Source organism: Paenibacillus sp. AGC31 (genome assembly GCF_057334655.1).
This window is the reverse complement of sequence record NZ_JBHFJH010000028.1, coordinates 288356-346026: the sequence shown is the minus strand read 5'-3', so window position 1 is coordinate 346026 and position 57671 is coordinate 288356. Positions and strand designations below refer to the sequence as shown.

The 57671-nt window shown below is 44.9% G+C and carries 49 protein-coding genes and 1 pseudogene (2 of these 50 running past the window's edge); 3 read left to right on the top strand and 47 right to left on the bottom strand.

Annotated features, from left to right (window positions below; genetic code table 11):
* The 11 genes and pseudogenes from ACE04G_RS15795 to ACE04G_RS15745 all read right to left on the bottom strand — a co-directional run.
* Window positions 1-627: pseudogene (locus ACE04G_RS15795) on the bottom strand (serine hydrolase domain-containing protein); it reaches 1471 nt to the left of the window's first position.
* A 223-nt stretch (window positions 628-850) separates the two neighbouring features.
* Window positions 851-2212, bottom strand: coding sequence for a sensor histidine kinase (locus ACE04G_RS15790; protein WP_449004527.1), 1362 nt, complete (start codon window positions 2210-2212; stop codon window positions 851-853).
* Window positions 2209-2883: a response regulator transcription factor gene (locus ACE04G_RS15785; RefSeq protein ID WP_449004526.1), complete on the bottom strand. Its 675-nt coding sequence runs from the start codon at window positions 2881-2883 to the stop codon at window positions 2209-2211. Before ACE04G_RS15785 ends, ACE04G_RS15790 begins: the two co-directional genes overlap by 4 nt.
* Before the next feature lie 162 nt (window positions 2884-3045).
* Window positions 3046-5133 (bottom strand): serine hydrolase domain-containing protein, encoded by a 2088-nt coding sequence (locus tag ACE04G_RS15780; RefSeq protein ID WP_449004525.1) that lies wholly within the window; start codon window positions 5131-5133, stop codon window positions 3046-3048.
* Between the two features lie 32 nt (window positions 5134-5165).
* Entirely contained in the window at window positions 5166-6623 is a 1458-nt protein-coding gene (locus tag ACE04G_RS15775; protein WP_449004524.1) for an alpha/beta hydrolase family protein, read from the bottom strand.
* 37 nt (window positions 6624-6660) lie between these two features.
* The gene (locus ACE04G_RS15770) at window positions 6661-7581 is read right to left on the bottom strand and encodes an alpha/beta fold hydrolase (RefSeq protein WP_449004571.1); all 921 of its coding nucleotides are present in this window, start codon (window positions 7579-7581) and stop codon (window positions 6661-6663) included.
* A gap of 193 nt (window positions 7582-7774) precedes the next feature.
* Window positions 7775-8761, bottom strand: a complete 987-nt coding sequence (locus tag ACE04G_RS15765) for an alpha/beta fold hydrolase (RefSeq protein WP_449004523.1) — start codon at window positions 8759-8761, stop codon at window positions 7775-7777.
* Window positions 8762-8978: 217 nt separating this feature from the next.
* A complete protein-coding gene (locus ACE04G_RS15760) occupies window positions 8979-10349 on the bottom strand; it encodes a sensor histidine kinase (protein WP_449004522.1) in 1371 nt (456 codons plus the stop codon).
* Window positions 10346-11020 carry a response regulator transcription factor gene (locus ACE04G_RS15755; RefSeq protein ID WP_017688634.1) on the bottom strand — a complete coding sequence of 225 codons (675 nt, stop codon included), beginning with the start codon at window positions 11018-11020 and terminating at the stop codon, window positions 10346-10348. Before ACE04G_RS15755 ends, ACE04G_RS15760 begins: the two co-directional genes overlap by 4 nt.
* 73 nt (window positions 11021-11093) lie before the next feature.
* Window positions 11094-11627 carry a GNAT family N-acetyltransferase gene (locus tag ACE04G_RS15750; protein WP_449004521.1) on the bottom strand — a complete coding sequence of 178 codons (534 nt, stop codon included), beginning with the start codon at window positions 11625-11627 and terminating at the stop codon, window positions 11094-11096.
* Between the two features lie 45 nt (window positions 11628-11672).
* Window positions 11673-12278 (bottom strand): TetR/AcrR family transcriptional regulator, encoded by a 606-nt coding sequence (locus tag ACE04G_RS15745; protein ID WP_449004520.1) that lies wholly within the window; start codon window positions 12276-12278, stop codon window positions 11673-11675.
* A gap of 281 nt (window positions 12279-12559) precedes the next feature.
* Here ACE04G_RS15745 and ACE04G_RS15740 point away from each other — a divergent pair, with 281 nt between their 5' ends.
* Entirely contained in the window at window positions 12560-13999 is a 1440-nt protein-coding gene (locus ACE04G_RS15740) for a DHA2 family efflux MFS transporter permease subunit (RefSeq protein ID WP_221819629.1), read from the top strand.
* A 101-nt stretch (window positions 14000-14100) separates the two neighbouring features.
* On the opposite strand, the gene ACE04G_RS15735 is transcribed toward ACE04G_RS15740, so the two are convergent.
* From ACE04G_RS15735 to ACE04G_RS15725, 3 genes are all read right to left on the bottom strand, one after another.
* Window positions 14101-15333, bottom strand: a complete 1233-nt coding sequence (locus ACE04G_RS15735; RefSeq protein WP_237175514.1) for a cytochrome P450 — start codon at window positions 15331-15333, stop codon at window positions 14101-14103.
* A 215-nt stretch (window positions 15334-15548) separates the two neighbouring features.
* Window positions 15549-15836, bottom strand: coding sequence for a hypothetical protein (locus ACE04G_RS15730; protein WP_449004519.1), 288 nt, complete (start codon window positions 15834-15836; stop codon window positions 15549-15551).
* Window positions 15833-16975, bottom strand: coding sequence for an NAD(P)/FAD-dependent oxidoreductase (locus tag ACE04G_RS15725; protein ID WP_449004518.1), 1143 nt, complete (start codon window positions 16973-16975; stop codon window positions 15833-15835). The genes ACE04G_RS15730 and ACE04G_RS15725 overlap by 4 nt, the downstream gene beginning before the upstream one ends.
* Window positions 16976-17270: 295 nt before the next feature.
* On the opposite strand from ACE04G_RS15725, the gene ACE04G_RS15720 reads away from it, so the two are divergent.
* Window positions 17271-18086 (top strand): AraC family transcriptional regulator, encoded by an 816-nt coding sequence (locus tag ACE04G_RS15720; protein ID WP_339308322.1) that lies wholly within the window; start codon window positions 17271-17273, stop codon window positions 18084-18086.
* Here ACE04G_RS15720 and ACE04G_RS15715 read toward each other — a convergent pair.
* From ACE04G_RS15715 to ACE04G_RS15675, 9 genes are all read right to left on the bottom strand, one after another.
* Window positions 18083-18724 carry an HAD family hydrolase gene (locus ACE04G_RS15715; protein WP_017688642.1) on the bottom strand — a complete coding sequence of 214 codons (642 nt, stop codon included), beginning with the start codon at window positions 18722-18724 and terminating at the stop codon, window positions 18083-18085. The genes ACE04G_RS15720 and ACE04G_RS15715 overlap by 4 nt on opposite strands.
* A gap of 39 nt (window positions 18725-18763) precedes the next feature.
* Entirely contained in the window at window positions 18764-19357 is a 594-nt protein-coding gene (locus ACE04G_RS15710) for a DUF1349 domain-containing protein (RefSeq protein ID WP_449004517.1), read from the bottom strand.
* Window positions 19358-19624: 267 nt separating this feature from the next.
* On the bottom strand, window positions 19625-20869 hold the full coding sequence (locus tag ACE04G_RS15705; protein ID WP_051449724.1) for an MFS transporter: 1245 nt from the start codon (window positions 20867-20869) through the stop codon (window positions 19625-19627).
* Between the two features lie 92 nt (window positions 20870-20961).
* Window positions 20962-21993: a zinc-dependent alcohol dehydrogenase gene (locus ACE04G_RS15700; RefSeq protein WP_076211861.1), complete on the bottom strand. Its 1032-nt coding sequence runs from the start codon at window positions 21991-21993 to the stop codon at window positions 20962-20964.
* 42 nt (window positions 21994-22035) lie between these two features.
* Entirely contained in the window at window positions 22036-23343 is a 1308-nt protein-coding gene (locus tag ACE04G_RS15695; RefSeq protein WP_237175520.1) for an aminotransferase class III-fold pyridoxal phosphate-dependent enzyme, read from the bottom strand.
* A gap of 37 nt (window positions 23344-23380) precedes the next feature.
* Entirely contained in the window at window positions 23381-24535 is a 1155-nt protein-coding gene (locus ACE04G_RS15690; RefSeq protein WP_017688647.1) for a glycosyltransferase family 2 protein, read from the bottom strand.
* Window positions 24536-24888: 353 nt separating this feature from the next.
* On the bottom strand, window positions 24889-25455 hold the full coding sequence (locus tag ACE04G_RS15685; RefSeq protein WP_036608234.1) for a TetR/AcrR family transcriptional regulator: 567 nt from the start codon (window positions 25453-25455) through the stop codon (window positions 24889-24891).
* Window positions 25456-25606: 151 nt separating this feature from the next.
* Window positions 25607-27085, bottom strand: coding sequence for an Lsa family ABC-F type ribosomal protection protein (locus ACE04G_RS15680; protein ID WP_449004516.1), 1479 nt, complete (start codon window positions 27083-27085; stop codon window positions 25607-25609).
* Window positions 27086-27477: 392 nt separating this feature from the next.
* The gene (locus ACE04G_RS15675; RefSeq protein WP_449004515.1) at window positions 27478-28317 is read right to left on the bottom strand and encodes a MerR family transcriptional regulator; all 840 of its coding nucleotides are present in this window, start codon (window positions 28315-28317) and stop codon (window positions 27478-27480) included.
* A gap of 139 nt (window positions 28318-28456) precedes the next feature.
* Between ACE04G_RS15675 and ACE04G_RS15670 the strand changes: the two genes are divergently transcribed.
* Window positions 28457-29962 (top strand): MFS transporter, encoded by a 1506-nt coding sequence (locus ACE04G_RS15670; RefSeq protein WP_449004514.1) that lies wholly within the window; start codon window positions 28457-28459, stop codon window positions 29960-29962.
* A 157-nt stretch (window positions 29963-30119) separates the two neighbouring features.
* Here the strand turns inward: ACE04G_RS15670 and ACE04G_RS15665 are convergent, their stop codons facing one another.
* The 24 genes from ACE04G_RS15665 to ACE04G_RS15550 all read right to left on the bottom strand — a co-directional run.
* Window positions 30120-30503, bottom strand: a complete 384-nt coding sequence (locus ACE04G_RS15665) for a hypothetical protein (RefSeq protein WP_449004513.1) — start codon at window positions 30501-30503, stop codon at window positions 30120-30122.
* A gap of 138 nt (window positions 30504-30641) precedes the next feature.
* The gene (locus tag ACE04G_RS15660; protein ID WP_076211853.1) at window positions 30642-31247 is read right to left on the bottom strand and encodes a pentapeptide repeat-containing protein; all 606 of its coding nucleotides are present in this window, start codon (window positions 31245-31247) and stop codon (window positions 30642-30644) included.
* Between the two features lie 253 nt (window positions 31248-31500).
* Window positions 31501-32109: a GNAT family N-acetyltransferase gene (locus tag ACE04G_RS15655; protein WP_339308299.1), complete on the bottom strand. Its 609-nt coding sequence runs from the start codon at window positions 32107-32109 to the stop codon at window positions 31501-31503.
* Window positions 32110-32141: 32 nt separating this feature from the next.
* A complete protein-coding gene (locus tag ACE04G_RS15650) occupies window positions 32142-32504 on the bottom strand; it encodes an Asp23/Gls24 family envelope stress response protein (protein WP_076211848.1) in 363 nt (120 codons plus the stop codon).
* Window positions 32505-32668: 164 nt separating this feature from the next.
* Window positions 32669-33142, bottom strand: a complete 474-nt coding sequence (locus ACE04G_RS15645; RefSeq protein WP_449004512.1) for a hypothetical protein — start codon at window positions 33140-33142, stop codon at window positions 32669-32671.
* Window positions 33139-35157: an alpha/beta hydrolase family protein gene (locus ACE04G_RS15640; RefSeq protein WP_449004511.1), complete on the bottom strand. Its 2019-nt coding sequence runs from the start codon at window positions 35155-35157 to the stop codon at window positions 33139-33141. Before ACE04G_RS15640 ends, ACE04G_RS15645 begins: the two co-directional genes overlap by 4 nt.
* Window positions 35158-35178: 21 nt before the next feature.
* Window positions 35179-36108, bottom strand: a complete 930-nt coding sequence (locus tag ACE04G_RS15635; RefSeq protein ID WP_339308289.1) for an ABC transporter permease — start codon at window positions 36106-36108, stop codon at window positions 35179-35181.
* Between the two features lie 16 nt (window positions 36109-36124).
* Window positions 36125-37042, bottom strand: coding sequence for an ABC transporter permease (locus ACE04G_RS15630; protein WP_017688654.1), 918 nt, complete (start codon window positions 37040-37042; stop codon window positions 36125-36127).
* 101 nt (window positions 37043-37143) lie between these two features.
* Window positions 37144-38709 (bottom strand): ABC transporter substrate-binding protein, encoded by a 1566-nt coding sequence (locus ACE04G_RS15625; protein ID WP_221819478.1) that lies wholly within the window; start codon window positions 38707-38709, stop codon window positions 37144-37146.
* Window positions 38706-39917: a M20 metallopeptidase family protein gene (locus ACE04G_RS15620; RefSeq protein ID WP_339184831.1), complete on the bottom strand. Its 1212-nt coding sequence runs from the start codon at window positions 39915-39917 to the stop codon at window positions 38706-38708. The genes ACE04G_RS15625 and ACE04G_RS15620 overlap by 4 nt, the downstream gene beginning before the upstream one ends.
* Window positions 39914-40666 carry a FadR/GntR family transcriptional regulator gene (locus ACE04G_RS15615; protein WP_221819480.1) on the bottom strand — a complete coding sequence of 251 codons (753 nt, stop codon included), beginning with the start codon at window positions 40664-40666 and terminating at the stop codon, window positions 39914-39916. The genes ACE04G_RS15620 and ACE04G_RS15615 overlap by 4 nt, the downstream gene beginning before the upstream one ends.
* A 213-nt stretch (window positions 40667-40879) precedes the next feature.
* A complete protein-coding gene (locus ACE04G_RS15610) occupies window positions 40880-41593 on the bottom strand; it encodes a glycosyltransferase family 2 protein (protein WP_221819481.1) in 714 nt (237 codons plus the stop codon).
* Between the two features lie 152 nt (window positions 41594-41745).
* Window positions 41746-42843, bottom strand: a complete 1098-nt coding sequence (locus ACE04G_RS15605) for a Gfo/Idh/MocA family protein (protein WP_221819482.1) — start codon at window positions 42841-42843, stop codon at window positions 41746-41748.
* 12 nt (window positions 42844-42855) lie between these two features.
* A complete protein-coding gene (locus ACE04G_RS15600; protein ID WP_260632632.1) occupies window positions 42856-43779 on the bottom strand; it encodes an AraC family transcriptional regulator in 924 nt (307 codons plus the stop codon).
* A 24-nt stretch (window positions 43780-43803) separates the two neighbouring features.
* Window positions 43804-44808, bottom strand: a complete 1005-nt coding sequence (locus tag ACE04G_RS15595) for a Gfo/Idh/MocA family protein (RefSeq protein ID WP_449004510.1) — start codon at window positions 44806-44808, stop codon at window positions 43804-43806.
* A gap of 253 nt (window positions 44809-45061) precedes the next feature.
* Entirely contained in the window at window positions 45062-46432 is a 1371-nt protein-coding gene (locus ACE04G_RS15590) for an MFS transporter (protein WP_221819484.1), read from the bottom strand.
* Between the two features lie 82 nt (window positions 46433-46514).
* Window positions 46515-47105 (bottom strand): TetR/AcrR family transcriptional regulator, encoded by a 591-nt coding sequence (locus tag ACE04G_RS15585; RefSeq protein WP_260632633.1) that lies wholly within the window; start codon window positions 47103-47105, stop codon window positions 46515-46517.
* A 358-nt stretch (window positions 47106-47463) separates the two neighbouring features.
* Window positions 47464-50265: an alpha-mannosidase gene (locus ACE04G_RS15580; RefSeq protein ID WP_449004509.1), complete on the bottom strand. Its 2802-nt coding sequence runs from the start codon at window positions 50263-50265 to the stop codon at window positions 47464-47466.
* 18 nt (window positions 50266-50283) lie between these two features.
* On the bottom strand, window positions 50284-51108 hold the full coding sequence (locus ACE04G_RS15575; RefSeq protein ID WP_076211825.1) for a carbohydrate ABC transporter permease: 825 nt from the start codon (window positions 51106-51108) through the stop codon (window positions 50284-50286).
* A gap of 22 nt (window positions 51109-51130) precedes the next feature.
* A complete protein-coding gene (locus tag ACE04G_RS15570) occupies window positions 51131-51997 on the bottom strand; it encodes a carbohydrate ABC transporter permease (RefSeq protein WP_036608294.1) in 867 nt (288 codons plus the stop codon).
* A 67-nt stretch (window positions 51998-52064) separates the two neighbouring features.
* Window positions 52065-53444 carry an extracellular solute-binding protein gene (locus ACE04G_RS15565; RefSeq protein ID WP_449004508.1) on the bottom strand — a complete coding sequence of 460 codons (1380 nt, stop codon included), beginning with the start codon at window positions 53442-53444 and terminating at the stop codon, window positions 52065-52067.
* Window positions 53445-53523: 79 nt separating this feature from the next.
* Window positions 53524-54825, bottom strand: a complete 1302-nt coding sequence (locus ACE04G_RS15560) for a glycoside hydrolase family 125 protein (RefSeq protein ID WP_449004507.1) — start codon at window positions 54823-54825, stop codon at window positions 53524-53526.
* Window positions 54826-55048: 223 nt separating this feature from the next.
* Window positions 55049-56221 (bottom strand): GntR family transcriptional regulator, encoded by a 1173-nt coding sequence (locus ACE04G_RS15555; RefSeq protein WP_449004570.1) that lies wholly within the window; start codon window positions 56219-56221, stop codon window positions 55049-55051.
* 257 nt (window positions 56222-56478) lie between these two features.
* On the bottom strand, window positions 56479-57671 hold the 3' end of the coding sequence (locus ACE04G_RS15550) for a S8 family serine peptidase (protein ID WP_449004506.1). It continues 4054 nt past the right edge of the window; the window shows 1193 of its 5247 coding nt (coding positions 4055-5247); the start codon falls outside the window, past its right edge; the stop codon is at window positions 56479-56481.

The following is a 57671-nucleotide window of genomic DNA, read 5'->3' as shown; positions in this document are numbered from 1 at the left end:
TTCGACCAGAATCTCGGCTAACGTAAAGCCATCGTTGCTGTAGACGGAGTATGCGCCGGGATCTGCTTTCAGGTTTTGATTCGCCAATTGCTCCAGAAACGTATCATGTGAATACGTGTCATTATCTCCGTACAATGTGGCATTGCTGGTTGAGGTGCCCAGAAGACCGGAGGAATGATTCAGCAACATACGGGGTGTGATCTGTTTGTATCGGGTATCTTTCATTGTAAAGTCAGGCATATAGTTCACAACAGGCGCATCCAAATCAATCTTGCCTTCGTCAACCAGCTTCATTACAGCGGCTGTAAGCATCATTTTACTGGTTGAACCAATGCCATAGACGGTGTTCGAAGTAAGAGGTACCTTGTCGTTTATATCGTTCTTGCCCGTTTGACCGGACACCACAATCTCTCCACCATCGATGAGCGCATATTGCAGACTCGTCGTACCATATGTCTCGGTCAGTAATTTGGCTTTTTCGATCACGGCTTTCTTTGTTGTCTCATACGTAAGGTTACTGTTGTTCATGGGGGCCGGTGCTGCCATTGCAGACATTGGGGCAAGTATCGTCAGCATAAGAGTCACAGCAGCTAAAGTATTTCTCTTTCTTGCTCTCCTCACACTCATCTTCAGTTTTGTTACCTCTCTTGGTTTCATTCTTGCATCTACTCCTGTCTTCATCATTGTGTTAAGCCACCTTAACGTGGGCGCTAAAGACAATATAACAAACCAAGATGTCCCCCTAATGACTGCAACATGAACGGAGGATGAACAGGCAAAAAAAGTTTGCATCATCATACGCAAGGAGGTTTATACAGGGTGTCATAACCTAGTGAAGGCTGAAATCCAATCACTCTGTGGGTGTTGTGATTGGCAAGATGACTATGAAGGTCGTTCCTCGTCCATATTCGCTCTCCACCCGGATGTCCCCTTGATGAAGCGAGACGATCTGCTTTACAATAGCTAGTCCCATACCGCTTCCTTCATATTTCTGACTGTGGGAACGATCAGCTTTAAAGAAGCGGTCAAATATACGCTTTTGGTCTTCCGGGAGAATACCAATACCCGAATCCGATATGCGGATCGCCACGTTCTTGATATTCTGTTTGATCGTGACGTTAATTCGGGCACCATCTTTGGAAAATTTGATGGCATTGCCGAAGATATTGATCCACACCTGATTTAACTGGTCATGATCGGCCGTGATTTTGGTGGGCTGCAAATCAAGATCGAACTGAATGTTACGGGCCGACCATTGGGGTTGAATAGCGACGATTACTTGTCTGATCTGTTCATCCAGACTGAGCGTGGCGAGCCGCATTTGCAATGATTGAGATTCAAGCAAACTCAGCTTTAGCAGACTATCACTTATTTTGGACATTCGTGCAGTTTCAGTGATGATAATATCGAGATAATCGCTTCTTTCGTCATCCGGGAGGTCTACCTGCTTGAGCGCTATAGCAAAACCGGAAATGGAAGTGAGCGGAGACTGAACTTCATGGGACACGTTTGCTACGAATTCCCTACGCATCTGCTCAAGCTGCTTTAGATCGTGCATCATTTCTTCGAAACTACGAGCCAGAGTACCTATCTCACCCTTTTGTTTAATATTAAGCTTGACATTGAAATCTCCGGCAGCTATAAGCCGGGTTGCTTCTGTCAGCTTTTTGATCGGTCTCACCAGAAACATAGCCGCAATTAGTATCAATAGGCTTCCTGCTATTAACGAACAAATCATAAAAGTTAAAACAAACTTGATGAGAAATGAGGTGGAAGAGGAAGTGAGGGGCTCTACAAACATTGCTATGCTTCCCATTTCAGTTTTTATCGGCAATCCCAAGAAGATCGTGTCGATTCCATTAACTTGGACCCTTTCCCCATCCAGCACTTTCTTCACTTGTTCTGTAGTCACTAGGAAAGGATGTTGTCCTTTAAGTTCTCCATAGGATTGAAACTGACCCGTTGCTTTATAGATTCGAATGTGGTAAGAGTTGAGTTGTTTCATTTCACTTATAAACATTTCTGCTTCATGTAACGGCAATGTCTCGTAGATGCGGACGATATCCTGGCCAAAGTCAAGCAAGGAGCCTTGTAAGTTTTCGTTTAATTTATCTTGAAATATCCAGGTTGTAGCAAGAAAAGAAAGGATTGTGCCCCCGATCACGGAGACCAGAAAGGTCAGGACTACACGTGTATAGAGGGAGCCGGTCACTCCTGCACCTCTAGCCGGTAGCCAAGTCCCCGCACCGTTTCGATGCGAAAATCGGAGATATCGGCAAAACGTTCGCGTAGACGTTTAATGTGCACGTCTATCGTTCGATCATCGCCCGTATAATTAATTCCCCAAACTTGATCGATTAATTGCTCCCGCGTATAGACTTGTCCCGGTAATCCAGCAAGTTTATACAATAATTCGAACTCTTTAAGCGGCAAGGTGAACGACTCTGTACCCCTCAGGACCTTATAAGTCTGCCGGTTCAGAATAACGTCTCCTAATTGGATGGTCTGCGTTAAACCTATACGGTATCGTTTCAACAGTGCCTTGACGCGAGCCATCAACTCAAGCGGATCGAATGGCTTCGTCATATAGTCATCTGTCCCGAGCTGAAATGCTTGTACTTTCTCCCAGGTCTCGTTTCTTGCCGTCAACATTAGTAACGGAAGATCCGGATTGGCTCTTCGAAGTTCCTCGCATAATGCCCAACCGTCCATGACTGGCATCATAATATCAAGAATAACCAAATCGACTGGCGTGGAGGTATAGATAGCCAGGGCTTCCTTTCCGTCTACGGCGTTGATGGTTGTAAATCCGTCGTTGCGCAAAAATAAACAGACGAGTTTGCGAATGTTCGCATCGTCGTCAGCAACCAATATCGTAGGCATCGTTTCCACTCTCCTAAAAAAGAATAATTCTTCAGTTGAGCAAGAGCGAAGATTTCTAACTGAAGTGACAAACTAATTATAGTTAAATTGAACAAAAGCAGCCGATTACTTTGATCGGCTGCTTTCTTAGTTTCTTTCATAAAACTAACTACGGTACAACATCTATTTTAATGAAATTTCAAATGTGGAATCCACGTCACCTGCAAATACAATGCGGCCGTTTTCTGGTAAAACAACCTCATTCTCACCGCTGACTACGGTATGATTAATACAAATACCCTTCTGATCATATACGGCAAAGGCGCCAGTTGCAGGCATTTTAACCGTCATGACTTTTCCTTTCACCGTTGCTGGTATCGAAAACCATCTGGCATATCCGTCTGCTTGAATCGTTGCTAGAGATTGTTTACCCGAATAGAGTGGTTGTACCATTTCCTCACTGGCGTATATGCTACCGACGGCTGTAATGTACTCTACTCCGTTCTTTTTAGCAAAATAAATCTCCTTTGTATCACGTCCAGCCAGGCCAGGGATTTGCAGCTCCGTGACTGCTTCGTTTGCTCCAATAATCTTAGTATTGGATACATACCCAGGGGTCTCTTTGTCCAAATGAATAGGGAGAATTGGTGCCGAATTGAGATAAACCGTTGATGTATATTTCTCATTCAGCAGGTAATATTTTTTACCTTCACGCTGCTCCCATGAGGCCGTTATATCCTGAGATAATTCATTAGCTTCCAGCTTCTCCATTTTATATTCGGAGAAAGCCAATTGTCCAAGTCCTGGCAAGGATATATAAGATCGATACCACAGATAAGTCCTTCCATTCTTCTCCTTAACAAATTTCAACTTTTCCGTGCCTTCATCGTTAACAAAAGTACCATCCGCTATATAGGTGTATTTTTGAACCGGATCACTTGGAGCTGCGGGTGTGGATACAGTCATTTGTCCAGCCGTATTCATTTCGATCTTCTTAACTGAATTATTGCCGCCATATATACCTGCATTCGTGGCTATTTCTTTAGGTATATCTGCCTTCACAGGCACACCAAATGATTTTTCCGGCTTCCGTTCTGTAATGATGCCCTTTTCCTCAAGTGCGCTGAGTAATAATTCACTCGCAATGAACTGATCTTTGGCACTTGTCCCACCTGATGAGGTAACGGCTGCAGCCAGATTATATTCCGGCAGTACGACTAATGATGAGTGATACGATATGGTATCTCCACCTTTTGTTACTGCCTTGATACCGTATTCACTGAATGGGTACAGATTTACACTATCCCACCCTAAACCGTAAGATATAGACGTATCGCCACCCTCTGGCCACATGCCTTTTTTGTATTCTTCTTGCGCCATGGCTTCTACAAACTTATCGGTAAGAATGCCTTGGACCTCTCCCGTGAAGATTTGTGAAAACTTTGCTAGATCTTCAGCCGTGGAATAAATGCCTCCAGTAGCGATAACATTATAATTCTCTTGTGGAAGCTGACCCTCATACATAGGAGAATAGATTCCCGCCATTGCTGCCGTGTCAACCACATCCTGTGGTGTTTTGGTATGTTTCATGTCCAAAGGTTCCGTAAAATATTGGTGTATAAAAGCTGTAAAACTCATGCCGCTAACACGTTCAACCATAATCTCGGATAACGTAAACCCATCGTTACTATACACCGAGAACTCGCCGGGATCTGCCTTCAGGTTTTGACTCGCCAATTGGTCCAGAAACGTATCATGTGAGTACGTATCATTATCCCCGTACAATGTGGCATTACTGCCCGTGCCTCCCAGCAGACCGGAAGAATGATTCAACAGCATGCGTGGTGTGATTTGTTTGTAGCGATGGTCTTTCATCTGAAAATCAGGTATATAGTTCACAACAGGCAGATCCAAATCCACCTTGCCTTCTTCAACTAACTTCATAACAGAAGCTGTGAGGAACATTTTACTCGTTGATCCTATGCCATAGATTGTATCGGGCGTAAGAGGCACCTTGTTGTTTTTATCGTTTTTGCCCATCTGACCGGACACCACAATCTCGCCACCATCGATAAGGGCATATTGCAGACTTGTGATTCCATGTTTCTCGGTGAGTAACTTGGCTTTCTCCATCACCGTTTTCTTGGTTGGTTCATACGTATGATCACTGCTACTTGTAGCAGGCGCGCCCATTGCAGACATTGGAGCTAACATCGTTAATGCCAGCGTTAACACGGCGATTGAAGTGCGTTTTCCCTTTTGTCGTCCCATTCACATCATCTCCTGAATTTTAAGTGTTTTGGTTAGTTGATTTCTTCTGGGTCTACAAATTTCACCTCCGGATACAAGTCGTTTGGTCCCTGAATCAGATCTCCACCCGTTCCTTTCAGTTGCTTGTTAAAGAAATCGAGTACATATTGATTTACGATGTTTGCTCCTCTTTTACCATTGATATCTCCTGTAATGCCCGACAGTTTAATCAACTCCGAGTAGAATTGAAGATCCGTGAAATTGAAGTGCTGGGTTCCTTCTACATAGATCACTTTTCCCCCATGATTCATAACATTTTTCATAATGTGCAGCTCATCTGAAAGAAATTTAGTTACTTCATCATCCGAATTTCTATCCATTTCAAAGTTGGCGAACCAGTCTTCAAAACTTCCCGATCGGATGAACATAAACGGCTTGTTTATATCATCTCTATTTTCCACTTCATATAGTGACCCATCCATATTAACCCCGGCCTTGATTCTCTGATCTAAATACGTTGCATTAAACGCGGTTGCACCCCCAAAAGAATGCCCCATCGCGCCGATGTGATCTAGATCGATTTTTCCTTTAAACTGACTTTCGATTGCACCTGAATTCAGCTTTTCGATTTGATCGATTACAAACTCCACATCTTTCGTCCATATATCCCCTGTTTTTGTACGTTCATCTAGTGTAGTTGTACTTTTTTTATAATCCGTTACACGGCCATCTGGAAAAAGGGTAGCAAAGGTGCTATACGTATGATCGATGGTGAACACGATATACCCATGACTGGCCAGATTCTCGGCCTGTGATACATGTAGAACTCTACTGGTTCCCATACCATGAGATAGTAGTACCACGGGATAAGGACTTGAAGAAGGTAATATTTCTACATTTTCATAAGAGTTGGTTTGGCTATACTTCCAGTAGTCGAGCACAAATTCAGGTAGTTTTAAAGAATTAGAGAAGCTCTGAATATACTTTTTGAACATTTCTTTATCTTTTGGAAACAGCGTGTCACGCTTGTTATTATTGCTGTTTTCAGTTGGGTACCAAACTTGAACCATTAGTTCTCTCTTATCGCTTTGATCTTCAGTGAAGATTTCGTCTCTGTTCTGGTCTGTTAAATGAAATGTTTGAGTACCCACCTTCTCTGGACCATCAAGCTTCGGCAGATTAAAAACAGGTAAGTATACAGACAAGACGGTAGAACCAACAAGCAGAATAACGATTAAGGAAGATAAACTATATTTCAAGAACTTCCCTATTTTTAGATTCATCATCTTTTCGGAATGTCTGAGTAAAACAATAATTATGAATAGAGCCGTCATGATATATACCACAAGCAACTGCCATCTGTATCCCTCAACTAACAATTGAACTACGAGTATAACGCTACTTCCTATCCCCAAACCCAATCCTGTTTTCTTTGCACTTCTTGTAATAAATAGGAGGTCTACGAGTAAAGCCAAACAGGATAGAACTAACAGTATCTCAAATAATCTCAATTGAATTCCTCTCTCATCACGGACTTTTACAGAATTTTTACTTCGCTTCGTTCATGAATGCTCTAACATCTTCAGCTATTTCTTTAAATAACGTATGGTGCAAGTAATGCTCGCCATCCATGGTGATTACTTTTCCATGTACTGAATCCTTGGTCTGCCCTTCATGCAGCGGAATCCATCCTTCTACACCTTCATTATTCGCTTGTACAAAGAGTAGAAGTGGCAGGTCTTTAGGGAAGGTTAAACCTTGGGCTCCTTTAAAATTGGAAGCAATATGGTCCATCTCATTCAAAGTCGTGGAACTGTTCGAGTTTTTATTCGACAGCATGTTCATCTGCTCTACGGTATGTTCATCAAATGCGAGTCCAGCATAGGGGTCACTACTAAATTTGACCACCAATCTTTGGAGACCTGATTTTTTAAGAAATGCGAACGTTTTAGTAGGTAATTTGGCATCCATACCCGGTTGTGTTGAAACACTGCTATCAATTCCGACAAATGCCGTGACCTCATCCGGATATTTGTTCACATAATCAATGCCATAAATGCCTGCAATGGAGTGGCCCATCAGCATGTATTTGTTAATATCAAGTTGCTGTAGAGCTTCATGAACTTCACTTACGATGTTCTCTGTGGTTCGTTCTTTTTCAGTCTCATCACTCAATCCATAACCGAAAGGTTCAACTGCAACAACTTTGTAATATGGTGATAGCTCATCGATGAGCAGCTTAAAATCAAGCGCTGGTGCTGCTGTTCCAAAACCAGGCAGAAGTACAATCGTTTCCTTGCCTTCGCCTTGAATGAGCACATTCATATTTTTCCCGTCTACAGATACATGCTGACCATAGGAATCTATTTTCTTGGCCTCTGAATTACTACTGATCACATTGGTGATATAAACAATACCTAGAAATAGAATAATGGCGATTACGATTGATCCTACTATTTTCAGTATCATGTTTCTCACTTTTTTGGCCTTTGATCTATTCTTTGTTTTCTTTTCCGCAGGCTGCGTCGTCAGTGTTATCTTCTCCTGTCTTGAACTGATAGTTCGATTGTCTTTTTTGCTGCTAATGAAATCTTATCCAATGAAAATGTACTCCCCGTGACGTCAATATGAACTGAATATGAACAAGCCAATTCATTTATATTTACTGCTGCGTCATAAATTCCCTGAATTTTTCAGCAATTTCTTTGGCATGGGAACGATACAAATAATGATTTGCTTCCAGCAGCACCACTTCACCACGCACAGAGTTCTCTATTAACTTCTCGTGTTCCGGAACCCAATTGTCTGCTGCCGGATGATTCTTTTGAACAAAGAAAAGAACTGGAAGATTAACAGGGAACGTTAGTTGTTCAGATGTTTTAAAGTTGGAATACATACTTTCTGCCTCATTTAATTGCGTGGTATTATACATATTTTTGCGTATCAGAATGTTCAATTGTTCTTTTGTTTGCTCATCATAAGGCAGTCCATCATAAGGGTCAGCACTCAGTTTCAGTTGCACTCGGGCAAAACCTAAGTTGCGGAACCATTTAATCGGTTGTGTATCTGATGATTCAATCTTCTGTTCACTTATCGCCGGAACACTGCTATCCAACCCGACATATGCACTTATTTCATCTGCATATTTGTTCACGTAATCCAGGCTATAGATCCCCGAAATGGAATGACCCATGAGGATATAACGATCAATATGTAGACTCTGTAACGCTTCATGAATTTCACTGACGATATTTGCTGTGCTGCGTTCCTTTTTGGTCTGATCACTCAATCCGTAACCAAAGGGCTCAACAACGACAACTTTATAATATGGAGATAACTCGGAGATCAGTGGCTTAAAATCAAGCGCTGGTGCCGCTGTTCCAAAACCAGGCAGAAGTACAATCGTTTCCTCGCCTTCGCCTTGAATGAACACGTTCATATTTTTTCCGTCTACGGATACATGTTGACCATACGGCTCCATTCTTTTTTGCTCCGAATAACTGCTGATTTTATTGACGGTATATACGATAGCTACAAAAAGTAAGATTGCTATAATGATTGCACAAAGTACTTTAAACAAAATGTTTAACACTTTCTTGTTTTTGCTTTTACTCTGGACTTCTCTGTCTGCTTGTTGATTCACATTCATCTGCTCCTATCCTCATCTGTATATTGGCCTGGCAGGCTACTTAAGAAATCCTAATCAAGAAAGATGTACTCCCCATGACCGGAATATGAACGGAGCATGAACAAGCAAAAAAAATGTCCTATGTAACATACAAGGAAGCTTGCATGTTACATAGGACATGAACATTCGGTTTAGATAATCCGATGGATATTCTATTCATTGACCCTATCCTGTGAGCCTAACCATCCGTTGGTGGATGGATGGGCAACGTGATCATAAAGGTCGTGCCTTGACCAGGTTCACTTTCCACTTGGATGTCACCCTGATGAAGGGAGACGATCTGTTTAACGATAGCAAGTCCCATACCACTCCCGTCATATTTACGACTGTGGGAACGATCTGCCTTGAAAAAACGGTCGAATATACGCTTCTGATCTTCCAGGGGAATTCCAATGCCCGTGTCGGATATTCGAACAGTCACATTTTTGAAGTCCTCTTCGATACTGACTTTAATCATACCGCCATCCTTGGAAAACTTGATGCTATTTCCGATGATGTTTGTCCATACCTGATTTAACTGATCGTGATCAGCCGTTACCTTCACGTTCTCCAAATCAAGCTCGAAATGAATGTTGCGCCCAGACCATTGAGGCTGAAGCGCAACGATGACCCGCCTGATCTGTTCATCAAGGCTTAAGGTGGTGAGCCGTAGTTGCTGTGACTGCGATTCAAGCAAACTCAGCTTGAGCAGGCTATCGCTCATTTTGGACATTCGTTTTGCTTCGGAGATGATAATATCCAGGTAACGGTTTCGCTCGTGTTCTGAGAGATTTACTTGCTTCAGTGCCGAAGCGTAACCGGATATCGAGGTGAGCGGAGACTGAACCTCATGCGAAACATTTGTAACAAATTCCCTGCGCATCTGCTCCAACTGCTGAAGATCATGCATCATTTCTTCAAAGCTGCGGGCCAATGTACCAATCTCCGTCGTTTGTTTAATGTTCAGCTTGACGTTGAAATCTCCAGCTGCAATCCGTTTGGTCGCTTTGGTCAATTTTTTGATCGGTCTAACCAGATATACAGAAGCAACCACAATCAACAAACTTCCTACAATCAAGGAACAACTTGCAAAAATCAATCCAAACTGGACCACAAAAGAGGCTGAGGGCGGTGAGAGTGTTTCTAGAAACATCGCTCTTGTACCCGTTTCCGTCTTGATCGGTAGCCCCAAAAGAACGGTAGCGATACCTTTAGGTGTGTCCTGCACAACCCCTCCGTTTAACACCTTCTTGAGTTGATCCGTCGATACGGGTGATGATTTATGTTCGTTAAGCTTCCCATAAGACTGGAACTTGCCCGTTGCATCATAAATTCGAATATGATACGAATCAAGTTGTTTCATTCTACTAACGAATGATTCTGCTTCATCAGCAGGCAGCGTCTTATAAATCTGCACAACGTCCTGCCCAAAGTTGCGTATGTTAATTTGAGCATTTTCATTCAATTGATCTTCGAACATCCAGGTAGACATAAAAAATGAAATAATCGTGCCTGTGATGACTGACACCAGAAAGGTCAGAACAACACGAATATATAAGGATCTGATCATTCATAGACCTCAAGTCTGTACCCTAGCCCACGCACCGTTTCAATCCGAAAATCAGGTGTTGTCGCGAATCGTTCGCGCAGGCGCTTAATATGTACGTCTATTGTTCGATCATCTCCCGCGTAATCAATACCCCATATCTGATCGATCAATTGCTCACGTGTATAGACTTGTCCTGGTGTTCCAGCAAGCTTATACAGCAATTCGAACTCCTTAAGTGGTAACGTAAGCGACTCTGTGCCTCTCATCACCTTATACGTCTGACGGTCCAGAATGACGTTGCCAAACTGGATTGTGTGTGTGGAGCCGATTTTGTATCGTTTCAGTAATGCTCGGACACGAGCGGTCAGCTCTAACGGATCAAACGGTTTGGTCAAATAATCATCCGTACCCAGTTCGAATCCTTTCACCTTCTCCCAAGTCTCTCCTCTCGCCGTCAGCATGAGTAACGGGAGGTCGGGATTGGCTCTTCGGAGTTCTTTACACAGTGCCCAACCATCCATGACAGGCATCATAATATCAAGGACGACCAGATCTACTGGAGTTTCGCCATATATAGTGAGAGCTTCCTTACCGTCCGCAGCTTCCACTGTTGTGAATCCATCGTTTTTGAGAAATAGACAGACGAGTTCACGAATGTTCGCATCGTCGTCTGCAACGAGTATAGTAGCCATATGTTTTTTCTGTCCTCTCCGTTACGTTTAAATATATAGTCCAACTTGTATAGTAAATATTAAAACATCTTGCTTATAGTATATCCACAGCAAACATCGTATGTTCTTTCAACGTTCCCTGGATTGGCACAGGCTGTGACCCATTCTCCTTGAATCCTGCTTTTTGAAGGACACGGATGGAACCTGTATTATCGGGCACAGCGCCAGCTTCGATTCGAGTAATTTCAGTTTCGTATTTGGCAAATTCCAGTACACATTGCAGGGCTTCGCTCATATATCCTTTTCCTTGATGAAGAGTATCCGTCACATAACCAACGATCCATTTTGGGGTAGAATCCAGTATGATCTCGAACACGGAAATCTCACCGACAAGTTCATCCGTTGTATGTAGAAAAATACCAAAGGAATAGCGATCTCCTTCTTCTCTTTTCTTGTTCCAGCTCTCAATGAGTGACCTTTGCCCCTCCAAGCTATAGAAAGACTCATCCCGATTACTCGCTGAGATTCTTTCAATTTCCGCACGGTTGCGAACCTGTAGATCCAGAAGCAATGAGGCATCTTCCACATTCCAAAATCTCACATAGATACGTTCTGCACTATATTTCATTACATTATTCCTCCTCTATTAACCTTAGGTGCAATTGTAGCATGATTATATCAGGTCATTATAAGAGTACGAGCGAATCAACGAGAATTGTTTAGCCAGGAAATGCGGTGAATAAGGCATATCATTGCGCAGCCAGGAAACAATGGTCCCAATCAGGGCCGAAGAACCGTACCAGATTGCGATTTCTTTGTGAATGCCGGACTCTTCCAGTTCATCCTCGATCTCCACCCGATCAATCTTGGCTTTGACCAGCGTACTTAACAATTTGAGCAGTCGTTCGGTGAAAATCGGTGTGCGCTTCGTGGCAAGTACCACCTGATAGAACGATGCGTTCTCTGCAAAATGCTCCAGCAACTTGACCAAAACAGGCCAAGCCTCTTCCGTTCTCTGTTTCTCAAAATGAGGGGCATATTCATTCACAATCCGTTCAATATTCTCAATCATCTCGTCCGCCATCTTCTCCATCATATCCGTAATATCACGATAGTGCAGGTAGAAGGTTACCCGATTGATCGTCGCTCGTTCAGCAATTTTGTTGACTGACAACTTCTCAATATCCATTTCCTGCAGCAATTCAACAAATGCACCCCGGATTAACTGACGAGTTCGCAAAATCCTTGGGTCCACGGTCGATTTCTTCTCGTCTTTCACATGTATTCCTCCTTTAAATTTTAAACATTACAATTTTAAACGATAAGTCGTTTATTTTTGATTTACACAACAAATTCGTTTTTTTTGTAAAATAAACAACGATAACACGCCATAACGTAAATTGTAATCTGTCCGAATATGTATATAATTTAATAAATACAATGTAAACTATACAACACGTTGTAAATTTAGTCACGTGTGGATTGAAAGGATGAAAAGGATTGAGTCAGGCTAGAGTACAAGAAGAATTATCCGTAAAGAAAGGCCCCATCCTGTTTATCATGATTTTGGGAGCCTTCCTTGCAACGTTGAATCAAACGATCATGAGTGTCGCTACACCGGAACTGATGGGTGATTTTAACATCTCCGCCGCAACAGCACAATGGTTAACGACAGGTTACATGCTGGTGAACGGGGTGCTTATCCCCATCACGGCCTACTTCATGCAACGCTTTTCAACCAAGCAATTATTCCAAGCTTCCATGTTTATTTTCCTGATTGGTACCATCGTATCCGCTCTTGCAGATAACTTTGGCACACTGCTGACAGGACGCATGATTCAGGCAGCGGGTGCCGGCATTATCATGCCGCTCTTAATGCACGTTATTTTGACCTTGTTTGCCCCTGAAAAACGAGGATCTGCAATGGGTATGGTTGGTTTTGCCATCATTTTTGCCCCTGCAATCGGGCCTACCCTTGCCGGTTATATCCTCGAGAACTACTCTTGGCAAACGATGTTCTACGGCATGATTCCATTAACTCTTATTGTCATTGCTTTTGCATTTGTATACCTGAAGAATGTATCCGAACGGGTCAACACAAAGTTCGACACAATCAGTGTGGTGCTCTCCACGATCGGATTTGGCGCATTGCTCTATGGTTTCAGCAGAGCAGGAAGTCTGGGATGGTCAAGTGCAGAAGTTCTTATCTGCATTGGGGCTGGAATTGTTTCTCTTGCCCTGTTTACATGGAGACAGCTCGTTTCTGAAACTCCGCTGCTTGATCTGCGGGCATTCAAATACAACATGTTCTCCTTGACCACGGTCATTAGTATCGCGATTACAATGATCATGTATGCTGACATGATGTTGCTTCCCTTGTATCTCCAGAACGCACGTGGTTACACTGCGCTGGAGTCCGGATTATTACTCCTTCCGGGTGCGCTTGTCATGGGCTTCCTGATGCCAGTAGCCGGAAAATTGTTTGACCGATTTGGAGCGAAATGGCTCGCTGTTATCGGGATGGTGATCACCATCGTGACGACCATTGGTTTCATCGACTTAACGGATTCAACCAGTTATGGTTACCTGGTATTAATGTCTACCGGCCGCCGAATTGGTATGGCTCTGCTCATGATGCCGATTCAGACTGCGGGACTTAACCAACTGCCACCAAGACTTGGTGCACACGGTACAGCTATCTCCAACACCGTCAGACAAGTAGCTGGCGCTGTAGGTACTTCATTGCTCGTAAGTGTCATGACCTCCCGTACAACGGCACACGTACAGGATATGATAGCGACTGGTGCAGCCAATGGTCTCAGTCAAAAACAGCTTGCTACAGAATCCATGATCCAGGGTATTAATGATGCATATGTTGTTATCATCGGTATCGCTGTTGTGGGATTGGTTCTTTCCTTCTTTATCAAACGTACCAAACAAGCGAAAGAGGAAGAAATTAAACAGGTTGTAAGACAAAAAGTTTCCATGAATTCAAATTAAGGTGTCCAGCCTCATACTTGCTTGCATAACAAAGCGGCAGATCAAGACGTTTACGTCTGATCTGCCGCTTTTTAGGTTGTATCCCGTATGAACCTTTCGCTCTAGCCAACTATCTTCACTGGCAGATGGATCAACGACTGCCCCGGAGCTGAAGTGGCCAGATTATTCTCCAGATCAAATGAATCCACTGGTTCAATCCGCGCAATTTTCTCCACAAATGCCGTCAAGGCAATGCTGAGTTCCATTCTTGCCAACGGGGCACCCAGACAAAAGTGTGGGCCATTCCCAAAGGTAAGATGTTTTTTGTTATTACGACGATGAATGTTTAACTCAAACGGGTCTTCAAACATCTGCTCATCCATATTGGCTGCACTCATCCAGGAGATCACAACATCGCCTTTTTTCAAATCCACTCCGAGCAATTGATTATCCTGCTTCACTGTCCGATGTCGCTTGGCATTGTGGAACCGATAACGGAGCATTTCTTCGACTGCGAGCGGAACCAACTCGGGATTCTGTCTTAGTTGATCATACAAGCTGGGGTCATCATACAGGAATGAATAGAATGTATTTGAAACCATATGACTGGTTGTCTCAATTCCAGCTCCGAGCAACAGCATGGTTGTGCGAACAACCTCATCCTCCGTGAACTTCTCACCTTCAACATCAACGTTCAACAGGTCGGTAATGATATCCTCACCAGGGTGGGTCCGTTTATGAACTACAATGGGGTATAGGAATTGATAATACTCTTGCGCTGCAGTTTGTTTTTTCAGTTCACTCTCCTCAGCCGTCTTTGGATTCGAGGGCTGAAACAGAATATCTACCCAGTTCTTGAATCGATGGCTGTCTGTAAGGGGGATACCGAGCAGATCGGCCATAACCATCGAAGGCAGTGGAGCGGCCAACGCTTGAACAATATCAATGGTCGTATTTGGCTCAATATCTGCTACCAGCTGCTCTGCGATGTTGCGAATTCGTGGCTCCCAGTTTTTCAGACTACGTGGTGTAAAAGCAGCAGATAACAACGAACGACTCTTTTGATGACGGGGAGGATCAATACTTGACATATTGAATTTGTCTGGAGGTGTGCCTTCATTGTTCTTTGCTCCAACGGCAATGGTCGTCCGGCTTCCTTCGGCTGAAAAATATTCATGATTACTGAGGACCTGCTTCACATCATCGTATCTGAACACATTCCAGGTGTCTGTATCTTCGTGATAGTACACAGGATGCTCGGACAGCATTTTTCGAAACCAGTGAAGTGGGAAAAACTCTTCAGATCTGGACTGAAACCCCGTGATGTCCTCAACGCGTATCACTTCTTTATACATTTGGAATCCACCTCTCAGCATCGTTTTGTGATTGGTTACATGGGTACCTGAATTGACAGTTCAGCACCTGATTCCATTTTATACCATACGTTCATTTATTGATATAAACCATTTGAACTAAATCATAAAAACCCCTTAACATAAGGGGTTTTTGTTTTATACGTATCGTATATTATTTCTGTCGGTGTTTCAGAAAGATAAGCCATACGAACCGATCAATCGCCTAGTTTCGCCAATGCTTCCTGTAGCTGTTCCAGCTGTGCAGACAGGGTTTCAATTAAATTCTGCGTTAGGCTTGCCTTTTCCATTAAGGCTTGCTCTTCAGAACTGTCTTCCGATGCAATCTTGATTGGTGATGACTTCAATACCGACAATTCGCGTTTGTATGTTTCTTGTTTCTCCAAAGCTATACGCAGCTTTTCTTTTGTCGTACCGATCTGATGCTCCAGATATATGATGTCGGACGAGTTCGCTCCATCGGATATACGTTGTGAATATGTCATGGTTCACCTCTTTCAATTTCATCCATTGCTTTACCAACAGTATAGGGCTCAATATCGATATCCAGCTCCATGCCGAGAGCTAGTTTCGCCAGTTGACTCCCAATAAAAGGACCCATGGTCAATCCAGAGGCTCCAAGTCCATTTGCGGTAATCAGACCTTGCCATCCTGGAACAGCTCCCATTACTGGTAGAAAGCCAGGTGTGAACGGACGGAACCCAACCCTTACTTCCTGGAATGTGCTATTGGCTAGCCCCGGTGCCAGTTCCAGACCTTTATTCAAAACTTCCTGCATGCCCCCTGCGGTTACTCTTGTATCATAACCTTCCACATCATTTTCATGAGTGGCACCAATCACAATCTTCTGTTGATCAAAGGCCAGCAGATATTGATCAGAAGGTGGCATGATTACAGGCCAGCGGCCTGTATCCTCCCCATCCGTGACATGCAGATGCATAATTTGTGCCTTTTGATAATGCACTTTAAAGTGTATGCCGAGTGGCTTCAGCAGTTCGTTGGCCCATGCACCTGCACAGACAACGACTTCATCTGCCAGGAAACTCTGATCATTAACACTCACACCAATGACCCGATCCGCTTCGAATTGAAGCATGGCGTCTCCATGGATCACATCCGCTCCATTTCGCTGTGCAGACCGGATCAAGGCATCGCGCAGCGCCCTTCCATCTATACGTGCAGCACCGCTGATATGTACCGATTGATAACGTTCATCCAGTAGAGGAAAACGATCACGGGTTTCTTTGGCATCAAGAGGTGTAATGTCACCAATCTCCGGTGCATCTGCTTTGCGTAGGTGTGCCCGTTCTTCCATCTTGTTGATTTTGTCCACGTCCGTATGAATACTAAGCGCGCCCACTTGAGCATAACCAGTTTCCGTTTCTCCTTCGCCTTCAAGCTCCGCTATGATGCCAGGATAGAACCGCGCACCAGCCTTGGCAAGCTGATACCAGTCCTGATTACGTCGCTGTGACAGCCATGGACAGATGATACCGGCAGCTGCATCCGTCGCCTGTCCTATATCTTTTCGATCTACGATGATTACCTCTGCGCCCCGCTTGGCTAATTGATAGGCTGTTGATGCCCCCAGAATACCCGATCCGACTACGATGACTTTCTTCATGTTTGCATCCCTTTCCTTAATCACTCATTCCTTATAGCGTATACCGTTTCGCATTCTGTTGGCAAGGCGGGCGTACTTTTAGATCCATAAATAGAGGCTGATCAGACTACAGTTCATACTCATTCATCCAATTAATAATCGTTGAAGCATTTATATGAAAACGTTTTATATATTGCCCGTCATTCAATTAAAATTATTCCATTTATGTAATATAATTCTTTCTAGGTTTCTTTTAACGCTGTAACCACGCCACTTACGCACATGATCCTTTAACGAAAAGAGGAATAACACGACGATGCCGAAACCTAGTATGGGGAATCCGATGGATACCGATATGCCGCTCATGATTACAGGGCAAAACCAGTTGACCGTTGATGAATTGATGAATTGGAGCGACCATTCACGGGATTACAGCATTGTACAGTGCATCGGAGGAACAGGGCGAATCGCAGCAAAGAATCATGAATTTTCGATCAAAAAAGGGACCGCTCTCATTTTGTTCCCGGAGGTAACCTACCGTTACCACAATTTGAGTGATTCATTACGATTTGATTGTCTGTCTTTCAATGGCTATTTATTGCCACGGTTCTTGCATTCCTTGCAGATCGGGGAGCTGCGCGCCTTCAAGCCGGATGGAATGCTTCATATCCTGTTGCGTGAAATTACGTTGGCGCTGCAGTCCCGGCACAAGGATCAGATCTGGCACGTATCCGCATTACTGTACATGCTTTTGGTCAGATTAACCATTGAAGGTGAACGCTATAGTGCTTACGAACGTTCTGATGCCCGATTAAGATTGGATGAACTCATTACTTTTATCAAACAAAATTATCATCAGGATATCTCTCTCCCCATGTTGGCTGAGCAGATGGACGTTACCGAACAGCACCTGAATCGGATATTCAAAAAAGAATTTCAAATGACTCCATTGGAGTATCTGATGCGATATCGGTTGTTGAAAGCCAAGGAAATGCTCATCGAAAATGACGCTACGACCGCTCATGAAATAGCCAAAGCCGTTGGTTTCAACAGTGCCAGTTACTTTGGATCAGTGTTCAAAAAATACGAAGGGATCTCCCCTATCGAGCTACGCAAGCAGTATCTGGATTAGAGCGCCTCCATATCGATCTCGGCCAGCGAGGATAACCGCAGTTCATGCATGGCGAATTCCAGACCACGCGTTACCTCGTTAGGTACGATGATACAACGAATACCTGCCGCATTGGCTGCCTTTAAGCCATTAGGTGAGTCTTCGAACACAATCGCTTCGGAAGCCTCGATCCCAAGACTCTGGAGAGCAAGAAGGTACAGTTCAGGGTCCGGTTTCACTCGCTTCACATCCTCGGATGTATGAACGACTGTGAAATAATCAAAAATGCCTAATTTCTGCAAGTAACCATGCACCCAATCTCGTGTGGAGCTGGAAGCAACCGCAAGCTGAATCCCCTTCTCCCTCGCAGACTGAAGCAATTCATGCACCCCTGGAAGAATAGCAGCTTGTCCCAAATAGACTTCGTATTTCTGTTCAGAGAGCAGTTTAATGTGATCATGATCTATCTTTTTTTGGAGCGCCTGCTCCAGATACAGAAATGGATGAAACTCCTCAAAGGATGTCCCCACATTTTTCGACCATAACTCCAGACCAAGTTCAACTCCGTGCTCTTCATAAATATCCCGAAACGCATAATACCAAGGTGTCTCTGTATCGACAATGAGTCCATCAAAATCAAATATAAATGCTTTTACCATGAACCTGTTCTCCCTCCAGTGATCGGCCAGGGGAGCGGATTAGAAACGTGCGGTCAAGTCCGGATGAGTAACGTTCACGGATAAAAAGTGACACGTACAGCCCGTTCCAGTCGGCGACTGAACAACTAATCCAGCTCGAAGTTCCCCCTGAATCGGCATGCCGAAATAACGAATTAGTTTCCATTCTTCCCCATCGGGTGAATAAAAGAATGATATACAGTCCTCTACTTTGCGTATACGCAGGTAGGGATTAGGTACAGAGACTTCAACCGAATTGCAATCATCTGATGAACCATCACGTGTCACCACCGACACGATGGTAGGCACTTTACCATCATATTCAAAACAAATTTTGCACCAGTTAAGATCATCCGCCATCACCATCAGACATCCGGAATCATATTGATTTTTCATATCTACGGTTAATTGGGTTGTGATTTCGAATTCGCCAGGCACAGGCATGGACAAGAAAGGAGCCGTTGCACGAATGTGCTTCCCCGCTGGATCTTGGAAAAAGTCGGTGTCTGCCTTCGCTTCCACCAGCACACCTCCCTGATCCGTATAAGACCAGATTTCGGGCTCGTTCATCCAGCTCCATTGCTTCCGTGCTTCTGTTGTCATTATGTTAGTCATTTGTTAGCAGCCTCCCAAGTTAAAATATGTTCTAGAGGTAGTTCAAAAAGTACGCTTTTGATTACTAAGGATGCCTAGTGGCATCATCAGCATCGAATATGGCATTCAGCCGAAATGTCCGTTGCTCACGTAGTCTTCCTACGCTCCGCTACTCCATTTCTAGCTTCATCCCATCTTCTCGGTACTGAAAACCGCTCTTTTTGAACATGCATTTACTCATTTTTTTCTGTACTACATATTCGCTCCAGATACAGTAAACCCCTTTTTCTACATATTTTTGTAAGGTTCCAGCACTTGGGAGTGCTTTTGCGGATCTGGCAGGAAGAACATAATGACCATGAGTACGACATATAGACCAAGAATGACACTGAACAATAGTGTTGGATTGTGATGGTAGAGCAAGCCCGTCAGGTAACCGGATGGAATGGCTGTAAGTGTCATGACGGTCTGCACGGCCGAGAACATATCGGCTTTCTCATGCGTACCCAGTCGGTTCATCAGCAGGGAATCCCGGTATGTCTGCAAAATGAAGTTACCCGCAGCGAGCACGATTAGCGTGAGAAACAACATACCTATATTCCCCACAGGGATCAATAGAAACAGAATGGCTCCGGCCGTGCTAAGCACGATGGAAAAACCAACATACTTTTCTTCGGAACGCCGTTTCAGTCTCGGAATGATGACCAGATAAAGCAGCATGACGGTTACCGCAGTCACTACTGGGATAAACGAAATGACACGGTCATCAAATTTCAACTGTTCCTTGAAGAAAATGACCTGAAAGAAATTCAGCTGCAGAATCAGATTGGACAACACCGTGATCAGGATAATCGGAAAAAGTCTCCGTTTGTAGAACGATTTGCCGAACAGGCGCAGACTGGAACCCAAACTCTGAAGCACGCGGGTTTTACTATGCAATCCCATAAGTTCCTTGCCAACTTCAGTCTCATCCGTGTATCGGTTACGAATGAAGAACATCGCAGTCATCAGGATGCCCCCGACAAAGTAAATGCTGGCGAGTGTAGGCACAATACCATAATCAGCAATGACAACCCCGGCAATAGGTGTTAATACCCCGGCTCCTGTAATAATCATGTTGAGAATGGCAAACACCTTGGATCGTTTGTGTTCCTCTACATCCTCTATGATCAGACAGTTAAAGGCGACCGTTACAAACTTGGATGTTGCATTCAGTAAATAAGCGATCAGGAACAGCCAGAAGTTCTGGGAGAAGGCCCAGATGAACATGGGAACACTCCAGGCAAGCAGATCAAAGATCAGTGTTGTTCGTTTGCGCCCCAGCTTATTCGTAATGGAACCCGCAAACAATTGAAAGATAAAGGCAAAATAAAGATTCACCGAATTGATTAAACCGATTTCTATGTCCGAAAGTCCGGCTTCCTTCATATATAAAGGAGCGTAAAAGAGAACGATCGTGCCCGGAATGGCCCATACCGGTTCGAGTAAAATGGAGTAGCGTGGATTCTTCGGCAAATCTTGAAGCAATTTCAATCGATATCCCTTCCTTCTGCGGTTTTCACCGCTGCGAATTCCAACTTCTCGCAGCGGCAAACCCGCTAATGTCTACATGCTTATAGTACCTCTTATAGGATAAGAGCTGTTTTCACCGAATTCATCGGCAGTTTCTCTCCAGTATGCATGTCATAACCAATCGTTCCATTAAAGGCCTGTTCATAATCACTCAGCAGTTCCTTGGCTGTCACCATCTGTTCCAGTTCCGGGATACTTTGGGCAAATTTCAGTGCCGTACTGATCATCGAGTGATTAGCTACCGCGCCAATGATACTTATACCATCATTAATCACGGCTGTTGATTTGAACGTCACCTCATAGCTATCGTCATATCCCATCGGAATAATTTTGCCGCCTTTGGCAATCAGCTCAAACCCTACATGAAGCTGGTTACCAACCGCGTCCACTACAATATCAAACTTTTTGTTATTATTGATCTCGTATACTTTATCCAGTGTCAGATCCTGAGGATAAAACACATGATCCGCGATCCCTGAAGCGAACTCTTTGCGGTATGGATCAACTTCCGTGCCTACAGTAAGCCTCGCCAATCGTTTGCTCACAAGCTGACACAGGGAACCGATGGCACCAGAACCGAGGACCAGTACAGAGTCACTGGGCTTAGTCCCTGCTTTCATGAACGTCTGAAGTACACATCCCAGTGGTTCGATCATCATGGCCGTTTCCCAACTCATGGAATCCGGGATGGCATAGATATACTTTTCGTCCCCGACAAAATATTCGGCAAAGGTTCCGTGTGTCGTCATCCCTACTTGGTAGTCATCAAAATTCTCGCAGTAGATGAACAGACCCTCACGGCAGTATGAGCAGGTACCGCAAGATTGCGTGGGATCAACCAATACCCGATCACCGATCTTGAAACCACGAACTTCGTCGCCCACCTCAACCACTGTACCTACACCTTCATGACCAATGATCGTTCCTTTATTCGCCGGCACTTTGCCTTTGACAATATTCAGATCTGTCCCGCAGATGCCGGAACCATAGATTTTAATTTTTACCTGGTTTGGCTTTTGAATGGTTGGCTCATCAATCTCCTGGTAAGTCACCTGTTTGAGATCTTGATATACGAGTGCTTTCATTGAATAATTCCTCCTAGTCGATTGTCGTTTATGATCTATGGATTAAGCTTCAAACGTTTTCGAAAGTTGCATCGCATGAAGATGTTCCTGCTTCTGAATCTCTTTCCAGTCTGACAGGATCTGCAACAGCGCTTCCTCGACCCACAGCAATTCTTCCCGTGTATGGGCATCGGAGAAAATAAAGTAACCTTTGGTGAAAATGCCGAAGTGAGCCATTCTCTTCACCATGAACTCGCGGAAAGGGTCTGTCTGGAAGTTATCTTCAGCCAGGGATTGAATGCAGAAGCTTGCATACGTCCCTCTCACTTCCAATTGATCCGTCAATCCGAGTAACACAAGTTCAGATTCCAGACGATCCATGATCCGGGTTGCCGGATCACGCCAAGTCGGCCATACTTTCGCATTTTTCATTAATCGTTCACAGGCAATCGCTGCCGCGAGCGCTGTCGTTTCGCTGGAATGGGCATTACTGAATCTGACCTGTCCTGACAAAGACATCAAGTGCTCAGGTCCCATAACCGCTGCGAGTGGTAAACCGTTTGCCATACCCTTAGAGATACAGAGCAGATCAGGCCAGATGTCATATTCTCCTGCTGTAGCCTGCTTGCCCATTCGAATACCGGACGTTACCTCATCGAATATAATAATGATGTCCAGAGACCGACATAGGTTTACGGCTTGCTCCAGCGCGTCCTTTTTCCACTCGTTGGGGCACAGAACAATACATGCGATATCCTCGGGAGATGAGGTAATCTGAGCCTCAATTCGCTCCGTAGTAGGTTTGTTGATCCAGATCGTTGAACGCTCGATATCCACCGGGATGCCACGTTCTTTCGTCTGGCCACCATAATAACCGTAGGCAGACCAGTCGTGCCACCCATGATACGCTGTTGCAATAACCTTGCTTTTGCCACTAGCGGCACGGGCCAGACGCACGGCCCCACTCACTGCATCAGCACCACTCTTGGTGAAGCGCAGCGATGGATAACGACCCTCGAACCGATCCAGAATCAACTCGGCACATTCAAGCTCGATGTCGGCAGGTAAAGAAAAGCTTGTCCCTTTTTTCAACTGGTGAATGACGGTTAATTGGACTTCATGTCTGGCATGGCCCCATGACGCCGTACCCATGGCCATCTCACAATCCAGCCATTCATTCCCGTCGATATCTGTAAATCGGGAATTATAAGCCTCTGCACAACATACGGGGGTATGCCCCGGAAATAAACGTTCAGGTGCTTTGGCTAAAGTGCTGCATCCGCTCGGAATTACCTTTTCGACTTGTTCCAACCACTCCAGATTACGGGTAAATCGTACGGCACGATCGAGCGTGCTCTCTTTTTCTTTCACCTTAAGTACCTCCCTGTTTATTTTCGTTGTGAGTGAATTACCGAACTTTGGTTCCAGGCCAGCATCCATCGTAGATGCGATCCATCGTGATCACATTGCCATACAGGTCAATGATCAGATCCTTGGCTCGATGAGCATGTCTCATCTCAATCCAGTAGCGGTTCTCCAGCAAACGGGCGAAATTGTCCACCAAAAACAGTAACCGGTTCTCACTATGAATCAGTTCCTTGCCCAGTACCTGTGGCAGCCAGATGGCCCCATTGGAATTAAAGCGGTTTGAATAGTCCCGTACTTCGGCTACATTTGCAAATTCGGCTTCCTCTAGCTTGGTCCAGAATGTATCGGCATCACTTCGAACCTCGGCAAGGTCAATCCCGACAATCGGCAGATGCTGGTATTCCTCTTGGCTTTCCAGCTGTGCTTTCAGATGACTGAAAACGAATGGCCACACATCAGCCTCGATTTGACCGCCCCACTTTTTCCAGAAGCGTGCCAGATTGTTCTTACGGTTGAAGTTGCGGTGAATGCCGCTGCTGCGTTCCCAGTGATACGCCTGAATATTTGGGTTAATGACCGTATCGTATCCGGCAGCTCGTGCCCGCATCTGATAATCAAAGTCCTCATATCCGTTAAAGAACTTCTCATCGAGGTTGCCGATGGTCTCATACACCTCCCGCTTCATGCCAAACATGGCGAACACCACCAGTTGAACAGAGAAGGTTTCTTTCGGGATGTCATCAGGAGATGCGTTCAGGAACAGATGTCGGCCGATGGTGTCCGCAAAAGCAATGCCGCAATGCTGCACGCCTCCTGTTTGCGGATACAACAGAACCCCTCCAATCATGCCAATCGTAATATCGCTATCCAGTGTCTCTTTCATCATCGGTTGCCAGTTCGGTTGAAGAATGGTGTCAGAATCCAGGAAGAAAATGTACTCTCCCTTGGCAAGACTCAGTGCGCTATTAATCGACACGGCGCAACCGAGTGGAAAATCATGCTGAAGAATCTCGATGGTCACACCTTCTCTTACTTCTTGCTTCAGTTTATCCAGATGTTGAAAGACTGCTGAGCCGGAACCATCGTTGATGAAAATAATCTGAGTGGATGGGCTTACCGTCCGGAGCAGCGAATCTGTGAACAGGTTCAAAATGTTATAGTCCTGGTTGACTGGCACAATAATGGTGTAAAGCATGGAATCCCTCCTGATTTGGGTTGATGGAATGAGTACATAAGCTGATTTTGAACTGCACAATTGCAGGTATTTCTGCCCGGCCCCCTCGTTTGAATATTTTGTCTTTATTTGGTAATGATTTGAATCTACTAGAAATTTATATCATTTTTTGTAAACTGAAAATCTTAAATTCTGAACGCTGTTAATATTTGAATATGTGAGAAAATCAAGTCTTTGCAGCTTGCGCACTGAGAAACGCTGTTGTGAACGCAAAAAAACACCCTCAAAGAGTCTGTGTATCTAACGATACAGTTGACTTTTTTGGGGTGTCATTCGTATTAAAATCTATTGTTTTTCATTGGATAGACCCTGACCTAACGCTGCTTAAATCCATGATAAAACGTATCCACCACAAGCGCGGGGGCTGCTTTTCTCGCGATATGACCACTTACAACCTGCTGCCACGTCAGGAACATGATGGAATACAGCACATCGACAATCCAGGTTTTATCGAGATCGGAGCGGAAATAACCTTTCTGTTGTAACAGACCGACCGCATGCAGTACCGGTTCTCTCAGTTTCAGATCTGCTCCTTCAATTTCGGGATTATAGTTAATGGTGGTGTCATGAGCCAGAAAATATATTTTGTCGCCTAATGGAATCAGCGCCTCGATCAGCTCAGGTATGTACTTTTCACAGTGCTCCTCATCCAGTTGGATTTCTTTCATGGTCTCACTAACCACCTCGATTGCGCGTAATCCGAGATATACCATAAGCTGTTCGCGGCTTTCCACGTATCGATGTAACGTAGCGATCCCGATTTTTGCAGATTCTGCAATTTCATTCATGGAAGCATTCGGTTTTTCAATCAGCAATTTGGTGGCCTCGTCCAAAATGGAATGAAGCCTGGTTTGTTTGATTGTTGTCATTTCCTTTTTCATTGGTATTACACCTCTTGGCGAATTAGTCTACAATTGATCTAGTCATCCATCAAATGATTGGATGAGATTATAAAATTATAGCATATTTCCTCACGAGTAATACTAAAAGCCGCCATTTGGCGGCTCTTAGCATGGTTATCTTTCACGATACTTACAGTTCGATGATTCTCGTTGCGATATTTGTACAAAATTCACGATCATGCTCTACAAAAAGCAGGGTTGGCGAGTATTCCAAGAGTAAGTCTTCGATCTGCATACGTGAAATAACATCTACAAAGTTTAGTGGTTCATCCCAGATATGCAGATGAGCTTTCTCACTAAGACTTTTGGCAATGAGCACTTTCTTTTTTTGCCCTGCGCTAAACGTTGAGATATCTTTCTCCAATTGCAGTCTGGAAAAATCCAACTTTCGAAGTATCGATTTAAACAGGCTTTCATCAATCCCCTGTGTGGCCGCATACTCAGATAAATGCCCTCCAAGATCAGATGTATCCTGCGACACATACGAGATTTTAAGCTGATGATCCTTTCGGAAAAGACCTGTATAAGGGATATCTTCACCACAGATCAGTTTAAGAATGCTTGATTTGCCAGATCCATTTTTACCGTATAGGGAAATACGATCCCCTTTTTCAACCGAGATACTGACATCCTTACACACCGTATTGGAGCCGTATGATATCGACACATGTTCCAATTCGACAAGTTCCTGCTTGTGAAACTCCAGCTGATGAATCTGTAAACGTTCTGCACTCTCGATATTTTTGAGAAGTTTGGATTTCTCTTGAATCGCAGATTGCTGCCTTTGTTCGATATTTTTGGAACGTTTCATCATTTTGGCAGCCTTGTGCCCAATATATCCTTTATCCACCTTGGAGCCGGAATTTCTCGTACCGTTTTTGGTTTTTTCAACTTCATGCGACCATCCACCGGTCCGTTTGGCTGAATCGGATAAACGCTTGATATCCTTTATTAATTTCTCATTACTCGCAAGTTCAAACTGATCTTGCCTTCTTTTATTTTCCCACCAAGCGGAGAAATTGCCTTTCTGAATCTCGATGTTACTTTTATTGATGGAAAGGATATGGTCCACGCTGTGATCCAGAAAGGATCGATCATGAGACACCAAAATAAATCCACTCTTGCTGCGGAGATAATCACCTACAATTTGTCTCGCATGAAGATCAAGATGATTGGTAGGTTCATCAATGAGCAGAAACCGATTATCCTTCAGGAACAAAGCAGCCAGCATCACCTTTGTTTGTTCTCCGTTGGATAACGTATCAAAAGGTCGATACAACACATCTTCTGACACTTTTAACAGGTTAAACTCGCGCACAACTTGCCAGTGCAGATATTCAGGATGAATCTCACCGATGACATCAACGGTCATGGCTCCCTTATCTTCTACCTGGAAAGGAAAGTATTCAAAGCTAACATTCGCCGAGATATGTCCGCTGTATTCATATTTGCCAAGCAACAGATTAAGGAATGTCGTTTTGCCTCTGCCGTTCCTTCCGGTAAAACCCAATTTCCAATCGGAGTCCAACTGAAAACTAACATTTTCAAATATATTATCGTAACTGCCTTCATAGGCAAAGGTCAGGTTGGTAACGTTGATTAAAGACATGCATATCATCCTTTTTATGTGAAATATAAAAGTAAACTGATGGGATTTCACCATGGAACATGGCATGGATTCCCTCACTTTAATATTTGAACATAATCAGAATTTAGATTCGCTTATACAATAAAAGAAACCTGGCGATAAACCACTCAGCGCCAAGTAGATCTATGCATAGGAGGATAAAGTGTCAGATTCTGATTAGTCATATTGTGAACCATGCCACTGTTCATGTTCGTTGACAGGTCCACATAAACATCTACAACCTCTAATTCAGTCATGACTCTATCCCCCCTTTGAAAGTTCAAAATTTAATACAGAAAACTTAACATGGAATACGACATGGGTCAAGACATGGCAACCTCAATCACTTCCTCCGCGTCTTTCCCCTTCCTCCTTCAATCCACCGTATTATCAGCCTTACACACCTCTACGTAAATTTTGATGATGTACTCATCGGGATTACTTTCTGCAAAATAAGTGAGCAGGTCCAGTGCATACACATGTCCACAGACTTGCAGTCCCTCTTTTTCTATCTCCTCTTTCATGAGGGAATACGTCTCCGGCATGCTTTCGTATGAACCTCGATGATTCATGACGGCATACATCCCTTTTGGCTTAATCCATATCGTTTCCCCTGAAATGGGAGCTTTTATTTTGTTGCCAAAGTAATCCGGATAGTATTCTCCTGCCTCATAGTGCTTCTGAGTTAAGATCGTCCATACCGGAAACTCATAGTCGATCATCTGTTCATCACAATGGGTCCTGTATTCAATGAACTTACGGAAGAATTCCTTATCCCCATCCCCTTGCTCCAATTGAACAGTAATAAAATACTCCAGCTCACATTGTTCGATATGCAGCCCTTCAGGAGAAGCATCCGTGGCTTGTTTCGTCATTTCAATGGCACCACTTAGCAGCTTTTGCATACGTTTGATTCGTTGTTGCTCCAACTCAAGTGCCTTTAATTTCTGTTCAAACAGCTCAATTAACAATGGTGTATTCTGATTTTGAATGAACGACTTAATCTCTTGGAGTGAGCTTCCTGCCTTCTTCAGCACATGTATGACATCCAGCACATACGTTTGTTGCATACCATAATAGCGGTAGCCCTTGGCATTGGTATATTCAGGTTTTAACAGCCCAATCTCGTCATAATGAAACAAGGTATGTTTGGTCACTCCGCAGATCTTGGCAAATTCACTGGTGGTAAAATGTTGTGCGTGATGTCCAGCCATCTATGGGCCCTCCATGTACATATGTAGTCTAAGTTTTATCAATATACATGCATTATAGTCTGTAAAGAAAAATTTGACTATAGGGTTACCCGATAGTTTAGTCTAAAATTGTAAGTTATTCATATCGCCGGAGGGAAACATGTCAAAATTCAAACGTTGGATGATTCTAGTTATTGTCTCAAGTGCACTATTACTCATTGTGATGGATATGACCATCCTGTACACCGCTTTACCCAGCTTGACCCATGATCTCGGTGCATCAGCTTCGGAGAAATTATGGATTCTGAACGGTTACTCCCTTGTCATGGCGGGTCTTCTTCCTGCAATGGGAACACTCGGAGACCGTCTTGGTCATAAAAAAATATTTACCCTGGGCTTGCTCGTCTTTTCTGCTGCTTCTCTTGCCGCTGCCTTTTCTCCAGTACCGGCTGTGCTAGTCATGAGCAGAATTCTTCTTGCCGTAGGTGCATCCATGATGATGCCAGCGACATTGTCGATTATCAGAGTTACGTTTACGAATGAGCGAGAACTCGCACTGGCAATCGGTATCTGGGGTTCCATTGCATCAGGCGGTGCTGGACTGGGACCGATTGTTGGTGGACTGCTTCTTCAACATTTCTGGTGGGGTTCTGTGTTTCTGATTAACCTGCCCATAGCCATTATCGCGTTTGTATTCGCCTTGAAAATGATCCCTAAACATCAAGGGGATACCTCGAAAAAGTGGGACTTCACCAGTTCCATTCAGATCATGATTGCCATGGTCGGAATTATCTATTCCATTAAGGAATTCACAAGACGCGAAGGATCTCTCACACTCGCTATCATTGCTGCTGTGATCGGTGTTCTGGCCCTGATCATCTTTATTCGCCGTCAGAATAACAGTCCCAATCCGCTGCTGGATCTATCCTTATTCAAAATCCCAAGATTCAGCACCGGCTTTATTACCGCACTGGTTGGCTTGTTTGCACAAATGGGTGTGCAATATATGGTCACTCAGCGGCTTCAACTGGTGGAAGGCATGTCACCTCTTCAGGCTGGACTATTCACCGTATCCATACCTGTTGCAGCACTCATCGCTGGACCTGTTACGGGGGCCATTATGCACCGTGTGGATGTTGTATATATCAAAAGCTTCACTCTTTTCATCGCTGCCCTTGGCATGGGGACGTATCTGATGTATTTCAATGCCGGGTTCACCGGGCAAATTCTCGGTTTGGCACTACTTGGTGCAGGTCTTGGATCAGGGATGACCGCTGCATCACATTCCATTATGAGTTATGCCCCACCACACAAAGCGGGTATGGCCGCTTCCATTGAGGAAGTAGGTTATGAGCTGGGCGGGGCATCCGGTATTGCGATCATCGGCAGCATGTCGACCCTTTTCTACACACTCGCTATGAAGATTCCTGTGGGAATTAGTGTGCCAGCCAATGCGAAAGACAGTCTGGATGAAGCACTTATCGCTGCCGAAAGCTTGCCTGCTGCGTCTGCTGAATCGCTCAAAAATGCCGCCTTTGCTGCATTTGACCAATCCTTCTTTGTTGTCATTGCAGGTGTGTCCGTATTTCTGTTCATTGCTGCTCTGATCATGAGCTGGGTTGCTGTGCGGTTGAAACGAGCCCACAAGCACAGCGTTAAAACGTAATGAAATTCACTTCATGAAGAAAAGCGAGGTATATACGAAATATGTCAAAAGAAGAGGATTAACTCAATTAAATTAACGTTAAAAACCACTACCTGATTTGTTTCAGGTAATGGTTTTTGATATGCCTGATAACCGAAGCTTACCACCCTGCGGCACCTCACGGAAGGTAGGCATCCTGTACCTCAACTTTTCGTTCATTCCCCATCGCAATGTATCTTACGTTAATGACATTTCCTTTCTGAAAGTGGGGAATATGTGTGATTGGAATATAAGTCTCTACAATTGTTGGGAAGGTGCGGCCGTCAACTTGGGTTACAGTCAAATCCAATCGCACGCCAGGCCTTCCATCCATACTGGATGAAGTCTGTACAATATCATGAATTATTGCTTCTGCTGGAATTCCGTCCATCAGAATGCTCTTGCGAAGGTGATGTTGCTCTTTATTTTTACGTAGCAGTTTAAATACCATAATTGTAGTGATCGTGCCGGTTATAAGCCCAAAGACAATAATAGCAACAATACTAATTAATGTGACTGTCATGATAACCTCCTTTTAGTTGAAACTTATGTTAACTACTTCTTGTTTAGATCTCTTATTCCTGCCAATTTGTTTGAATTGGGAAAGCTTTAACGTCAAAAAAGCCGCCTCAAGGGCGGCTTCCTGCTGTGTATGTTCAACTCAATCTACTTTCGCACCATACGAGCGTACAAACAGAACAGCTTGTTCGCGATCCAAACGTACGCCTTTGATATCCAGCGATTTCAGATCGATTCCTTCCAAGTTAGCCCCTCTAAGATCGGCCCCTTGCAGCTTGGCTCTGCTTAATATAACTCTGGTAAGATCACAGTCTCTCAAATCCGCTTTGGTGAAATCCGTGTCCGTAAAGTCAGCCTCGAAGAAACGAATTCCTCGCAGATCCTGTTTCCCCAAACGCGTATGTCTCAGATTGGTATAGGACCAATCGCCGTGACTTAGGGTGATGCCATCCATTTGCGCACCTGAAAAGTCTGAGCCTGTCATCTTGCAGGAGCTGAATTTGGAAGCAAAGAGATTCGCACCACCGAAGGTGCAGTTTTCAAAAGCCGATTCCGTATGAATCGAACCATTCATGGAAGCCCCTTTGAAGTCACACTCGATAAAACGACAGTTACTCGTTTCAATTTCTTCCATAGAAGCATTCATAAATGTACACTGCTTGAAAACACAGCTTATAAGTTCTCCATAGCGCAGGTCGCGTCCCTCAAAATGTACTGCTTCATATTCCTGATCCTTATATTGATACACTGGTTACACCCCACATTGTATATTTCTCCGTCTTTCTTCATTAAAAGAACTTTTTATACTATACCACACCCCTGTCAAGTACCTGCTTAATCACACACAAAAGTCAAGTTACTTTTTTTATGAGAAAAATCTGAAAACTAAAAAAAGGGACGTACAAAGCGCCCCTCCAGCTCACACTTTTAACCGTTCCAATGTGGGCTTATATATGTTAAACTCTTCAGTTAGCTGCTTTTTCTATTCGTATCTGAAAACATTACACCAGTTTTTTGGACATTCTGTACAGGGATAACGAAGGTTTATTGATTTCCCCTACTCTCTGGTATCCCAAACGCTCGTAGAGTTTAATAGCTAGTATATTTTCCTTTTTAACCGTAAGTGAAGATTTGGACAGACCTTGTGTTATAGCTTGCTCCTCAGCAAATTGAATGAGTTGTGTCCCTACACCAAGTCCTCTGCTTTCAGGCAAGGTAGCTAATGTTCCGATGTGGTACTCGTCGTTCTCCGCTTCTTTTAATGTCACCATGGAGTAGAACTCTTTCCAGTGTTGGAGATTATACTTGATCAGGCTCCATTTCCGAAGTTCAAACAGCTTGGAGAACGTTGGTAGAGCAAGTTTGTTCATGATAGTGGTCGGATAACATACGATCATGCCCAGCGTTTGGTTACCCATTTTAGCTTCATAAGCATATTGGTGACTGAATCGGTTCTGATTCGAACGCCATAACTTGTTAAATGTTTTCTCTATAATGCCTTTATCCTTGGTACCTGCAAGCGAATAGGCCATATATTCAAGTGCCATCTGATTTAGCTGCCCGCCGACTAATGATTGTGGACTGGCTTTTGTTATGGAAATCTTATTCATCGCTGTCACTCCTCTAGGTAGCTGAAATTGAATTAAAGCTGGGCAGCAGGTTGGTTGAATGATAACCCCTCAACGATCACATTCACCGTATCAATGGTTAATCCGGTCAGCTGTTCCACATGCAATCTCACATTGTTTTGCAATTCCCTGCAAACTTCATGCACTTTCGTTCCATAACACACGACAACCTTTACGTTTATCTCCAGTCTTGATTCTACCTTGCGGATAGCTATGCCATTTTGCAGACTTTTCCCGCTCCACTTTTTGGTGATGCCTTCTACAAGTCCTGTCGACATGGAGGAAATCTCACTGGTAGTATTTGCAATCTTGCCGACAATTTTGGAGATCACATCATCCGATATTTGAATTTTTCCCAAAACATTTTGAATGGACATCCTAGGTCCCCCTCTTTGTGCCCGTATTTTTGATAGATAATATTATCATTTAATACAAATATAAATCATACGAAGTCCGATTTCAACTTTTGAATTCAGTCATCCACATTTCTACCTGTACATAGCAAAAAAACCGCGATCATCGCGGCTTCTTCTGGTCCATATTAAGGGAATTTTAATTGAATACGGACAGGAATGCAGGAAGATAACTCCCTATCTGTTCTGCCCTCTTCTGCTTGCTCTGTTTCTGCTTGCACGAGCCATTGCCTGCCAATTAACGATTGTAGCAATTCAATCTCTTCTGCGGTCAGTTGAATATGCTTCAGTGACAGTTCATCTTGTACGTAATCCCGATCCACCTTACGGTCATACCGGAAATCGAGCAATCGCTTCAACCCGTTAATATGCAAAAACTTGAACTCATAACCTTGACGTATCGCCTTTTCCCAATCGTCTCCGATATCAGCTGCTGTCTGTAGTCTTTCATCAAAATCCATCGTGGATTCCTTAACCAGAGGCAACAACCGGGAATAGTCTCGACGTTGCAAACATTCAATAATCACTTCTTTTGATTCCCCGCTTGTCAGAACATTTTCTACAAGGAGGCCTACAGGAATGGACAGCTGAGTCTGACTCATTGCTCGCCCTCCTCATTCCCGAGGTACTGATTGAACCAGGCATTCACCTGTTCGAAGCTATCAATCCGAAGTGAAGGTTTACCGCTTTTCAGCAAACTGTGGTTGGAACCCGGGTAACGAATCAGTTTGGTCTTTTTGCCGTATCGTTTTAGCGTAGTATATAATTCCTCCGCTTGCGCAATCGGTGTCCGATAGTCCTGCTCTCCGTGCATGATCAGAAGTGGCGTCTCAATGTGATGTGCATGGGCAAGAGGTGAACGGGACCACAGGAATTCAGCGTTTTCCGCCGGATTACCTCCAATGACTCCCTCAACATAGGAAATTCCGATATCACTCGTTCCATACATGGACAACCAGTTGGAGATACAACGCTGGGTTACGGCCGCCTTGAAACGGTGGGTATGCGCTACAATCCAGTTGGTCATCACTCCGCCATAACTGCCACCCGCCACACCCAGACGTGATGCATCAAGGAAATCGTATGTAGCCAGGGCATAATCAACAGCTTCCATCAGATCCCGGTAATCCCCTCCGGCAAAGTCACCACGGCAAGCTCTGGCAAACTCCTGACCGTATCCCATACTTCCGCGAGGATTGATCCACAGCACAGCGTACCCTTGCGCAACGAGTGTCTGCATTTCATGACTGTATGTACCCGTATACATCGCGTGCGGTCCACCATGAATCTGCAAAATCAATGGCAATTTCCCATTGGAGTCACGTATTGCCGGTGTGGCTAACCAACCTTGAAGCGGCCATCCATCAGAGGACTTAAACTCTACACGGACTGGCACATTTACAGCCAATTCAGCCATGAATTCATCATTTCGCCGGGTGAGTCTGAACATTTCACCACTGTCGATATCCACGCGATATAACTCTCCAGGGTGTTCAGCAGTCAACGCAGCGATTACCAGCGATGAACCATCTGGTGTTAAGGTATACTGATACACATCCTTCTCACCATCGCCCGTAACGGATTTACACTCTCCATTATCTTGAATGCGATACACGTCCACATCCCCGTTATGCGTTCCGAGTACATATACACCACGTTCTGGATGATGGGCATCCGAGATTGGAGAAGGAGACGCACCTGCTGACTTCATATCACCAAGCGCCGCGTTACCCAGCTGCATATCTACTTGAGGTGCGATTGGCCTGGGTATACCTCGATGAACGGGGACAGCGTATAAGCTGTTGTGGCTCCCACTTCCATACTCACGATCACTGGCGATCAGGATCAGCTGCTGCCCGTCGGGCGAATAGGAGAACTGGCTTATCGCCAGACTGGAATCCGTCACTTTGAAGAGATCACGCTCTCCCAATCGAACGCTGTATATATCCGTAAAGTACAGTAGATCTGCATCAAGTTCCTCATCCTCTACTTGCTTCGAAATGAAAGAAAGCTGCTTGCTATCTGGCGACCATGCTGGAGCACTGATATTCCATAGCCCGGAAGTCACCTGCGTGATCTCCCCGCTTTTACTCTCATATACAAACAACTGGCTGTATAGACCATCCCACCAGCCAGCACCTTCCGCCTTCGGCGTTGTACGCTCAAAGACTTTACCTCGCAGTGCAGGTGCAGGCTCCTGTTGGACGTCAGCTTTCTTCTGTTGGTCCTCCGGTTGTACTTTGCTGGTAAACGCAATGTACTGCCCGTTCGGAGACCAGATATAACTCAATATTTTACGTGCGGGAGATATCAGCATGACTGGCTCTTTTTGATCTGAATGGAGCGTCCATAGTCCTTTGCCCCCATCCACTGAGCGAATGAATGTGAGTTGTGTGCCATCCGGCGACCAAGCAGGTGAGGAATCCTTTGTTCCATCCGAAAGTGCAATATCTTTATCACCATCGAGCGAAATTCCTCGAATTTGTGTGTTATATTCGTTTTTATCCTGATCTATGGTCTGTTCCACATAAGCTACTTGTCCGTTAGGACTGATCACCGGCTGACTGATCCAACGGTAGTGACTCAGATCCTCCGGCATAATTGGTCTTTGATTCATATTGATAGCTCCCTTCTCCGTTTATTTATGGGTTGTCTCCGTACGTGGATCAAGCACATCACGCAGCCAATCTCCAAGGAAAATAACACCGAGTACGGTAAATGTAATGGCTAGCCCCGGGAATGTAGCAACCCACCAGCTTGTAGCAACATATTGTCTGCCATCACTGAGCATCCCTCCCCAGGACACATCGGGTGGTTTGATACCCAGACCCAGAAAACTGAGTGAAGCTTCCATAATAATCGTTGTGCCGACATTCATACCACAGATGACGATAAAGGATGAAAGGATATTCGGCAGAATGTGTTTGAGAATCAATCTTCCATTTTTCGCGCCAATTGATCTGGCCGCATGAACAAAATCCCGCTCCTTGATACTGAGAACCTCACTTCTTACCACACGGGTGAATGGAACCCAATTCGTTACACCGATGACAAAGATCAGCGTTGTAATACCCGGACCAACAATCGCCATCACAACAAGCATGAACAGAATGGTTGGAATGGCCATGAATGCATCACCTACACGCATGATGACAGCATCCAGCCATTTCCCATAGAATCCGGATACCAGCCCCAGAATCGCGCCAATGATTCCTGATACAATCACGGCACCCATCCCCACGATTAAGGAAACTCGAGCACCATATACAATTCGACTCCACATGTCTCTGCCGAGATTATCGGTACCCAGCCAGTATTCGGCCGTTCCGCCCTCAAGCCATGCTGGTGGTTTAAGTCGGCCCAGCGGATTCACCGCTGCCGGATCATGACTCGTCAATAGAGGTGCACCTATGGCAATTAACACAACCAACAATACAAGCACAGCACCAAACATTCCGGTCTTGCTGATGATCAGTTGTTGCCAGATATAACGAAATCCCGTTGGTGCACGCCCATTGTCTTGTTCCTCTTCTGTACCCGGAATTGGCATTTCATTGCTGCCTGTCATATGATTGCACCTCCTTCTAGTCGTATTTGATGCGCGGATCAAGTAGCCTGTAAGCTACATCCGTCAAGATGTTGATTACCACAACGATAAAGGCAATGACAAACACCGCTGCCTGTACAATCGCCATATCATGGGTGTTGACTGCAACGACCAGCAATTGCCCCAGTCCAGGCCAGGAGAATACCGTTTCCGTAATCAAAGTCCCCCCGATCAGACTTGTAAACTGCAAACTCATAATTGTCACGACTGGAATCAGTCCATTCCGAAATGCATGTTTCACAATGACAACCATTCGGCCAAGCCCCTTGCTGCGGGCTGTTCGGATATAGTCCTGATTCAGAATCTCCAGCATGCTGGAGCGAATCAGCCGGGTCATCTGCGCAGCCAGTCCAACGCCAAGTGTAAATGCCGGCAAGATCAGATGTGACAATCCTCCGCGGCCGGATACTGGCAATACACCCAGCATGACGGAGAACAAGAGGATAAGCATAATCCCCATCCAGAAGTTTGGCATCGCCTTACCAATAACGGATATTCCTGAAATAATAAGATCGGTAAATGTATTGCGTTTCACAGCTGAAATGACACCAAGTGGAACAGCCATTAGCACGGCAAAAAACATAGCCGCTACCGCCAGTTCAAAGCTGGCAGGCAACCTCTCCAGCACAAGCTCCAATGCAGGCTGATTGTAGCGAAAAGATTGACCAAAGTCTCCCTGTATTGCACTGCCCAGAAACTTCACGTATTGCGTATATAAAGGCTGGTCCAAACCAAGTGCCTGTGTCAAAACAGCACGATCTTCAGCGGTAGCCGTTTCAGGCAACATTAGCGCAACCGGATCACCGGTGACTCGAACCAAAATGAACACAATTAATGAAACAATGAACAGTACCGGAATGATCTGCAGTAATGACTTAAGTACGTATTTGCCCATTCCTTGTTCACCTCCCTTATTAAAAAGAACGGCAGGAACATGGTTATCCAGTCCCTGCCGTTCACGGCCTATCTTTTCAATGACCGGTGTTATACCCGATGTTACTGTGCAACAGGTGTAATCTCGTCAGCATAGAACATCTCGTCACTGCGCGGCGCGAAGTTCACTTTATCATTTGTTCCGTATACACCTTCCATTTGGTACAGATATACGGCTGGACGCTCTTCAGAGAAAATCTGTTGTACTTGCTGATACTCTTTCTCACGAGACGCAGGGTCCATGTTCACCAATGCAGATTGAAGCAGTTTCTCTACTTCAGGATTGTTGTAATCCGACTCACCTTTCGCTTCTTCCAACATATAACGATTGTAGTTATTCGAAGCATCGAACAAGGAGTTACCAATACCAATCATGAAGATTTCTTTGAATGATTTGGAGCTGTAACGTTCACTGAATGCACTTGCTTCCAGGACATCCAGGTTGATTTTGAATCCGGCTTGTTCCAGCATCGCTGCGACAACTTCAGCCTGTTCTTTGTACTGTGCGGAAACGGAGATGGTCATCTCAGCTTCACCTTCCGCATAGCCAGCTTCTTGCAGGAGTTGTTTGGCTTTTTCCTGGTCATAGAGTGACGTTTTGTACAATGAAGGATCAGCACCGAAGTTGCCTGGTGTTACGGATGTGCGGGTTACGATACCTGCTCCGCCGGCAATGCTATCCACAATGCCTTGTTTGTCGATAGCCAGGTCAATGGCTTCACGTACTTTTGGATCAGCTGTGATACTGCCTTCTGTCTGACGGAAGATCAACTGAAGCACACGTTGGATTGGCGCTTTGACAATCTTCTTATCTGCTTCGCCTTCGATCCGTGCAATGTCAGTGGATGGAATGGAAGACGCAACATCTACACCACCAGCAAGCAATTCGGATACACGAGTGGACGCTTCAGGAATAACGCGGAATACCACTTCATTCCATTTTGGTTCACCGTCGAAGTAGTTCTCGTTTTTCACAAGTTCCACACGATCATCTTTGGTCCATTTACTGAACTTGTAAGGGCCTGTGCCTACCGGTTGTTTCAGGAAAGCATCGAATCCTTTATCTGCAATATATTTTGCTGGCAGAATGCCTGCTCCCATTTTGGACAGACGATTCAGGAGCAACGGATCTGGACCATCCGTGATGATGTCTACGGTATAGTCATCCACCACTTTAACTTCTACGATATTTTTGAAATAACTGTTTTGTTTCAGTGTCTCGTCCTTGGCTACGCGCTCCAGCGTGTATTTTACATCTGCTGAAGTGAATGGATCGCCATTGTGGAAGGTAACACCTTCACGCAGCTTAAATCTCCACGTTGTATCATCAACCTGATCCCATGATGTCGCAAGTCCCGCAACTTTTTTCTGTTCACTGTCATTTTTGATCAGATAATCAAAAACGTTGACCAGAACCGCCTCACTGGAAGTGTTGTTGTTATTGTGCGGATCGAAACTCTCAATATCGGTTGCCGCAGCAACGGTCAGTGTTGTACTTGCGCTTCCACTGCCCGTTCCTTCTGTTGCGGAACCATCATTTGTGCTTGTCGATTTTCCTCCGCAAGCGCTGAGTACCATTACGACTGCCAGTAACGTGATCCACAAGCCTGTCCATTGTCTTTTTTTCATTGTGATTGCTCCCCCTCAGAAGATGTATTCCGTGCCAAAAATTCAAGTGCTACTGCAGACAACATGCCAACACCATAAGGCATCGCTGTCTCATCAAGATCAAACATGGGATGGTGGAGTGGATAGCGAGTACGTTCCTCATCATTCCCAGATCCTAGTCTGAAAAACACACCCGGAACCTGTTCACAATAAAAAGCGAAATCCTCGCCCCCTGTGGAGGGTTTGATATAAGTCCATCCCTTCTCCGCATTAACCTGATCACAAGTCTCTGTTAGCAGGTCAACCATGCCGAGATCATTCACAACAACAGGGTAACCATCGCCGTAAATTACCTCGCATCCTGCGCCGAAAGAATCGCAGACCCCTTTAACAACTTGCTCGATCAAAGCTGGCATCCGCTCACGAATGGCAGGTGAGAGTGTACGAACCGTACCGATCATCTCCACTTCGGGGGCGATGGCTGTTCCCATATAACCTCCCGTGATTTTGCCAATCGTGACTACTGCCGGTTCAAGTGGATCAACCATCCGACTGACGATATTTTGCAATGCGGTGATGACCTGAGCGGATACCGCGATCGCATCAATACCCTCATGCGGACGAGCTGCATGCCCACCCTTGCCAAACACCTTGATAATCAAGGGATCAGCTGACGCAAACGCAACGCCTTGACTTACACCCAAGGTTCCCGTGTTCTGTCCAGGTGTCATGTGTAATCCTGCGATGGCATCAACCTTCGGATTCTCCAGAACACCGTCCTCGATCATGGCTCTTGCACCTGCAAGTCCCTCTTCGGCTGGCTGGAAAATAAATTTGATGTTGCCTGATTTCGGTCTTCCAAGACCAGTAAGCAGTTGGGCGGCTCCCATCAGGATGGAGGTGTGAGCGTCATGTCCACACAGATGCGCTTTGCCTTCCACTTGCGAGCGGTATTCCACCGCTTTCTGATCCTGGATTGGCAGAGCATCCATGTCTGCGCGCAAGGCAAAGGTTGGTCCATCGGTCTCTCCGCGAAGCAGGCCTGTAACCCCGGTTTTTCCGACATTGCGTGTAACTTCGAGTCCCAGGCTTTCCAGATGCTCGGCTACGATAGCGGATGTGCGATGTTCCTCATAACCGATCTCCGGATGCTGATGTAAATCTCTGCGCCAAGCGCTTAACTGGGCTTGCAGTGGCTGAGCCAGCTGTATTAGTTCTGAACGATTCATTTGCTGTCATTCCCTTCATTTTCTTCCGATTCAGAAACCAAACGGGCATAGATCGCGTCAGCCGAGAATTCGATATGCCTTTTCATCGTCTCCTTGGACTTGATGCTATCATGGGCTTTCAATGCTTCAAGAATCTCCATATGTACACCGTGGTTGACGGAACGTATCCGGTCATCATAAGGCATCAAGTCGAGCGCCGGATTAATTTTGGTCCGGATCTGTCTGACGGCTCTCTCACAGTATGGATTCCCCGAAGCCTTGGCGATGGTCAGATGAAATTTCACATCCAGCGCCCTGAACCATTCCCTTGTGCAGTCTGGCTCTATACTTTGTTCCATGTAATTCTCAAGCAGCTCCAGTTCGCCTGCGGTGATCCGCTCAGCAGCGAGAAAAGCTCCCTCTGGCTCGATGATGGTTCGAAATTCAAACACCTTCAGCATCTGTGACCAATCCCGTTTAATTTCTTCTCTCGTGCGCTTATGCGAATTGGCTGTCAGAGGCAGTACAAATGTTCCGCCTTTGGCACCCACCCTTTTCTCAATCAAGCCTTTCTCTTCCAGTGAAGAGAGTGCCTCACGAACGGTAATGCGGCTTACGTTAAAAATCTCTGCCAGATCTCGCTCGGCTGGAAGCTGTTCTTCACTCATTAATTCTTTCAGAATAATGGCTTCTTCCAGTTGTTCCCTAATGAATTCACTAACCTTTTTGGTAGATACTTTCTCAAAACGAAATGAAAACGTACTGGACATCTAAACACTCCGATCTGTATATGGTCTAGACCTTATACCATTAATATAATTCCGACTAAACTTATATGCAATACTTTTTTTCAAGTAAATTCATATTTTTTTCTCACCACCACCAAATTGAAGCATTTTGGCACAAAAAAGACGCATCTACACGCAGCAGATGCATCTTCGCTTTCGTTATTTGACGACACACATGGGCACTACGATTACAGACTATAACTTTTTATTAGCATAGGGTCTGAAATCCTCTGTAACCGCAAGTTTTTTGCTTCCCTCCAGGTAAAAGCTGTCATCCGCTCTCCAGGTATGACTTTTTTTGTTCTGTCTGCGGTGATAGACATAATTGTAAGGAGAGGTCGCGTACGCTTTGAATCCTCTTTTCCTGCATTGTCTCAGGAAGGTCACATCTTCCCCTATTGAACGGTCCGTGAAGCGGACTTTTTTCAAGATCTCTCTTTTGAATAAAATAGTGCCCCCTTGAACAAATTCAACCGGTTTATTTTTTTCAGCTGGAGATCTGACCAACAGTGTCTTGGACGCACCCAAGTAGACCAGGCACGAATGTTTGCCAACAATATCACTTTTGGTCCGTCTCAGTTCTCTCACCTGTTCTGTTAAATAATACGGCGAGTAGTAGTCATCATCATCAAATTTGGCAATCAACGAAAAACGAGCCCTCGTCATGCCGGCGTTCAGGCTTTGTCCTAGGGAAATGCTCTCAGGAACTTGATATACATGAACATTCGCATATTTTCGAACCCGGTTTTGGTATAATGCCAGATTCATACTGTCATGATTCAGGACAATGATCAATTCTTTGCTTTTATAAAGCTGCCGACTGTAATTTTGCAGGATGTTATCAAAAAATTGCGGCCGATTGGTACATACAACAATGGAAACACCATGACCCGTTTTGTGTTTAGTCAAGACATACCCTCTTTTCAGCTCATTTTTCTCTCATCATATGTGCCGAAATAGAGTCTGGTATGGACCAATAGCTAGTAACCAAAACACCAAAAACCCTCTGTCCCCAAATAACAGGACAAAGGGTTCTGTAATCTAATTGTTTTATGTCTGTTCTATGCTTCGCTACCGTTATTCAAGTATACAGCCTTGCCTGTGCGAGCAGATTCATAGAGAGCTTCCAGGATCTGAGATACAACCAGCGCTTGTTTCGGTGTAACGACTGGCTCCTGGTCCTTCTCAATCGCTTCAATCCACTTTCTCATCTCAACATCCGGTGCGCTCTCACTCTTACCATCGTAGAAAGCTACCCCGCCTGCACTCAGTTCAATCTCATTGGTGTATAGACGGCTGAATTTCTCACCATTGATGCGCAGCCCGTTCTTCATATCCGCACCCGCTTCGCTACCGCTCAAGCTACATTTTGCCTCATCCACATCCAGTGAGTTCAGTGCCCAACTGGATTCCAGCATGATCGTTGCTCCATTTTCCATCACAATCATACCAAAGGCTGAGTCTTCTACGGAAAATTGTTTTGGGTCCCACGGGCCCCAGGCATTGGCCGCATTTTCACGTTGTGAAAGCTCATGATAGGTCGTACCAAGCACAACTTTTGGTTGATAGTTATCCATCATCCAGAGCGTCAGATCAAGTGCGTGCGTACCAATATCAATCAGCGGACCGCCACCTTGCTTCTCTTCATCCAGGAAAACACCCCATGTTGGTACTGCTCTACGTCTAATTGCATGTGCTTTGGCAAAATAAATATTACCCAGGTCACCTGCTTCGCACACCTTCTTCAAATACTGACTGTCTTCTCTGAAACGGTTGTTGTATCCGATGGTCAGTTTCTTGCCGGTACGTTCTGCCGCTTCGAGCATGAGTTGTGCTTCAGCAGATGTCTTCGCCATCGGCTTTTCACACATGACATGTTTCCCCGCCTCCAGAGCAGCAATAGAAATCTCGGCATGAGAAATATTCGGCGTAAGCACATGCACAATATCCAAAGACTCATCCTTAAGCAATTCCTGATAATCCGTGTAGACTTCAGCATCAGTAGAGCCATATTTCTGTTTGGCATCATCTGCACGTTCCTGAACGATATCGCAGAAAGCCACCAGTTCAACATTATCCAGTTTACTCAGACTCGGCAGATGTTTGCCATTCGCGATTCCACCACAGCCAATAATTCCGATACGATATACTTTACTCATATATATTCACCCTCACTTAAGTATTGGTTGTTTCATTTTGCGAAAAGCCGACGGGGTCATCCCCAGACGTTTGCGAAATACAGCATGCAAATAGTTGGCATTATTGAAGCCTGAAGCAAGAGCGATCTGTTCAATGGATACGTTACTTTCCTCCAGATTGCGGCACACGGCGCGCAGACGAATATCCTCCAGTACACGGCTGAACGGCATCTCCGGCTGTACCTGGTAGAAGATTCGCTGCAATTGTCTGCTGCTAATATGAAGTTTCTCAGCTACATGCTCCAGCGTGACCACTGTAGGGTGATTCGCCTCCATATACTGCACTGCATACTCATAGCGATACACCGACATATCCCGCACAGGGGCTTCCGGTCGATTCCCCCCGGTGTCGTATGCTCGCACGGTTTTGAGTAATATGCTGATAACCAGTTGCTTGATCGACGTATAATAACCTAACAATTTCTGATCACATGCCTCGTAGGCTTCCAAAAAACAATGCATTGCCCGATGATAATCATTCACTGGAGTAAGCGGAAGCGTTCTCAGCTTTTCCATCGTTTCCTCAGATTCTGCTGCTTCCCAGGGATCAACATGCTCTCTTGGCTTGTGAACGATATCCACATGAAGACATAATTCATCCATGTCCTCTTTGGCATCAGCCTCCTGATAATGAAGTACACCCGGTCCAGTCAAATAAAGCATACCTTCCGAGAGTGCATGTGTCTGATCATCGAGAATAACTTTACCTTTACCTCTTGGGATAAAATGAAACTCAAACTCTGCATGATTATGGAAATCCACAACTCGGCCCGCTGGAAAAGAAGTCAGATGAAATCGCATCACGCGAATCTCATAATGTCCCCAAACCATTGAAATATCCAGTCTCTCCAGGAGATCCTGCCGTTCAAGCATTTTCTCATAAGGATACAGGCTCAAGATTGCATACCTCCTTAATAAAACCTAACCCTTCAACTCATTCAGAGTGATTCTGCGCCCTTCTTTGGCAGAGAGATTCGCTGCTTCCATCAACCGGGTCAGCTCCATAGCAATCTGCACGTTTTCGGTTGCATCCGTATCATTCTGTATATGTGCAACCCATTGATTGAATGCGCTTTCTCTTTGGTCTGCCAAAGGAAGCTCAGTCCACTCTTGATACTGTCCCTCTGCTGCTTTCGTGCGAATCAATAACTTTTCTTCGGGTGTTCCGTACAGAAGCGTACCTTCCGTACCATGAACCTCAATCGTAAATGGAGAATGGCTGTTCACAAAACCAGCTTCAACAACGCCGACTGCTCCAGAATCCGTAAACAAGGTTGCGACTGCATTATCTTCCACTTCTTTGCCTGTAATATATCCGAAGTTCGCGTTAACCGCTGTTACTTCCTGACCCAGAAACAATTTGGCGAGATACATGGGATGGCAGCCCAGATCAATCAGCGCACCGCCCTGACAATCCTTCAGATCATAGAAGTGTTCAGGCAACCAGTTCGATATTGCTCCATCATGCGATAAACGCGCTCTTACATAAGTCACTTTACCAAGCAATCCCTGGTTAAGTACATCCTGAATCGTTAACGTATACCCTGCATTCAGACGTGGTAAGGAAACTGTCATCTTGACGTTGTTTGTCTTTACCTCATTAAGGATTCTGTTAGATTCCGCCTGTGTTGATGCAATAACCTTCTCCGTGAAGATGTGTTTACCTGCTTTTGCAGCAGCGGTGATCACCTCTTCATGGATGCGGGTTGGCGCATCTACAATAACGGCATCGATGTCATCCTTGGCGAGCATATCTTCGAGTGAAGCATAGAATGGTACGTTTAAACGTTCAGCCGCTTCCTGCCCCCGCTTGGCATCGTCATCCCAAACAGCTGCGATAACTGTATCCTCATGTTCCTGTGCCTGCTTGATGTAATCCCATGCGTGAACATGCCACAAGCTAATTTTCCCAATTCGAATGGTCAATGTGTCTTACCTCCATACTATATAATATTCTGACATTTATCTATAAGTTATCACAGACTTAATCTATTTTTAATAGAAACTCACGACAATAAATGTATAAAATCACGACATATATTTTTATTAGATATTTATACATCGGAATCGTGTACATAAGCAGACCGCTTGATAAATCTCGTTATTACACAGAACGCATACTCGACTGATCATTAGGGTCTAGTCCGCAGAAGATATTCTTTCAATTCCAATAAGATGTTTATTTATTGTTGGATTTACGTCCAAATTGAAGAGAATAAAGTACTGCCATTACAACGACTATTAAAGCCAGCACCAGCAATATGTTACTGTACACAAAAGCAACCTTATCATGAACAAACGGATTCAAGTGAACAGTAGTTGCTCCACCGTCAAGTAGCTTACCAATCGCAGTCGTGGATACTGCTGCTGCAATAAAGTTAAACATCGATAACAATCCCATACCGATTCCTACCTCATCTTTAGGCAAAGTTCGTGAGATGGTGTTTGACATAGCAATTTGTATATAAGATTGACCCATTACACCTAAGGTAAGGAATATTTGAATATACGTAGGCGACATCCCCACCACTGACGATAGAATAATGAAACCTCCAGCAAGAAGTGTTGATGCGATATACAGTAGAAATGGATTCCCTTTCTCATCCGCTAATTTTCCACCCTTACGTCCAAGAATGGCGGTAATAAGAGCTGAAGGTAACATAATGAGCCCGATTGATGCAGGTGACAGACCATTAACATCCGACAACATGAGCGGTGTCAGGAATGGAATGCCGAATCCAACAGCGACTAATACAAATGCAATAGCCATCCCTTTAGAATATTGTTTATTTCTAAAGATCGCTGGATTCACAAAGGGGACAGAGGCATAGCGAATTCGAATGATAAACAAAACTAGGATAACTAGTCCAGTTACTAACAACCACATATTGGATTGTGTAAGTGCGAGTAAGAATGTAGCAACCGTTCCTGCCAATAAAATTCCGCCGATATAATCAATCTTTTCGTTTGTCACCGGCTCATCATCCAAATACTTTCTATACAAAGGTAATGTGATAAGAGAAAGCAGAGGTATGACAAAGAGAAATTTCCAATTTAAAGCACTTGAGACAAATCCGGCGATAATTGGACCAAGTGCTGCTCCAAGAGCCGTACCTATTGCAGAGGTTCCCAAAGCGCGCCCACGCTTCTCAGGTGAAAAAAAACGAACAGGAATTATCATAGCCAACGCAGGTATCACAGCCGCACCAGCGGCTTGCAAGATACGTGCAACGATGATCATCCAATATTGTGTAGCAGCTACTCCCACAAGAGATCCAACCGTCAGAAGTAACAGACCAAACGTAATTAAACTTTTAATACTAAATTTATCTGTCAGTTTCCCATAGGTAACTGTACCTATCGCATACACAATCAAATAGCCTGAAACAATCCAAGTTACTTGTGATGCAGTGAGTTGGAATTCTTTGCTAATTACTGGCAAGACCACATTAAACATGGTTCCGTTCATGACTGAAATGATAAGTGTGAAGACTAGCACACGCAGTAAAAGTGGGCCTGTTTCATTTGTTGTAGCAGCTTTGGTGTTCATATCATTTTCCTCGATTCTTTGTATGCATTGAATGAATAGTCAAATGACAGTCAGTACTTACTGTCATTTTGTTGAAAAAAAACTAGGGAGTTAACGCCCTAGAAAATATCCATACAGTCTCTTTAATTATATCTTCCAATGAGAGGGTTGGAAAATTAGATTGTTCATCTAGATGATTTATAAACGTACCATAATTCAGTGCCATGAAAGAAAAAGCTTGTAATTCAGGATTCGTTTCTATCAACTTTCCTTTGTCATACATGGCATTAAAATAATTAGTTAATACCTCCATTAGTTGACGAGGATGTTTTATTGTTCGTTCTCTGAACCCAGGTAAATTATCTTCTTCTTTTAAGCTAATCATAATCATTTTTCGATTACGATTCATAATTTCATGATATGTTCTACAGATCAATAACAAGTCCGTTTGTAGATCCCATACTAACCTTTCATTAAATATCTTTGCCATTTCTTCTGAGTAGTGATAATGGTCAAAAGCTGTTTCTAATAAGTTTTGTTTCGTCCCAAATTGTCGAAATAATGTTTTCTCACTTAAACCAGCAGTAGTGGCAATTTCTTGAGTTGTTACAGAGCTATAACCTTTTTTTGAAATTAAATCGATAGCAGCCGTCATTAATTTCTCCTTGCTGCTTAATTTTGTATTGTTAGACAACTTGATTCCTCTTTTCAAAGAATGTCAGTGATCACTGTCGTTTATGTTATAGTATCTAAAGACAAAAAAATTGTCAAACAAAAATAGACCATATTATAATTAGTCCATACAAGGAGAGAAATTCGGTTGAACTCTAAAGAAATAAAGATACGAGGAAATTAAATTTGCCTCAATAGACAGACTAATTGTGCTAGAAAATAGTAGAGGAAACGGAATCAAAATTTAAAGATGAAACTGCAATATTTTTTTATTCTATTTTTTGATTTGATATCCCCAATTAGAAGAAAACATCCAAAAACCTCCTGTCCACTCTACCGTGAACAGGAGGTTTCTATAGTTATGATGTTCAATAATCAACTCAACGTAACGCATACCCTTGTGTAACGATTTTGTACCCGGATACCATCTGGCTGTGTCCCTCCAACGTGCCCTTAACCCGTTCCAGCACATCGCTCTCATAGACGGAAGCACATTCGAATCCAGTTTGCACGTTCAACTCAACCGATTCAGAGTTCAAATTATACCAGCGAGCAATCAAATCTCCGGTTTCCTCTGCGATCTTCAATGTGGAGAATGCCAGTGTCGAACCTTGCGAATTCCACGCTAACCATTGCTTCGTCAAAGGTAGTTCCACCTTGTACCCATCGGCACCGGCATGACTTTCTCGCTCAAATGTATACGCAAGTGCCCCTTGCTGTACAGTCGTCCACGGAATCGGATACACGTATGCGGATGCACATGCACCTGACTGTGCAGCATCGCCCGCAAATGGAATAATCGCATATTCCACACTCTGAGATCCCAGACATTGAGCTTCCGGTGTTTCAAACACACCCCAATCTCCCAGTTCCGAAGAGGCACGCAGCAGCGTAACTGCAATCGTACTGCCCTCTTCATGCTGTAAAATCTCGTATTCATTCAGCCCTTTGTTTGCAATCATCAAGCCATGATCACCATCGGTCACATGTACAAACGCTTGCTGATGCTGCGCATTACTTGGATTCACCCATTCTTTGGCCGGTGTATTGGAACGTTTGGCAACTTCAAAGATGGAATCTGCATAATGATCCTCTGTCACCAGTCCGGATGGAAAGAGTGCACGCAGTCGATGATCCTTGGCCTGATTGTTAAATTCAGTCTTTACCTTGACCATATTACTGCCTGCTTCCAACGTATACGTTGTCGTAATCACAAGCGGAACGGTGTTCGGGGCTCGCTGCGCCTTCCGTTCTGTAAAAGGAACCATCTGGCGCTTCTCCAGCTCGAACAGTTCGTCTGCTCCAGAAGGAATATCCCAGCGTAATACACTTTCCATAACTGCCCGATACGGAGACTGCTCCACAATCCGCAGGTCCGCCTTCAGATGCTCCGTGGTCAGCGTTGTCTCTCCCTCGGGTTGACGGTAGACATATTCATTGCCGATATCACCGGTATTCTCATATGAATTCAATCCCTTGTATACAGTACCTGAGACCTTATCTTCAATCGTTGCCGTACCATTCTCTTCAACCGTCACCCGCAAATGACCGTTCTCCATCATCATTCCCTGCACCTCGATGACGTCGCTCGTATCGGGCACTTCAGCAATCTCAGCAATTTCTGCTTGTTTCTCTACTGGAATGAGAGCATATGTCTTATATCCCAGCGAAGGTATATCCACCGCTTGGAAAGTCACTCTTACTTTACGAGCCATATAAGGCTGTCGGAAGCGATCCTTCGGAAGTTCATAGCCAAAATGTGCACCCAGATCCTTGATTTCTGCCGCATACGTGCGTCCATCCGAATCGACCAGCTGGTACGCTGGTAACGCATCCTCTTCCAACTTTTGCGCAAGTGCCTGAGGGTTAGGACCCTCTGGGAAAAATGCTTTGTCCACAATCAGATCCATCTCAATGATCCCATTTCGATTCCATCCACTCGTGTTAAACACAGTGAACGGCACCGCTTCCTCTCCCCAGGTCTCAGTAGATTGCACATGAATGGACTCAGCAATCGCCTGCGCACTCTGGGAAACCAATTTCTCTGTAAGCTGTCTGCTCTTGGCGAATCGGGTCACCATCTCACGGTGAACCTCATCGACACTGCACCCGCAGATGCTATCATGTGGGTGGTTCTGCATCAGCATCTTCCATGCATGTGTCAACAGATGATGCGGATAATCTTTTACCCCAGCTATATGGGCCATGGCAGCGAGGGGTTCGGCTACTTTTTCAAGCACCGTCTGCCCCTGCTGATTCAACTGTTTCAGATAAACCCTTGCGGATGCCGTATTCACCAGTGTTCCCCAACCATCCGTGTGCTGACTGCGAAGCTCGCCTTCGATGGTCGCCAGATGCTCAGGCACATCCTTCGTAACCGCCTCAATGTAATCGTCAAAATTGGAGTGGATAAATTCCACGTCAGGATACAACGCAGCTGCCGTACGTAAAGCCTCTGGCAGATCCGTCTGGATCGGCTGGTGATCACAACCATTCATGAACAACAGATGTGGGGTCGAGGCGAATTTCTCGGCATCCGCCAGATTTTTATCCCAATACGTCCGGGCTTTCTCCGGGTCAACCGGAACTTCCATCCCGTTGCAGTACCAATTCGCGAACAAAATGCCGAGCACTTCCGAACCATCCGGCGAACGCCAGATCATCTCGGAATAGGGAGATTCGTAACTGTCTGCATCAACCACCGCATTATTGAATCCCGTAGGCTTTACCCCACGCCCAAAGATCGCGTTATGAATATCCGCCTGTTGCAGAATCTGCGGTGCCTGTCCCATATTTCCGAACGAGTCCGGGAAGTATCCCGTCTTGGATATCACACCCAAAGGTCGAGCATCACGATGCCCGATGAGCAGATTACGCAAGTTGGCCTCACTGCTGGTCAGAAACTCATCCTGCAACACATACCATGGACCAAAATGGATGCGTCCTTCACGAATATAACGGTCGAGCCTCTCCTGTTGTTCGGGCCGAACCTGCAAATAATCTTCACGAATAATCGTCTGCCCATCCAGATGGAAATAACGATATTCCGGGTCCTGATCAAGCGTGTCCAGCAGTTTATCCATCAGCTCAATGAGCAGTACATGATGGTGTTCATAAGGCATATACCATTCGCGATCCCAATGGGTATGCGAGATAAGATGTGCCGTCTTTTTGGTTGTCATGTTGCGTACCTCCTGTCGTTAACCTTTGGTTGCCCCGCCCATGCTGAAGCCCTTTGACATGTACCGCTGGGAGAAGATATATAACACAACCGAAGGCATTGTATAAAGTAGTGAGAATGCAGCCAATCTGCCGTATTCAACCATACCGTGACTGCCAAAGAATTGATAAATCGTGACTGATGCCGGAAGTTTCTCCGGTGTCTGGAGCAGGATGTATGGCACGAAGAAGTTGCCCCAACTTCCCGAAAAGGTAAATATCGCTATCGTTGCAATACCAGGCAACATCAATGGCGCCACGATTCGTCTCAACCCGTTCCACACGGATGCACCGTCAATCCATGCCGATTCTTCCAGATCGATTGGCACTGAATCCATGAAGTTTTTCATCATCCAGATACCGTAAGGAAGTGAAGATGCGGTCAGGAACAACATCGTGGCAATGATGCTATTTTGCATTTTGAAGAACAGAAACATTTGAAATACCGGAACCATCACGGCAGTAATCGGAAGAGCTGTCATGAACAGAATCGATAACAGGAAGCTTTTTTTGAATCTCATTTCATAACGGGATAAAGGATAAGCAGCAAGAACCGATACTAGAACAACCAATATCGCTTGCCCTCCCGACAGAATCAGGCCTACACCGAATGAACGAAGATTGCTCGAATCCCCGAGCACATCCTTGAAATTTTGAATGGTCCAGGTACTGGGCATTTTGATGCCCTGTTGCGCGTTCGGGTCAAATGAAGCCAGAATGATCCAGAGCAGCGGTAATAAAAAACAGAGCCCTAGAAAGACTAGAATCCCGTACTGGATTTTGCGTTGAAGCCCATGTTTGACCATAGGGATCGAACCTCCTTCATGGTTACACTTTCACTTTCATGGATCGCATGTAGAACAGGCTGGCGATAATACCGATGAACAACAGAACCAGAGATATGGCTGTGCCGTATCCAAATTGATAGTTCACAAAGGCCTGGTTGTACATGAAGATCGGCAAGGTTTGTGTTGAAGTACCCGGGCCACCACCGGTCATCGTATAGATCAGCGTGAACACACCAAGTGTCTGTAGAGTAACCAACATCATGTTGGTCACGATGGACCCTTTTACCATTGGAATCGTAATGTGTCTGACAATCTGGAACCCGGTGGCACTGTCAATAATCGCAGCTTCTTCAACTTCCTTAGGGATATCATCCAGTGCCGACTGATAGACCATCATGGAAAAGGCTGTGCCGTGCCAGATATTCGCGATAATGACACTCACCATAGGGAAACTGAACAACCAGGAGACTGGATTCGCTCCAAACCAGCCGAGGATCTGATTCAATGAACCATTGTCACTGAAAAAGGCCACCATACAGAAGGCCACGACAATCTCGGGTGTCACCCAACCGGCAATGACGATGATCCCGATGACCCGGCGGAACGTCACATTTTTCTCTTTCATTAGAAGAGCCAGTATGAACCCAAGCAACACCTGACCAATCACTGCGGAGAAGATGAGAAAGACCAGCGTGCGCCAGACACTAATCCGGAAGTCCGGATCATGGAACATATTAATGAAATTCTGGAATCCAACAAACTCCAAACTCTTGGCTGCCGCCCCGGTAAGAGCCATATTCGTAAAGGCAAAACAGATCGTCAGAATGATGGGAACAATGAAAAACACAAGTAATAACAGTACGGAAGGCATGAGAAACAGAAATGAACCTGGTGCTTTCCTTTTCATAAGTCACTCTCCATTCGAACCGGAAAAAGGGGAGATTGTGCCTCCCCCTCCGAATATATCGATATCCTTATTTCTCTTCGATGCTTTCAGCGCCTAGGGAACGGGATACGTTGTCCTTCAATTGTGTAACTCCCTCTTCCGGCGTCAGCTTGCCAGAGGCAATACTCTCAACAATGCTTTGCAATTGTGCGGATACCGCTGCATATTGATCGTTCGCTGGACGGAAGTGGGCCACATTCAAGAGTTCCTGTGCTTCTTTGGTATATGGACGCTCCGTATAACCTTCAACTTCTGTGGAATCGTTACGTGGGCTGAGGCTGCCTTCCGCTACTACGCGAGCAGTCGCATTTTCCTTATTCATCAGGAACTCGATAAATTTCCAAGCTGCTTCCTTATTCTTCGCCTGTGCAGGAACAGACCAAGCCCATCCTCCAGACATTGTAGTTGCTCCAGGTTCTTGCCCATTTTGTGTCGGGAATGGTGCAAAACCTATTTTCTCTTCAACGTTGGCGATTGGAGCAGCACCGTTCTCGGCCCATGTCGAACCTGCCCAGCTACCATCTACAGCCATCGCCAGTTTGTCTTGCGGGAACTGTTGCTGGAATGCAATACTGCCAGCTTGTCCATTGAGGGCAACCTGCATGGTTGGACCTGTTTTATCCGTGTTAAACACTTGATCTATGAATTTGAAGGAATCCAGCAGCCCCGGGCTGTTCACGACCCATTTCTTGCTCGTGTCGTTATACAGCGTATCCGCCGTACCATAGAGCAGCATTTCCAGTGTTTGCATGGTGACACCTTCCCCGTTTGCTTTGCCCACGATCATATTAAGTGGCGTCACACCCGGCAGCTTTTGCTTGATGGTACGTGCTGCTTCGAGTACTTCTGCCCAGCTTGCAGGTTTGAACGGAACTTCAAGTCCCGCCTGTTGAAACAGTTCCTTGTTGTACCAGATTCCGCGTGTATCCGAAGTAGCCGGAACGCCGTACACTTTGCCGTCTTCTCCGGTAACCCCTGCCTTCAGGTTGTCGATGATGTGATCTTCCCAATCAGACCATCCCTGAACCTGTGTATCCAGCGGCTCCAGATATCCCGCAGCAGCATCGGATTTGATGATGGATGTATCTTCGGCAATAACATCAGGTGCCGTATCCGGGGATTTCATCTGCAAAACCATTTTGGACGTATAATCACCCTCACTTGCCAAGACAGGCGCAATGTTGATTTTGATATCCGGATTTTCTTTCTCAAATTGATCCACCAAGCCTGATTGGAAGAATTTCGTAAGTGTATCTTCAGATCCTGAAGAACGGAATGATACGGTTACTTCCTTCTTGCCATCACTGGTTGTGCCTGTACTTGAACTTCCACCCGAACAGGCTGTAGTAAGAATGAGCAAGGATGTCATAACTGCTGCTACCGGCATTTTCAATGATATTTTTCTCATGATTCGCTCTCCTCTTGTCGAAATTCAATGAACTCCGAACGTTATGATGTACTCGCAGGTTATCTCTTGCTTTCCTATCCTATTTCTGTACGCGGAATCCGCAATAATCCATCATCAGTTCACTAAAGAGCATGTTGGACCATGAAAACCATGGACGTGTATATTCATGTGGATTGTTGGCCGAAAAACCTTCATGGGTCAGTCCGGTATCCGCATCCGTCTTATGGATGAGCTGAAGCAATCGTAGCTTTTCATTGCGATCCTCCGTAGTCAGCCCCTGCATCGATAAAGCGATATGCCAGATGTACCCTTCCGGTGTATGCGGACTACCAATTCCCGCTGCTGCTGTTCCCTCATAAAAATACGGGTTGTGCGAGGATAGAATGAAACGGCGTGTATTCTGATACACCTCGTCGTTCTCCTCCACATATCCGAGATAAGGTAAAGACAGCAGGCTCGGCACATTGGCATCATCCATCAGATTGTAATTGCCTTTCCCATCCGTTTCGTATGCATATATGGTTCCATATTCCGGATGTTCAACGGTGCCATAATCCTGAATACCTTTGTTGATCTGTTCCTCCAACTGCTGAGCAGTCGCTGCCAGCGTTTCATCTTCGAACACCGCTTCAGCAATTTCCTTTAGATATCGAAGCGCCACCACGGCGAACATATTGGATGGAATCAGATATCCATATTCACAGCGATCGTCGCTGGGACGGAATCCCGACCAAGTCATGCCTGTGTATACCGTTTCAGTACCTCGTCCCTCTCGGGTGAGCGTATCGGTTTCAGGAGCATCCAGACGTTGGAACGTGTAGGGTGATTTCGTCTCATGATGCTGTTCCACTTGCCATAACTGCATGATGATCTGGGCTGCTTTACGGAACGTATCATTGAATTGAGTTGTTCTTCCCGTGTTCTTCCACAAGAGATAACTGAGCTGAATCGGATAAGCCAGTGAGTCGATCTCATACTTCCGTTCCCAGATCCAATCATTCATCTGCGTCAGGTCTTCCTGATGTCCTTTTCCACTCTCCGTCTCATTAAAAGCGTTTGCATAAGGGTCCAGGAGAATATAATTCAGTTGACGTTCAACCAGTCCAGCGATCATGTCGGCAATATCTTCATCCTCTGAAGCGAGAACCAAATATGGTCTGACCTGAGCAGCAGAATCACGTAACCACATGGCAGGAATATCTCCCGTAATCACAAAAGTTGTGCCATCTTCTTTGCGCTGAATTGTGGTCGCCATTGTATTGGTAAAACAATTTTTGAACATTTGGTTAAGTTCCGGATATTCCGGCATACGTTTGTTAACCCGATCAATCATGTCGTATATCGAGGGGGAAATTTCTTGATCATCTCTGGGTGTCAGCATGTTGTCCTCCTTATGTAATCCAGTTTGTTAACCGCTTTCATTATCCTAAAACGAATATAATGTTATGTCAATATATTTATTTGTATATTAGCATGTTATTTTAATTCAACGGCATCAAATAACATACCATTTAAAGCAATTCTCCCCATTTTATCCACACCAAAAAGAGGCCTCGTTTACACGAAGCCCCTGATTGAACACAATGAATATTAAGTTGCTATAATTAACCCTTTTGTTTCACCATACTCGTTGACTTACCCTTCACCAATTGGGCAGGCAAAACAACTCTGTTCACTGTCATTTCGTTATTTTGCATACTTTGAAGCACCATCTCGAATGCCTGTTTTCCCATATCAAACTGGCTTTGTCTCATATGGGTTACTCGGCTTCCTTCGGCAGCGTTTGGACTGTCAAAGCAAATGATGGACATATCTTCCGGGATTCTCAGACCAAGCCGATCCGCTGCCTGTTCTGCAAGTAAAGCAATATGATACTCCGCAGCAAAGAGTGCAGTAATCTGAGGGTATTTCTGTAAATGTTCCACCAGTGTCTCCACATCACGGACCTCGACTTGAGGATCAAACACACTTGGCAGTGTCGAAAGAAAAGATTCTAACCACAGTTCCCTGTTCACCAGAACTCCTTGATCATGATGAGCCTCAATGATTCCTTCAATTCGTTCTTCAATCGGTGTGGTGTTCGCCGGAGGCTGCGTCAGAAAAGCGATATGTCGGTGACCGAGATCGAACAGATAATTCATCCCTTCTCGCGCCGCGCCTACATTATCCGTACTGACAGATGAAGCCGGAATGCCTTTCAGGTACCGGTCAATCAGAACAAACGGGAATTTATTAACGACCAGTTTAAGAATCTCATCGCTGAAATATTCACCCTGTGCCGGGAAAATAATCAATCCATCCACACCCAGTTCCAGCAGTTCCTGAATGCTCTGTTCCTCCTGTTCGGGAATCCCGAAGGAGCGTCTAAGTACGAGAAAACAATCATGCTCTCGCGAAGCTTCTTCCATCCCATATAACAGTTCTGTACCATACATGTCGCTGAAATTAGTAATGACCAGACCAATGAGCAGCTTCTTCTCTGGATCTTTGATCGCAGCACGCGGAGCAGGTCTGTTAGATCTTTCCTGTAACACATCTGCTGTGTCGGCTACAAAAGAACCCCGTCCCGGCTGACGAACAATTAATTGTTCACTCGCCAGCATCTCGAGCGCTTTTTTAGTTGTAATCCGGCTAACTCCGAATTCATCACATAATTCCTTCTCCGAAGGAACACGCTCACCCACTTGATATTGATGAAGCTGTATCCGTTCGCGCAAGGATTCAAAGATCTGTTCATACATCGGCTTGGATGCCGAGTCTTTCCCCAATACAAGCACCTCCATAAATACCCATACTTCTCATGTTCTACATCCTAATATATCATGTTATATCATTAATGTGAAGAAAGGAGACAACTCACCTGCTGTCATATGAGAGCAAAAGAAAAAGCATCCCAATGGTTGCTTCATTAAGCTTAGGTGTCAGATGTGAATCGAGATACAACAAAAAGCCGACAAGCCCTGATACGTCGGCTTATCGGCTTCTTGCTTAGATGGTCAAAACGTGGTTATCCTCCATGTCACACTTTGCATAATTAAGGTTGCAGACTCTCAGCGGACGGTGGACCTACTTCTGTTTCAGTCTCTTCAGGGCTCGAATCTGGTTCTGGAGCGGATTGTTCTTGTGCTGCGCTGACGAACAATCGTCCAGCTGCTTCCGCCTCTACTTTGTTGCCTGCTGCATCCTGAGCACGAATCACAATGACTCCACCATCCAGAACAAGGGATGAAGGTGTTGTGTACGTACCCGTGTAACGACCAGGTTCAGTCTCCAGCAATGGAATCTCTCCTGCGCCTTGGGCATTCAGATTCAAAGGTAACTGAATACGGAAAGATGCTTGCAGACCAGGTTTACTGTCAAATGAAACGGTAACACTCTCCCCTGATGTGATTCGAACATCCTCAGCCGGAGTAATATTCGTAAGTTCTGGCAACGCCGTTTCCACATAGACGGTGCGGGTTACGGTTGTTTTGTTACCAGCGATATCGGTTGCTGTAATGGTAATTGTGTTCTCGCCTTCATTGACCAATACACGGTGACTGAAGCTTCTGTCTTTACCCACTTGTACGGTTTGTCCGTTAACGGTTACCTTATCGAGGAATTGTTCCACGACATTACCCGTTACGTGAACCACTTCTGCATTGATGCGATCCCCTTGAGCTGGCGTGAGAATCGTTAACTCTGGTTTGGTCTGATCCAGAATAATGACTATGGGGAGTGAACGGTCCGTTGTTTTACCGTCTACCACTGCCTCCGCAGTAATCGCATTAATGCCAGAACGGAGCTTCACACCGTATGAGAACTTCCCATTTGCCACTGTTGTGGTGCCAGCCAGATCCTTGCCGTTGTAGATCTTGATCTGAGCTCCAGATGCCGGAGACGTTCCCGACACAGTAAAGGTCGATTGATTCGTATACGTGTTTGCAGGTACTGTGAGCACAGGTGCATTTACCGGATATCTCACGACTGCACGAATCATGTAATTGCCTTCTTCTACCGGTGAAGTACTCCATGCTCCGCTTACACGCTGCCAGCTTCGACCAGCATTCGTACCATTCTCATCGGTAGCGAGTCCCGGAGCACTTGTTCCGGCTACGCTTTGTACATACACGATATAGAAGTCACCCGTTACAATGACCGGTTCTGGGAATTCAACGGTTGTCCATTGATCGTTACGAAGTGCAGTACCGTCGAATGGTCCAGCCAGCTGTCGTCCTGGAGCTCCAC

Coding starts and splice junctions, on each gene's coding strand:
- ACE04G_RS15730 (WP_449004519.1), bottom strand. CDS start 15,836: ATGACATATTCACAACGTATATCCGATGGAGCGAACTCGTCCGACATC.
- ACE04G_RS15685 (WP_036608234.1), bottom strand. CDS start 25,455: ATGAAAAAGGAAATGACAACAATCAAACAAACCAGGCTTCATTCCATT.
- ACE04G_RS15605 (WP_221819482.1), bottom strand. CDS start 42,843: ATGAGTAAAGTATATCGTATCGGAATTATTGGCTGTGGTGGAATCGCG.
- ACE04G_RS15770 (WP_449004571.1), bottom strand. CDS start 7,581: ATGATACTGAAAATAGTAGGATCAATCGTAATCGCCATTATTCTATTT.
- ACE04G_RS15645 (WP_449004512.1), bottom strand. CDS start 33,142: ATGAGTCAGACTCAGCTGTCCATTCCTGTAGGCCTCCTTGTAGAAAAT.
- ACE04G_RS15590 (WP_221819484.1), bottom strand. CDS start 46,432: ATGAACACCAAAGCTGCTACAACAAATGAAACAGGCCCACTTTTACTG.
- ACE04G_RS15655 (WP_339308299.1), bottom strand. CDS start 32,109: ATGAATAAGATTTCCATAACAAAAGCCAGTCCACAATCATTAGTCGGC.
- ACE04G_RS15575 (WP_076211825.1), bottom strand. CDS start 51,108: ATGGTCAAACATGGGCTTCAACGCAAAATCCAGTACGGGATTCTAGTC.
- ACE04G_RS15680 (WP_449004516.1), bottom strand. CDS start 27,085: ATGTCTTTAATCAACGTTACCAACCTGACCTTTGCCTATGAAGGCAGT.
- ACE04G_RS15760 (WP_449004522.1), bottom strand. CDS start 10,349: ATGATCAGATCCTTATATATTCGTGTTGTTCTGACCTTTCTGGTGTCA.
- ACE04G_RS15675 (WP_449004515.1), bottom strand. CDS start 28,317: ATGGCTGGACATCACGCACAACATTTTACCACCAGTGAATTTGCCAAG.
- ACE04G_RS15725 (WP_449004518.1), bottom strand. CDS start 16,975: ATGAAGAAAGTCATCGTAGTCGGATCGGGTATTCTGGGGGCATCAACA.
- ACE04G_RS15735 (WP_237175514.1), bottom strand. CDS start 15,333: ATGTATAAAGAAGTGATACGCGTTGAGGACATCACGGGGTTTCAGTCC.
- ACE04G_RS15560 (WP_449004507.1), bottom strand. CDS start 54,825: ATGCTGACACCCAGAGATGATCAAGAAATTTCCCCCTCGATATACGAC.
- ACE04G_RS15750 (WP_449004521.1), bottom strand. CDS start 11,627: ATGAAATATAGTGCAGAACGTATCTATGTGAGATTTTGGAATGTGGAA.
- ACE04G_RS15785 (WP_449004526.1), bottom strand. CDS start 2,883: ATGCCTACGATATTGGTTGCTGACGACGATGCGAACATTCGCAAACTC.
- ACE04G_RS15700 (WP_076211861.1), bottom strand. CDS start 21,993: ATGAAAGCACTCGTATATCAAGATCTCAAACAGGTGACTTACCAGGAG.
- ACE04G_RS15640 (WP_449004511.1), bottom strand. CDS start 35,157: ATGAATCAAAGACCAATTATGCCGGAGGATCTGAGTCACTACCGTTGG.
- ACE04G_RS15565 (WP_449004508.1), bottom strand. CDS start 53,444: ATGAGAAAAATATCATTGAAAATGCCGGTAGCAGCAGTTATGACATCC.
- ACE04G_RS15715 (WP_017688642.1), bottom strand. CDS start 18,724: ATGGTAAAAGCATTTATATTTGATTTTGATGGACTCATTGTCGATACA.
- ACE04G_RS15690 (WP_017688647.1), bottom strand. CDS start 24,535: ATGCTTTACACCATTATTGTGCCAGTCAACCAGGACTATAACATTTTG.
- ACE04G_RS15670 (WP_449004514.1), top strand. CDS start 28,457: ATGTCAAAATTCAAACGTTGGATGATTCTAGTTATTGTCTCAAGTGCA.
- ACE04G_RS15710 (WP_449004517.1), bottom strand. CDS start 19,357: ATGACTAACATAATGACAACAGAAGCACGGAAGCAATGGAGCTGGATG.
- ACE04G_RS15780 (WP_449004525.1), bottom strand. CDS start 5,133: ATGGGACGACAAAAGGGAAAACGCACTTCAATCGCCGTGTTAACGCTG.
- ACE04G_RS15755 (WP_017688634.1), bottom strand. CDS start 11,020: ATGGCTACTATACTCGTTGCAGACGACGATGCGAACATTCGTGAACTC.
- ACE04G_RS15570 (WP_036608294.1), bottom strand. CDS start 51,997: ATGAAAAGGAAAGCACCAGGTTCATTTCTGTTTCTCATGCCTTCCGTA.
- ACE04G_RS15635 (WP_339308289.1), bottom strand. CDS start 36,108: ATGACAGGCAGCAATGAAATGCCAATTCCGGGTACAGAAGAGGAACAA.
- ACE04G_RS15620 (WP_339184831.1), bottom strand. CDS start 39,917: ATGAATCGTTCAGAACTAATACAGCTGGCTCAGCCACTGCAAGCCCAG.
- ACE04G_RS15765 (WP_449004523.1), bottom strand. CDS start 8,761: ATGAATGTGAATCAACAAGCAGACAGAGAAGTCCAGAGTAAAAGCAAA.
- ACE04G_RS15665 (WP_449004513.1), bottom strand. CDS start 30,503: ATGACAGTCACATTAATTAGTATTGTTGCTATTATTGTCTTTGGGCTT.
- ACE04G_RS15580 (WP_449004509.1), bottom strand. CDS start 50,265: ATGACAACCAAAAAGACGGCACATCTTATCTCGCATACCCATTGGGAT.
- ACE04G_RS15625 (WP_221819478.1), bottom strand. CDS start 38,709: ATGAAAAAAAGACAATGGACAGGCTTGTGGATCACGTTACTGGCAGTC.
- ACE04G_RS15740 (WP_221819629.1), top strand. CDS start 12,560: ATGATTTTGGGAGCCTTCCTTGCAACGTTGAATCAAACGATCATGAGT.
- ACE04G_RS15630 (WP_017688654.1), bottom strand. CDS start 37,042: ATGGGCAAATACGTACTTAAGTCATTACTGCAGATCATTCCGGTACTG.
- ACE04G_RS15615 (WP_221819480.1), bottom strand. CDS start 40,666: ATGTCCAGTACGTTTTCATTTCGTTTTGAGAAAGTATCTACCAAAAAG.
- ACE04G_RS15650 (WP_076211848.1), bottom strand. CDS start 32,504: ATGTCCATTCAAAATGTTTTGGGAAAAATTCAAATATCGGATGATGTG.
- ACE04G_RS15720 (WP_339308322.1), top strand. CDS start 17,271: ATGCCGAAACCTAGTATGGGGAATCCGATGGATACCGATATGCCGCTC.